We start from the raw sequence: 57,671 nt of genomic DNA, 5'->3' as shown, positions 1-57,671 counted from the left end.
TGTTCAAAAAGGAGGACAAAAAGAGCCGAGAAGTTCAAGGAAGCGCGGCCTTCGAGCACCGGAACGTATGCAATTAATACGTGAGGAGCGGAGAAGCAAGCTGACGCAGAAATTCGACAGCTTTTTGAATTATCTTCTCGAATAAACATTGCACGAAGAAAAAGTGCACTTCTTTTTCGAGGAATTTTTCCCGGACTTTTTGAACAACCTATTAAAGGAAATGGAATGGAAATAGGTGATAAGAAAATGGTAAGAAATGAGCATGAAATGATAATAAAATTGAAAAGTGACCTTTTGGATATCATTGATATTGAAAATGGCTTTTTTGTGTCAGATGATTTATTAAAAAATATGCTCAATGCCATTAAATCCTTAATCAATGCGGAGGAAGCTACCCTTTTTAGCTTAAATAATTGTAAAAATCAATTATTAATAGAAGCCTCTACAAGTGAAAAATTGGAACAAACTAACTGTCCCCAAATTTCGATAGACGCGCTTGAAGTTGAGGCTATACAATCAAATTCCCTTCTGTTTAAATTACCTGGGTTTGAAGCATATGATTTGACGATGATTCTAATGAATAATGACTCTCTTCTTGGAATTTTGGCTATAAAAGGACGGGAAGAAGAGGCCGATCCGTTTTCACATTCCATTCTTGAAGCTATTTGTCAACAAATAGCAAAATTTTTAAATAATATCCGCATTTTAGCTAAAACGGATTCAGAGGAAAAGAGATATAAACAGCTATTTCGCGTAACCGAAAAATTTCATTCTTCGATGAACATGGATGACGTTCTCGGTGAAATTATCCACACATTACAGGAAGTGTATCCAACATTTACTTATTATCTTCTTCTTTCACATGATAATAATAGACTCGAAGACTTGCCGATAAAAGATTTAGAGTATGACAGTGAAAATATTGCAGCATTGCAGGCATATGTAACCGGTACTGTTCAATTGGAAGATTCAGTTCAGAAGAAGAGATCTGTATTATATGCACCTTTAAAAGGAAAACAGGGAGTGTACGGAGTTCTGCAAGTGATTGCGCCGAATACTTTAGTTTTCCCAAATAATGAAGTGGAGTTTATTACTTTATTAGCGAACACAGCTGGAAGTGCTTTGGAAAATGCTCAGCTCTACCAGCAATCAAAGCGTCTTATTACAGATTTAAAATTAATCAATGAAACTTCTCATCGGTTGAACTCGAATTTAAGATTAGCAGAAACGATGGCCTATATGACAGAGCAGATTTCACATTCATTTGAAGCCGAAGAAGTTGGGTTTATTTTATATGTAAAAGATAATCAGCAAATCGATGTTTTGAAGGGAAGTACAGAATTCTTTCATAAGAATGCGGCTGAAGCATATATTCAATTTACAAAAGAAAAAATAGAAAAAGAGCAGGAATCACTTTTTATTGGTGATTTTCAATTAATAGCGGATACGAATGTTAAACAGTATAAATCGATTATGGCAATTCCTATGACCCAATCAGGAGTTTTAAAAGGTTTTGTCCTTGTCATGAGTGAAGCGCCTTATCATTTCTCTTTTGAAACCTTTAAGCTCCTTCAATCGTTAATCCATCACTCCACCCTTGCGATAACAAACTCAATGCTCAGAGAAGAATTAGAAAAAATGGTTGTCACCGATCATTTAACGAAACTTTATTCGCGGAATTATTTAGACGAGAAGATCCACCTATCAATGAATGAAGATCACGAAGGCACGTTTATTTTAGTTGATATTGATAATTTTAAGTCCATTAATGATACATTTGGCCACCAAGTTGGAGACGATGTCATTATTCAAGTGGCTGGCTTAATAAATGATAATATTAGAGGAACAGATATTGGTGCGAGATGGGGCGGGGAAGAACTGGCTATTTATTTGCCGGGTGTATCCTTAATGGCCGGGGTCAATATAGCAGAACGGCTTTTGGAAAAAGTTCGGGAATATTCCAATCCGCGAGTTACGATTTCATGCGGTGTTTCACATTGGAACAGAGGGAAGAAAGATACATATGCTGCATTATTTAAACGAGCTGATAAAGCTTTATATGTAGCGAAACAAACAGGCAAAAATAAAGTCATCGTTCAAGAAAGCGATATTGTAATAGATAAGACCTAGCTCTATATTTTTGAGGGCAGGTCTTTTTCTTTGAAAAAACGTTCAAATCACTATTGTATTCATATCCTAATAGTAGGCAGTTATTATAAAAAGTAATAAAAACATTTACTGAATGAGGAGGAGGGCAATGGAAAGAAAGAAGTTTGTTAACTTTGAAACGAAGCTAATTCATGAAGGGTATGATGCTGAACAATACTGCGGCAGTCTTATACCGCCCATTTTTCAAACCTCTACATTTACTTTTGAGACAGCTCAGCAAGGAGAGCGCCGATTTACCAACGAAGAAGAAGGCTATATTTATTCAAGGCTTGGAAATCCGACCGTTAATATTCTTGAAGAGAGAATGGCCGCTTTAGAATATGGTGAAGCTGCTCTGTGCTTTAGTTCAGGAATGGCTGCTGTATCTGCCACTTTGATTGCACTAACGAAAACGGGGGATCATATTTTATGCTCTCAAGGCGTGTATGGATGTACATTTGGCTTGCTGCAAATGATGAAAGAGAAATATGGGATTAGCCACGATTTCTCCAGTATGGAGACGAAAGCTCAGCTCCTCGAAGCTATTAAACCTGAAACTGTTTACATTTATGTCGAAACACCGATAAACCCAACTATGAAGCTTGTTGACTTACAAATGGTAGCGGAAGTTGCGAAAGAAAGAGGAATACCGGTAGTTGTCGATAATACATTTTGCTCACCTTATTTACAAAATCCAATTAGTTTAGGCTGTGATGTAGTCGTCCACAGTGCCACAAAATATATTGGCGGCCATGGTGATGTAATCGCTGGTGTTGTCATTGGAAATAAGGAATTTATGAAGAAGATTGCAATGACCACACAGAAAGATGTTGGCGGAATTATTTCCCCTTTCGATGCATGGCTCCTGCTGCGTGGCTTAAAATCACTAGCCGTTCGAATGGATCGTCATTGCGACAATGCTGAAAAACTAGCAGACTATTTATTAAGCCACCTTAAAGTGAGGGAAGTTTATTATCCAGGACATACCCACCATTCTGATTTTGCCATAGCCGAAAAGCAAATGAAAAAACCTGGCGGAATGATTTCTTTTTCATTGAAGGGAGATAAGGAAACTGCTCAAACCTTTATGAATGAATTGAAGTTGATCAAGATTGCAGTAAGCTTAGGAGATGCGGAGACATTGATCCAGCATCCTGCAACAATGACCCATGCAGTTGTACCGAAGGAATCAAGAGAAAAAATGGGAATTGATGATGCATTGTTAAGGCTATCAGTCGGTCTTGAATCGTGGGAAGACTTGCGAGATGACATTGAACAGGCTTTAGAAAAAGTGTAATTCGGAAAAACGCGATGAGATCATTCTCGAGTTTGAGAAATGTCTAGCTCCAGCGCCTACCCCCGCCGTACAGGAAGTACTAGTGTCGGCAATGCGACAGAACGTCGCGTTTTTGTCGACCTCGAGGTCACAAGCCAAGCCTGAAAGGTGGAGCTCACCTTTCAGGCTTGGCTTGTGCTTGTCGGGGGTGACCACAAAGGAAAGCTTCTGTGATTAGTCATCGCAGGAACAATAGTCCTTTGATTGTTCCGAAGGCGCTTGCGCTTTTCTGATTACAAATAAGAAACCAATAATTGTGTAAAGTTCTCAAGTTCTTTTTGATCGAGCTCATCAAAGCGATTTTTTTCAGGAGAATCAATATCTAATACGCCTAAAAGGCTGCCGTTTTTGATAAGTGGGATAACAATCTCTGATTGAGAGGCGGCATCACAAGCAATATGTCCAGGGAATTGATGAACATCTTCAACACGGAGCGTTTCCATTTGTTTGGCCGAAGTTCCACAAACCCCTTTGCCAATCGGAATTCGAACACAGGCAGGAAGTCCTTGGAATGGACCTAATACGAGCTCATCATCTTCAAGTAAATAAAATCCAACCCAATTAATTCGGTCTAAAAATTGATTCAACAAGGCAGAAGCATTGCTTAAATTGGCAATTCGATTTGTTTCTCCCTCCAGCAATGCAGCTAACTGTTTTTTCACTAAAGCATAACTTTCTTCGCGAGTTCCGCGATAAGATTCGACGTTAAACACTTAAAAACACCCTTCTTTCTGTCAACATAATTGGATAAAGCTCAAAATTAGAAGAAATAGGCCGTACTTTGTCGGGATTTTTATAAAGGATATGGTGATTTTACCAAGAATGTTTATAGATAACAAGAAATCTGCGCTATTTGACAATTTTTCGAAAAAATGCAGGAGGTGGGTTTATGAGCAGAGATAGCAAAAGGGCAATTGTTAATGCTGCGATTACATTATTTAATGTTAATGGATTTAATGGTACGTCCATCCGCGATATAGCGAAAAAGGCAAAGGTTAATCCGGCCACTATTTCCTATTATTTCGATAACAAGCACGGCTTGCTTGAACACTGTTTTACTATTTTTTTTGAAGGATATGTTAAATGTATTGAGGACGGATTTTCTTTACTTGATAAAGGGGCAGCAAGCTGTTTAAAAAGAATAACAGAAAATATCATGTATTATCAGGTTGAAAATATGTATTTAACAAGGCTTATCTTAAGAGAAATTTCTATCGACTCTCAAATGGTTCGTGAAATAATGTCCACTTATTTGATGAAGGAAAGATTTTATTTGAGTAAAGTATTTGAAAAAGGAATCAAGACGAGAGAGTTCAAAAAACTTACAGCTGATTATTCAATTCTTCAGTTAAAAGGATTTTTAAGCATGCCTTTTTTGAACACTCAATATATGACTGAAGTGCTGCATATATTGCCAAATGAAAAATATTTTGCTGAGAAATATGCCGGGGAGATTTTCCATTGGATCGATGGGGTCGTGTGTAATCCGTTATACGAGCGAATTTACCTTGCTGTAAAGTAGGAAGGAAACCCAATTAGACTTCCTTCATGAATCGCATCAAGTCTAAGCCTTGGCCTAAATCCTTAATTTGATGGGAATCAGATCCATATACTAGGGGGATGCCCCTTTTTATTGCTTCCATAACAACCCAATCAGGAGGATAAGGCTCCCTGCACAACGGCTTAGAAACTCCTGCACCATTGTAATCAAGCTCATAGCCCTTATTGCGGATTGCATCAAGAACCTCCTGTATAAGATCAGTAAAATCCCTTTCAATGGGGAATTTTTTTTGGAACTTTTTCACTAAGGTCATATGGCCGATCCGTTTCGGCTTAAACGGTCCTAAGTCACTATGAATAGATAATAACAATGTTTTAAAATAGCATTCATAAATTTTTTCGCTGGACCCGTATTTTTTAATCATTTGATTAAATACTTCAGGGCTGTAATCTAAACAGTCGTAGTCACTGCCATACCTTAAAAAATGAACCGATAAAATAGCGTCATCTAAAAATTTGCCATACGTATTAAGAAAGCTTGTCGTCTCATGCTCGAATCCTTCGATAAAATCTACTTCAAGTCCCGTATTAATTCGGATCTGTCCAAGATAAATCGATTTCACCCTTGCTACTTCTTCAAAATAAAGTTCAAGCTCTTCCAGTTTCATTGAACTATCCTTCGTAGGGGCTGCATCCGTAAATCCTTTAGGCAAAGGAGCGTGCTCCGTAAAGGAGATTTCTTGAAAGCCTAAAGAAATAGCTCTTTCAACATATCCTTCTAGTGTATCCTTTGTTCCATGGGGGCAAAAGGTAGTATGAATATGCCCATCTTTTTCCATCTGGATATGCACCCTCTTTCGGTAAAATTCAAGAAAAAGCGAAATATTTGTAAAAATAAGTAGCTTAGTGTTCAATTATAGATACAACTTAAGTTTTTTACAATAAATTAGATAAAAAATTGAAATAAATAGTCAAAAAATGTCGTATACATGGTATCATAAAAACATTGAACTGAACATTAATTATAAGTTTACATATAAGGATATTGGCTCGGAAATAGAACAGGGGGCTCTTGGTGAAATGGAATTTATTATTGGCGGCATCGTCATTGTATTCATTTTATTTTTAACAGGATACATATTGAAGAAAAAACATTATAAGGAAATTGATCGGCTCGAAACATGGAAGATGGATATTGTCAATCGCCCTGTTCTTGATGAAATGTCAAAAGTTAAGCAGCTAAATATGACAGGACAAACGGAAGAATTATTTGAACGCTGGAGATCGGAATGGGACGATATCGTTACGGCTCAGCTCCCAAATGTAGAAGAGTTTTTATTTGATGCAGAGGAATATATTGATAAATATCGCTTTAAAAAAGCAAAAAAAGTACAGCAATCGATTGAGAAATATTTAAACGAGATCGAAGATAATATAAAAAAATTATTAAATGAATTGAATGAGCTTGTTGGAAGCGAAGAGAAAAATAGAACAGAAATCGAAGAATTAAAAGATCTATATCGTGAGAGCAAAAAAACTTTGCTTGCCCATAATCACACATTCGGAAAAGCGGCGGACTTGCTTGAGCAGCAGTTAGATGAGACATTCCTGAAATTTGCCGATTTCGACGAAAAAACAGAAAAAGGCAATTATCTTGAAGCGAGAGAAATTGTCATGACGATTAATGCTCAGCTAGAAGAAATCAAATGGAAAATGGAATTAATTCCATCTTTACTTGTTGAATGTCAATCGAAAATCCCATCTCAATTAAAGGACTTAAAAGACGGCTTTAAAGAAATGCAGGAACAAGGATATATTCTTGATCATATCGAATTTGATCAAGAGGTGGATAGACTTGAAAGTGAGGTAACTGCTAACTTAAACCTTGTAGAGATGGCTGATATGACAGATGTTCAAAAACTCATCGACGAGATTAAAGGAAGCATTGATTTTCTATATGAAGTGCTGGAAGCTGAGGTTCATTCGAGGCACTATATTGGCCGGCTGGATGAAGCAACTAGAAGTATGCTTTTTACTAATAAAGAAATTAATAAGCAATTAAAGGCTGAAATTGAAATTGTCCGTCAAAGCTATCATATATCGGAAAAGGATATCATGATCCAGGCAGAACTAGAGAAAAAGTTAAGTCAGCTTTATAAAAGATATGAAATTGTTGAACATCAAATCGCGACCGAAACGACTGCCCATTCAATTCTAAAAACAGAGCTGGATGAAATAAAGACTCAATTAGATGATATTGAGGACGAGCATGTGAAGTTTGCTGAAAAGCTTCAAGCATTAAGAAAAGATGAAATGGCTGCACATGAAAGTCTTAATGATTTAAGAAAAAAACTGGCGGAAACAACTAGGCTTGTATCGAAAAGCAATTTACCTGGACTTCCTCAAGATTATAAATATTTAATGGAAGATGCGAAAGAGAGTATTGAAAATGTAATTATAAAGCTCGAAGAAAAGCCGCTAAATATTCAAACAATCCAGCAATATTTGGAAGTGGCAGTTTTAACAGTAGAAAAGACAGTTAATTCAACTAATGATTTGATTGAAACGGTTATGCTGGTTGAAAAAGTCATTCAATATGGAAATCGCTATCGAAGCAGATACCCTTCTGTAGCGAAAGGATTACAAGATGCTGAAGCTTCATTTAGAGGATTTGATTACAAAGAAGCTCTAGAGCATGCGGCATCTGCGATTGAAGAAATTGATCCTAGCGCAATGAAGAAAATTGAAGAGCTAATAAGTGAAGAATGAAGAAGAGGTGTGCCATTATGGTGCACCTCTTTTCAAATGTCTAGCTCCATAAGGAACACTTCGGCAGCATAATCATCGCACGAGTAAAAGTGCTAGCTTTTAGGAGGAGCGCCTAGCCCCGACGTACAGACGTCGCGTTTTGCCGACCTCGAGGTCATAAGCCAATCCGTCCAAAAGGTTAAAAAGCAACCACTTGGACGGCTCGTTTATACTTGTCGGACTAGCACAGGATGTGCTGACATCGACGTTCGCCACAGGACGTGGCGGTTTTTAGTCGATGTTCCTTTGCAAGGCGCTTGCGCTTATCTAATTTAATCCGTAGTAACTGTTTTTTTCGAATCATGAGAAATTGCTAAGCCGATAAGGCTGCCGATAATAGCTGGAATAATCCATCCGATGCCTTGTTCGTATAGAGGCAAGACATTTTGAAGGAAATGTGTGATGCCAGAAACATTGAGTCCTGCTGCATTTAAACCATCTATCAGTCCAATGAATCCCGTCGGAATAATCGCGCAAATATAAACAGATGACCGCCCGTTAAATAACTTATTCATAAAGGTTAATAAAATTAACACGATGGCCAATGGATAAACAAAGACTAACACAGGCACTGAAAAGCTAATAAGCTGAGAGAGTCCAACATTTGCAATAATCGCACTAAATAACGAGAAAATAACGACGAATGTTTTATAAGAAATTTGCGGCATTAGCTTTGTGAAATATTGTGCACAAGATGTAATAAGACCAATTGCTGTTGTTAAGCAAGCAAAAAGAATAGCTAATGCTAAAATAACAGCCCCTAATGAGCCAAATAAAGCATTTGATGTTTCCGCAAGAATCGAAGCTCCATTTTCTTGTATGCCGATCGCATCAGTACTTGTAGCCCCAATCCATGCAAGAGCCAAGTAGACAAGCGCGAGTGCTACCGCAGCAATAATGCCCGCACGAATGCAGAGCGTTGTAACCATTTTTTTATCTGATATTCCAAAATCTTTAATGGAGGCGACGACAAAGCTTCCGAATACAAGGGCTGCGATGGCATCCATTGTTAAATAACCTTCTAAAAACCCTTTGAAAATCGGTCCGTTAGCATAAACATCATTTGGAGCTTTTAAATCTCCTAATGGAGTAATGAAACTTTTTATTGCGAATATAGCTAAAACAATTAAAAGGGCAGGTGTTAAGATTTTGCCGATTCGATCCACCAATTTTGTTGGGTTTAATGACAGCCATAATGTAACCGCAAAATAAAGAATCGAAAATATCGCTAATGTTACACCGGAGTTTGCGGCAGTTTCTGATAAAAATGGGACAACACCAATTTCATACGAAACTGTTCCAGTACGGGGGATGGCGAATAATGGACCGATAACTAAATATAAAATGACCGTGAAAACTACTGCAAAAATTGGATGCACTCTGCTCGCCAATGTTTCTAGATCCCCAACTTTTGAAATGGCGATTACTCCTAGTAGTGGGAGTCCTACTCCTGTAACTAGGAAGCCGATGATAGCTGGCCAAAAATTGCTTCCCGCCTGTTGGGCAAGAAATGGTGGGAAAATCATATTTCCTGCACCGAAAAAAAGTGCAAATAACATGAGGCCGACGGGTATCATCTGCTTTACAGATAATTCCTTATTCATAGTTTGCGCTTCCTCCTATTTTGAATATCTAAATGTTTTGATAATTCATCGGATGTCTGCTCAAGCGAAGTACATATTTTTAAATCTTTTACATACTAACACAAAAAATAAAAAAATTGTCGAAATTTATCAAAGTATCAATTTTGTGTATATTAAAATAATGGTGAATAAAAAGATAAAACACAGATTTTTTTACTTGAAAAGTTTTGTTTTCAATCATTGATAAATATGATATGATTTACAAGTTTATTATTGGTTAACTAGAATTGGGGCCCCCACCCCCGCTGTGGAAATAGATAGGAGGGGAATAGAATGATTTATTTTGATAATAGTTCAACAACGAAACCTTATAGTGAAGTATTGGATTCCTTTCGCAAAGTTTCAGAGGAATACTTCGGCAATCCATCGTCCTTGCATGGCTTAGGTGCTCAATCGGAGAAGCTTTTATCTCAAGCAAGGGAGCAAATGGCAAGGCTTTTGGATGTTCAAATAAATGAAATTTACTTTACATCGGGTGGGACAGAGAGCAATAATATCGCCATTAAAGGGACGGCCCTCATGCACAAAGGCAGAGGACGGCATCTCATTACAACTGAGATTGAGCATCCATCTGTCCGAGAATCGATGGAGCAATTAAAGGAGCTTGGCTTTCGTATCACATATGTACCAGTTGATCAAAATGGTATTGTTAAGCTTTCGGAGATCGAGAAAGCCATATGTGACGATACTATTTTAGTTTCTGTTATGCATGTCAATAATGAGATTGGCTCCATTCAGCCGATTCAAGAAATCGGACAACTACTTAAACAATATTCCAAAATTCTCTTCCATGTTGATTTTGTACAAGGAATTGGAAAGGTACCTCTAGATCTTCGTGCAAGTCATGTGGATTTATGTACGATTTCTGGACATAAATTCCATGGTTTAAAAGGGACTGGGGTTTTATATATCCGCAATGGAGTAAAAATTTCTTCGCTAATTTCAGGCGGAGGACAGGAATGGAAGCTTCGCAGCGGAACCGAAAATGTGGCCGGAATGGTCGCGATGGCAAAAGCGCTTAGACTGACTCTTCAAAAGCAAAATGAGTGCTTAAATAATATGTTAAAAATAAAGGATTTTTTAAGGAGGGAATTGGAAATGATAGAAGGGGTTACAATTCATACCCCTGCTTTCCAATCTGCTCCCCATATATTAAATTTTTCAATACAGGGATTTAAAGCGGAAGTTTTTGTTCACGCTCTCGAAGAAAAAGGCATATTTGCGTCGACGACAAGTGCCTGCTCATCAAAAAGGCAAAAGGCAAGTAATACATTGCTTGCGATGGGGATTCCTGAAGAGGAAGCAATGAGTGCGATACGGATTAGCTTATCCTATCAGAATACCCTTAATGAGGCGGAACAATTTATTGCTGCAGTAAACGAAGCCGTTGGAAGGCTAAGAAAGGTAATGAAATAAGATGAATTATGATCGTATTTTAATCCGTTATGGAGAATTATCACTTAAAGGAAAAAATCGTAAATTATTTATTGATAAATTGAAAAAAAATATTAAACGAGTGCTTAGAGATTTTGAAAACATTCAGATTGAAGCAAGTAGAGAGAGAATGTTTATACTATTAAATGGTAACGACGGGAGTGAAATCGTTAACCGCTTAAAAAGTATATTTGGCATTCAATCGTTTAGCCCAGCTGTAAAAGTGGAAAAAGATTTAGAAAAAATGAAAGAAACAGCTCTAGCACTTTTTCAAAAAAATTATAAGCCTGGTCAAACTTTTAAAATTACAACAAAAAGATCAGATAAAAACTTTTTCATGCGTACGAATGAAATTAATCATACATTCGGATCGCATTTACTTCAAAATGTTGAAGGCTTAAAGGTGAATGTGAAGAATCCTGATGTAAACCTCCTAATTGAAGTGAGACATGAAGCTGCTTATATGACGTGTGAGACAATACAAGGAGCTGGTGGGCTCCCGATCGGCTCCAGCGGAAAAGCGATGCTTATGCTCTCCGGAGGGATTGATAGCCCAGTAGCCGGATACCTCTCGATGAAAAGAGGACTAAATATTGAAGCCGTTCACTTCTATAGTCCACCATTTACAAGTGAAAGATCTAAACAAAAGGTCATTGATTTAACGGAAAAGCTAGCGCAAATTAGTGGAGGAGTGACGCTCCATATTGTTCCATTTACTGAAATTCAGCAACTGATTCAACAAACCATCCCAGAAAACTACTCGATGACGACAACGAGAAGACTGATGCTTCGAATCACAGATGAAATTCGGAAGAAGCGTGACGGATTAGCGATTATTACAGGAGAAAGTCTCGGACAAGTAGCGAGTCAAACGCTTGAAAGCATGTATGCTATTAATGATGTCACGAATACTCCGATTATTCGTCCCTTAATTACCATGGATAAAACAGAGATTATTGATATTGCATGTGATATTGATACATTTGATATTTCTAATCGTCCATATGAGGATTGCTGTACCGTATTTGTTCCATCCTCCCCGAAAACAAAGCCGAGACGTGATAAAGTTCGCCATTTTGAGAGTAATACAGATTATGAGCCACTTATTGCAAGAGCCGTTGAAAACGTGGAGAAGATTCGAATTAAGCCTCAAAGCTCAAAGCAGGAATTGTTTGAGGATTTATTTTAAAAGAAGATAAAAAGTTATTAGGAAATACAGGTGTTCATACCAACAATTACTAATAAATATTTGAATACAGGCATGTGATTCTACACATTCTATACTTACAAGGAGGTGAAATCACATGCCAAACAACTCTAATCAACTAGTAGTCGCTGGAGTACAACAAGCTCTTGATCAAATGAAGTTTGAAATTGCAAACGAGTTTGGTGTTAACCTTGGTGCAGACACAACTTCTCGTGCCAACGGTTCAGTAGGAGGAGAAATCACTAAGCGTTTAGTTCAAATGGCTGAACAACAATTAGGCGGTTCCCACCAATAATTAAAAAATAAATAATATATATGGCTACATGGAGCAGGATTCGATTCCTGCTCCTTTATTGTTTTGTCTATTCTAGTTTCCCTCATCAATATAGGTAAAAACTTTCCCTTGAAATAAAAAATTTTAAATTTAAAAATAATTTAGTATAATAACTTTTAAGTGAATATGCGCAAAAACAGAATTACATACTCGAGGGGGAAAACGAATGAAGCGTGAAGAATTATTGGCACCGAAACAATATAATTTAGTAGTTGAAATGGAGCGTTTTGCTAGCGACCCGGACAGGCTCGCTCTTAAATGGGAAAATGAACTTGGGGAAAAGAAAGAAGTCACATACAATGAATTGCTGAAAAATGCGAATAAAATCGGGAACGTTTTTCTCGAGAATGGTTTGAAAAAGGGCGATGTGCTTCTAATTATCGTTCCACGACTTATTGAAGCATACCAAGTATACATAGCAGCATTAAAGGCAGGTCTCGTTGTGATTCCAAGCTCTGAAATGCTGCGAACAAAAGATCTCCAATATCGAATTACACATGGAGATGTAAAGGGGATCGTTAGTTATTTTCCATATGTTGATCAATTCGAACATATAAAGGAAGCTGAATGTTTGCCGAAATTTGTGATCGGAGCCCTTGATCCGAAAGAGCAATGGATTGATTTAGATCAAGCGATGGAATCTTCTTCTAATGAGCTTCCTTTAGCGAATACAAGTAATGATGATATGGCATTCCTTTCTTATACATCTGGTACTACTGGAAATCCGAAAGGGGTTGTCCACACGCATGGCTGGGCATATGCGCATCTTCGTACAGCAGCACCAAACTGGCTCTGCATTGAAGAAGGAGACACGGTTTGGGCAACTGCTGGACCAGGGTGGCAAAAGTGGATTTGGAGCCCGTTCTTATCTGTTCTAGGATCGGGAGCTACTGGCTTAGTATACAATGGAAAATTTGAGGCGGAAAAATACTTACAGCTTCTACAGGACTATCAAGTCAACGTATTATGTTGTACACCGACTGAGTATCGGATTATGGCAAAAGCCGACAATATTCATGATTACAAGCTTCCAAATCTTCGCAGTGCCGTATCAGCAGGAGAACCTTTAAATAGTGAAGTAATTGACACATTTAAGAAGCATTTTAATATTGATGTTCGAGATGGATATGGACAAACTGAAAATACACTGCTTGTAGGAATTACTCAAGGAATGGATTTAAAGGCGGGTTCTATGGGCAAACCAACTCCAGGAAATAGAGTAGAAATTATTAATGAATTTGGCGATCCTTGTGGTGTGAACGAAGTCGGGGACATCGCTGTTCATATCAAGACGCCGGCTTTATTCAAAAACTATTACAAGGATCCTGAAAGAACAGCTATGCAATTCCGCGGAGATTATTATATTACTGGGGATAAAGCAAAAAAAGATGAAGAAGGCTACTTCTGGTTTGAAGGCCGTGGAGACGATATCATCATTAGTTCAGGCTATACGATCGGGCCATTCGAGGTAGAGGATGCCCTTGTCAAACATCCATTTGTGAAAGAATGTGCCGTCGTTGCTAGCCCTGATGAAGTTCGTGGAAATATCGTTAAAGCATTTGTCGTTTTACGGGATGGGGTGAATGAAGAAGAGTCTAATATTGTGAAAGCTCTTCAAGAGCATGTCAAGGAACTGACAGCTCCATATAAGTATCCGCGCAAAATTGAATTTCTACAAGAGTTGCCAAAAACAACATCAGGCAAAATCCGCCGTGTTGACCTAAGAAAACAGGAACTGGAAGCAGCGGCAAATAAATAGATAGCAAAAATGCAGGCGCTAGTCGCCTGTATTTTTCTATGTAAGATAAGAGGAAGCTTATCCTTTTACGAGAAAATTTTATTGAATGGAAAAATTAAAAGATTGCCTGCATCTTTCAGTACGATTTATAATATAAATATTTCGATACTAGAAAGAGTTGAGGAGTATAAATGAAAAACAATGAAGTCAAAATAGGAGTCATTCATGCTGGCTTATCCTATTTTATCTGGGGATTATTACCGATTTATTGGAAGTTTCTAAATCATGTGAATGCTGACGAAATATTAATAAACCGAATTTTTTGGTCTTTTTTCTTCATGGTAGGCGTACTGCTTATTACGAAAAAATGGGGAGAATTTCTTCAAGTATTAAGAGGATTTCGAACGAATAGAAAACAGCTATATGCGCTCATCATTGCATCTTTGCTCATTAGCTGCAACTGGTTTATTTATATTTGGGCGGTAAATACGGATCAAATTATCGAGGCTAGCCTTGGTTATTATATCAACCCGCTTGTGAGCGTGTTATTAGGAATGATTGTCTTTAGGGAGAAATTATCTTCATCACAATACGTATCCTTTGTTATTGCGTTTGTTGGCGTCCTTATCTTAACTATTTCTTATGGAGAATTCCCGTGGATTTCTATTTTACTCGCATTATCCTTTGGCTTATACGGATTGTCCAAAAAAATGATAAAAGTCGATTCTGCGATCGGTTTAACGCTGGAAACTCTCGTTGTCACACCGATATCATTCATGTATATGGTCTTTCTTTTCTTCAAGGGAACACAATCGTTTTTATCGGTCTCCATTGGCACGGATTTATTATTAATTGGAGCAGGGGCAGCAACAGCGATTCCGCTTTTATATTTCGCTAAAGGTGCGCAAAAAATACCGATGTCCACGCTTGGGTTTTTGCAATTTATTGCCCCGACAATCTCGTTAATTCTCGGTGTATTTCTCTATCATGAGTCATTTACGAGAACCCATTTAATTTCGTTTATTTTCATCTGGTTGGCCATCACTATTTTTTCACTTTCTAAAACAAAGCTGTTTATCCATTTTGAGACGAAGAAAAAAGGAAATAGTCTTGGTGTTTAGAAATGTTAATCAAAAAAGGAGCTGTTCCGAAAAAAGGAAAGCTCCTTTTTTGTTATCGCAGATTAACGGGCTGTAAGACTCCCCCATCAAGAAAATGAGGTAAACAAATCCTAAGTACTGAATGAAGTTTCACATTATAAAAATGTTCTTTTAACCTTTTCCCAAAATGAGTTATCTTTTAGTTTGACAGTTTTTATTTGCTTTCCACTAAGTTGGATATCGATTTTTTCGACATGCTGGATGCTCAGCGCCTCATTATCCATTCCCATCGTTGGATGCTCATTCCCGTCTTGAACAACACCTAATGTTAATTTTCTTTCTCCACTTAAAATAAAGGAAGAACCGAGTGTACGATAGCGATTATTGTTTAAGGAAGCCATTTCACTTACCTGTAGGCAAGGAAGAAGCGGATCAACAATAGAGCCTCGTAAAGATTTATTATACGCTGTGCTTCCAGTTGGAGTGGCTACAACCATCCCGTCTCCGCGAAAGGTCTCGAAATGAAAATCATCAATAAAAACATCTAATACGAATGTCTTAATGATAGGAGATCGAATGCTGAATTCATTTAAGCAATAAAATGAAGTTTGGTTATCAATCATTACCTCGATGGTCGGGTAGCGGCGAACTTCGACCTTTTCATTCGCCATCGCTTCCATAATTTGATCCGTATCATCAATATGGAAGTCACAATACAAACTAGGGCTATCAAGAGTAGAGATTCCTACATATAAACAATCTTCTCTGAATCCAGTTTTTCTTACAGCTTGTAAAAATGCACCGTCACCACCGATGCTTGCAATAATATTTGCACTATTGTAATCTGTGACGATATTAAAATCCTGTGACAGAGCCAGCTTATGGAGGGAAGCAACTTTCTCTTTCATATCAGGATGGTCTTTATAAAAAAAATAGACATTTCGGCGATTAGGCATATTCATTCCTCCAAAAAATAGTAATAATTATAGCAAAGATTAACAACAGTTTTGAAAAGTTTGGTATGATATCAGCAATCAGTTTACACTTTTTTGAAACGTTTTTAAAGATTCATTCGTATGAATGGCTGGGGCACGATAAAAAGTATCGTAAACTTTCGTCTAATGAATAGGAGGATTAACAATATGAATGGGAAACGCTGGGCCGCATTAGGGATTGCGGGGGCATTATTTATTTTCTCGATTGTGACAAGTTTTCTGACTGGGCTAGCATTTAAAGATTTTAAAACGTCGTTTACCGACATGTTTGCAACGAGCAGCAATGGATTTGCCGAGGAAGTAGTCGAAGAGGGAAATCAAATGAAAAAAATCGTCATTCTTGACGTCGATGGAGTGATTCAAGATACGGGAGAAGCGACCTCTCTATTTACTTCTGCAGGATATAATCATAAAGGATTTATGAAAAAGCTTAAGCAGGTAAAAGAGGATTCATCCGTGAAGGGGATCATCCTTCGTGTAAATACTCCAGGTGGCGGAGTTGTCGAAAGTGCGGAAATCCACGATAAAATCAAGGAAATCCAAGCGGAAACGAAAAAGCCAATCTACATATCAATGGGTTCGATGGCTGCTTCAGGCGGATATTATATTTCAGCCCCAGCAGATAAAATTTTTGCTAGTCAAGAAACGTTGACAGGCTCTCTTGGGGTAATTATGCAAAGCGTTAATTATGCTGGACTTGCTGAAAAATACGGGGTTGATTTTGTGACAATTAAAAGCGGACCGTACAAAGATATTATGAGTCCTTCTCGAGAAATGACAGGTGAAGAAAGAGACATTCTTCAATCGATGATCGACAGCTCTTATGCTGGCTTCGTCAAGGTGATTTCCGAAGGGCGCAATATTCCTGCTGCAAAGGTGAAAGAGATTGCCGATGGAAGGGTTTATGATGGCAGGCAAGCACTGCAATTTAATTTAATTGATGGCTTCGGTTATTTAGATGATGTCATTGAAACGATGAAAAAGGATCATAAGCTGAAAGACGCACAGGTTGTTAGATATTCAGAAAATCTTGGCTTTGGCTCTATATTTAGTATGGGAGCACAAAAAATCATGGGGAATGATATCGAAATGGCTGGCTTAATGAAACTATTGTCACAGCCGAATTCACCGCGCCTCATGTATTTATATGCAGAATAGGAGGGGCAAAGATGACGTCAAATCAATCCGAGGACAAAATGGAACAGCATTTTGATCATGAAGAAATACAGTTAAATAAGACAGAAGCTGCCGATCATGATGCTATCGATCGGAACGTAGAAACGACTGTCCGTTTTGCAGGCTTTTGGATGAGATTTTGGGCATATTTATTAGACCTAATTGTCATCGGCAGCATTGATCGATTATTGATTAATCCGATCTTTAGGATATTAGATATTCCATTAACGGAATTTAATATGTTCGCACCTATTTCGATAGCAACGGCCATTACGTTTTATGCTTATTTTATTCTCATGACACGCTACTTTAGCCAAACATTAGGAAAAATGGTCTTCGGGCTAAAGGTTGTTAATTTGAATGGACAGCAATTGACTTGGGGAACGATTATTTTCCGCGAATGGATTGGCCGATTTATTTCTGCAGCCATTATGATTGGTTACTTAGTTGTTGCCTTCTTGCCTAAAAAACAAGGGCTGCACGATATTTTTACAGATACGACTGTTGTCCATGAAAATTAAATAATCCATTAATAAACCTGTTAGGCAAATAAAAGCTTAACAGGTTTATTTTCCCTTTCGGCGGAAATAATAAAGTGAAACTTCAATCAGTGGGGGGGCATCCCCCACTAATTGTTAGTTGAACCAATCACGCTAAAAGCGCCACGTCCTGTGGCTTTCGCCTGACTAGGACATCCTGTCCGTCGTCGGGCCTTTACGGGCTGTTAGATCTGCCACTTGGAAGTTTTTGCTTTTCTCAACTTCTTAAAGTGGAGTCTTACAGCCCGTTATTCTGCGATAAAATTGGCTGAAAGGTTGTGAACTTATTTGAAATGGGTTCTTATTGCCATTATCATTTTTGTCATAATTTTCATCACCATTCTTTTTTCAAAATTAAAGGTTTATTTCCGTTATGATCACCTTAATGATGATGATCATATAAAAGTTGAATTTAGGGCATGGTTCGGTTTGATCCGATATAAAATTGAAATGCCGCTCATCAAAATTGATGATAATTCACCGACTGTTGTTGTTAAGCAAGAAAAAAGTATGAAGCAGGAATCAGTTAATAAGGACACGAAACAGTTTGGTGCGCAGGACCTTTTGAATTATTTTCATGATGTAAAAGCCATTCTTCATAGTGTCGTATCCCTTAATCGCATCATTAAAAAGTTTTTGCGGAAAGTTACTATTCGTCAATTTGATTGGCATACGTCATTTGGACTTGGGGATGCTGCTTATACTGGTATGTTTACTGGTGCTTTTTGGGCAATGAAAGGAAGCATCATTGGTGTGATTAGCCATTTTATGAAATTGAAAACGCCTCCAAACTTAAGCATTACACCTCAATTTCAATTTGCCTTATCGCAAACATCCATTTCGTGTATTTTTTATTTTCGAATCGGACATGCTATGTTAGCGGGAATAAAATTGATGAAATATTGGAAAGGCGGAAGAACTATATTTCGAACAAAGTCATTATCTGCCTTATCTAATAATAAAACTAAATCTATGTAGAAGAGGGGGCGCATTATATGTCTGACCATCCAATTCAAGGACTAATGACTACTGCTATGGAAAATTTGAAAGAAATGATTGATGTCAATACGATTATCGGTGACCCTGTGGAAACACCAGATGGCAGTGTCATTTTAACTGTTTCTAAGGTTGGATTCGGTTTTGCCGCTGGCGGAAGTGAATTTAAGCTTGAGGGACAATCCAATAGCAACGGGCAGGGGCAAGGTGGAGGTCACCCATTCGGCGGCGGAAGCGGTGGCGGAGTTTCTATTACTCCGATTGCCTTTCTCATTGTTAGTTCAAGCGGTGTAAAAATGGTGCACTTAGATGAGAGCACACATTTATACGAGCGGATTCTTGATCTTGCTCCTCAAGCTGTCGATAAGATTCAACAAATGTTTAAAAATAAAAACAATCAAGGTAGCAGCCAAAATCAAACACAAACAAATGAATACGATGGACCGAAGCATGATTTGAATATTTGAGCTTAAAAAGTTAACTTTCCGTTACATAGGAAGTTAACTTTTTTAATGAATATTTACAGTCAATTAAATTGCAAAAATTTTCATAAAAAGATATATTTACAATGTACATAACTTAGTTTAAGGAGATGGATCGAATGGCGAATATTACGTTTAAAGGTAATCCTGTAACACTATTAGGTAATGAGGTTAAGGTAGGAGATAAAGCTCCTGAATTTACAGTTCTTGCAAACGACTTATCACCAGTAACTCTTGCTGACTCCAAAGGACAAGTACGTTTAATTAGCGTTGTCCCTTCTATTGATACGGGCGTATGCGATGCGCAAACTCGTCGTTTTAACGAAGAAGCTGCAAAATTAGATAATGTCAAAGTTTTAACTGTAAGTGTGGATCTTCCTTTCGCACAAAAACGCTGGTGTGCAGCAGCTGGTATCGAAAATGTGCAAACAGTTTCTGACCATCGCGATCTTTCCTTTGGGGAAGCATACGGCGTAGCGATCCAAGAACTTCGTCTATTAGCTCGTGCTGTATTTGTTGTCGATTCAAATGACACAGTTACTTACGCAGAATATGTAAGCGAAGCAACTGACCATCCAAACTACGAAGCAGCAGTAGAGGCTGCAAAGCAAGCGAATTAATAGGAAAAGCGTAAACGCTGCAGCTAGACAATAATAAATGTAAGGCCCTTGGATTTTTTCCAAGGGTTTTTTATATATTCTAACCATCAAACTTGTGAACTGCCGGGAAGCCCTGTAAAATAGGACAGTAGATTAGAATCGGGAGGAACGGATTATGACTAGAACTCCGGTTGAGGAATTGTTTACAGTTTTCAATGAAACCGCCATGGTTATTCAGGAAGAACTATCATGTACATATTTAGAAGCTCTAGCGGAAACTGGAGAAAATATTTTTCATGGTAGTGTCATTCAAGAAGAATTAAGCGAAATAACGGAAAAAAGATTAAAAAACAGTTATAAAACCATTAATCTTGAAATGTTTTCTAAAGAAGATATTCGCAAATCCTTTCAGCTTGCTATTCTTAAAGGAATGAAGGAGATCATTCAGCCGAATCACCAAATGACGCCTGACGCAGTTGGATTACTCATTGGATATTTAGTAAATAAATTTGTGCCCAAAAATGACTTTCATCTTTTGGACCCAGCAGTGGGTACGGGAAATTTATTAACAACAGTTATCAATCAGCAGCAAAACAAAAATGTTCAGGCGACTGGCATTGATATTGATGATATTTTAATTAAGCTTAGTTATGTTAATGCCAATTTACAGGCGCATCCGATCCAATTTTTCAATCAAGACAGTTTAGAGCCACTGTTTATTGAAGAAGCGGATGCTGTAGTTAGTGATCTGCCTGTAGGCTACTATCCAAATGATGTAAGAGCCGCTGAATATGAAATAAAGGCTGATCAAGGTCATACATATGCACACCATTTGTTTATAGAGCAAAGTATGCGCCATATTAAAGAGGGAGGATATTTATTTTTCATCGTTCCTAATACTTTATTTGAAAGTGAGCAGGCACCAAAGCTTCACGAATATATAAAGAGGCACGCAAATATTCAAGCTCTTTTACAATTACCGCTTTCATTATTTAAAAATGAGAAGGCAGCCAAAAGTATTTTTATTCTTCAAAAGAAGGGCGAAGATGTGAAGCCCCCAAAACAGGTACTGCTTGCTAATCTGCCGACCTTATCCAAAACTAATGAAGTAGAAAAAATCCTGCAAAAAATTGATGGTTGGTATAAAGAAAATAAGTAGAAAGAAGCCAGATTTTTAGGCTTCTTTCTTCATATCAAGCTTTTTACTTTAATATCTAAAGAGAAAAAAAGTCCGTGTTGCACAAAATAAGGGATAACTACTATTAGTGTGAATGTAAAAAGGAGCGTTAGAAAAAATGGCAATCATCATAGCGATAAACGCCGGCAGTTCTTCGGTGAAGTTTCAATTATTTGATATGCCGAGTGAAAAGGTCATTACAAAAGGATTAATTGAGCGGATTGGACTGAAGAATGGTCTATTTAATATCGTTGCAAATGGAGAAAAAATAAAAGAAATAGTTGATATCCCCAATCATGAAGTAGCTGTTTCTCTTTTACTAAATAAATTAACATCATTAAACATTATTCATTCATTAAATGAAATTGAAGGCATTGGCCATCGGGTCGCTCATGGAGGAGAGGAGTTTACGGACTCGGCTGTTATTACTGATGAGGTACAGGAAAAAATTGCAGCTTATTCGGAGCTTGCGCCTCTCCATAATCCAGCAAATCTTGCGGGAATTAAAGCATTTAAGCAAGTGCTCCCAAATATACCTACAGTAGCCGTATTTGATACAGCTTTCCATCAAACGATGCCGGAGAGCTCTTTCTTATATAGTCTCCCATATGAATATTACAAAAGATATCACATCCGAAAATATGGATTTCATGGCACATCCCATAAATACGTATCACAGCGTGCTGCCATCATGCTCGGCCGCTCGCTTAGTCAATTAAGGTTAATTTCCTGTCATCTTGGGAATGGAGCAAGCATCGCGGCTATTCAAGGTGGGAAATCGCTTGATACGTCCATGGGATTCACTCCGCTTGCTGGTGTAACGATGGGAACACGGTCGGGAAATATCGATCCAGCGTTAATCCCTTTTATTATGGAAAAAACAAATAAAACAGCTGACGAAGTATTAGATATATTAAACAAAAAGAGCGGCATGCTTGCATTATCTGGGTTTTCAAGTGATATGCGTGATATTGAAACAGAAGCAGAGGATGGAAATGAAAGGGCGGAATTAGCACTCGAAGTGTTTGCTAATAAAATTCATAAATATATAGGTTCATACGCTGCCCGAATGTCAGGGGTGGACGCTATCATTTTTACTGCTGGAATTGGAGAAAACAGCGATGTCATCCGTGAGCGGATATTAAAGGGGCTAGAATTTATGGGAATCTATTGGGATCCGGATTTAAATAGAGTACGGGGAGAGGAAATATTTATTAACTTCCCACATTCTCCGGTTAAAGTACTTGTCATTCCAACGAATGAAGAAGTAATGATTGCCCGCGATGTTATCAGATTAGCCAATATACAATGAAGAAATTCCCATTTTAGTTATGCTATACTATAATAAAATTCGCCAAGGCAGATTTACGCCCATATTACCTGAGCTCGCTCGATAAATTCCTTTAAAAAACATTGAATGGAGGAATACTGCATGGCAATGACCGTACGAGAGAAAAAAGTCTGGTTCGAAATTCAAGAGTGGGAATATAAATTATTCAGCTACGAACCTAATGATCTTGTATTAACATATGAAAAATACTTGGAAAAATCTTTTTCCTTACTTCCAGATCGTATTCAGGAGCAATTTTTTGCAACTCTCGATAACTGGCTGTTTCATCTTCACGCTCTTATACAAGGTTCTCAGCTTCAATTAGATGCAAAAGAACGGATTTTAATGGCTGGGCGTGTTTTTAACGATCAAATTGAAGGGATAAAAGATTTACGATTGTTGAGTATTGACCAGCTACAATACATAGCCGAACAGCAAATTGCCCGCCACCGTCTATATTCATTCGCCCAAGGCGGGATGGCGGGAACAGGGAGCTCACTTATGCTTGGAGCGGATCTTCCGGCAATGGCCGTCATTAATTTGCGTGCAGTTCAATTAGTTGCTCTAGTATATGGGATTGAAGTAAATACTCCTTTTGAAATGATGAGTTCCTTGAAAGTTTTTCATGCAGCTACACTACCAGTTCGCATGCAAAGGGCCGCTTGGGAAGAGTTAATTAGCGATCTGCATAATCAAGATGATTATTTTTACGAGGGAAAAGAAGAAATTACTGATGTGACATGGCTTGAGCAGCCAATGAAGCAATTATTGAAAGGCATGGCCATTTTGACATTCCGCAACAAGTATATTCAAGGCATTCCTTTAGTCAGTATGGCAATCGGAGCAGGGACGAATTATCAGCTAACTAGAAAAGTAACCGAATTCGCACATAAATATTATCAATATCGCTATTTGCATAAGAAAGGAGAAGAAACGCTTGAGTACAATTGAGCATAAGAAAGAAGCTCCAAAACACGTTGTCTGTAAAGTAATTACTGTGAGTGATACACGCGATAAGGAATCGGATAAAAGCGGGAAACTCATGATCGACCGATTGCAAGAAGCTGGGCATACAGTAAAGGATTATGTCATTGTTAAAGACATTAAGGATCAGTTACGCGCTGAAGTACTAAAGGGCTGTGAGGATCCAGAAATCGATGTCGTCTTAACGAATGGCGGAACAGGCATTGCCCTTCGAGACATTACAATCGAAACGGTAAAAGAATTATTTGATAAAGAAATAGATGGTTTTGGCGAGCTTTTTCGCATGCTTAGTTATCATGAGGATATTGGCTCTGCCGCAATTCTTTCAAGAGCGGCCGCTGGTGTTGTAAAAAATAAAGCCGTCTTTTCAACACCAGGCTCTTCTGGTGCTGTGCGGTTAGCGATGAATAAGCTAATTTTGCCTGAGTTAGGGCATGTTGTAAGAGAATTGAAAAAAGACTTATAGAGATGAAAAGAAAAAATCCTTTCGGCGGAAAGGATTTTTTCTTTTGTTTATAAATGCACTTTCTCCGAAATATCTTGATTCGTTCGGTACCACAGCCAGAGATCGTTAATAATGGAGGCCAGCTCGGAAATTTCGCTGTTCAATTCGCAAGATTTAATAAAATTTCCTTCATCAGAAAGCTGTGCCTGCTTCATATTAATAAATTCCTCAAGCTCAGCAATCCGATCAGGAATTTTCCCTCTAATCTTCTCCCACTGATACAAAATTGTTTGCTGAACATGTTCAGGATATTGCCCCCAATTCCAATCGAATGAAGGAATGGAAATGCCAAGCCGCTCATCATGTGTGAAATACTCGACCATAATAAAATCCCCCAAATATTTATTGACTCCATTCTACTATAAGGAGATCGCACCTTCCATGGAATTGGATTATTTACTTCCATTTTTATCTTAAACATTTATCAAAGTGCACCTACTGAAACTAAATAACTATATTTTTTCTATAGAGCTCCTGGTTTTTAGTTCAATCATACTAATTGGTTTGAAAAATGAACTATTTTTTCCATGATGCATTTACAAGAGATAGGGCTTCGTATAAGATGAAAATGGTTTTATGAATATTCTGATATTTGGAGGAGGAGAAAAATGAAAGGCTTTTATTGCAGACTACTAGTAGTTATTTTTGCTCTAGGAATATTGATACCTTGGTCTTCATTTGGGGTTACTAAAGCAACAGTAGAAACTGAAGCTTTACCTTCTAGACTGAATTTTGAAAAGAATAATATTGAGAAGGGGAAAGTTAAGTATCCAACTTTAAAGAATGCTGGAAAAGCTGAAGAAGCTGAAGAAGCTGGCTTTTCATCCGAAAAGTTACGAAATGTTGATAGACTAATCGAAGAAGAAATTAAAAATGGATTCCCTGGAGCAGCACTTGTGATAGTAAAAGATGGAAAAATAGTTAAAAATGCAGCATATGGCTATGCAAAAAAGTATGATGGAAATAATCTTCTTAAACATCCTCAAAAAATGAAAATTGATACGGTGTTTGATTTAGCATCTAATACAAAAATGTATTCTGTAAACTATGCGCTACAGCATTTAGTAAGTGAAGGGAAAATTGATATAAACCAAAAAATCCAATACTACTTCCCAAATTTTACAGATAACTTAGCAGATAAAATTAAGGGGAAAGATCAACTTCGCATCATTGACCTTCTTCATCACTCAGCAGGCTTTCCTTCAAGTGTCCATTACCATAATCCAGTCAGAGCAGGTGAGTTATATTCACAAGATCGTAATACCACTTTAGAAATGATTTTAAAAACTCCGCTGCAATATGAACCGGGAACCTCTCAAATTTATAGCGATATTGATTATATGCTTCTTGGTTTTATTATTGAAAAAGTGACAGGACAGCAATTAGATCAATATGTTGAAATGAATATTTATAAACCGTTAGGGCTAAAATCAACATTGTTCAATCCGCTTACTAAAGGTTATAAAGAAAAGGATTTTGCGGCTACTGAGTTAATAGGAAATACGCGTGATGGAGTCATTTCGTTCCCGAATATTAGAACGCATACTCTGCAAGGAGAAGTTCACGATGAGAAATCTTTCTATTCTATGGGGGGCGTTTCTGGACACGCAGGCTTATTTTCTACAACCGGTGACCTTGCAGTTTTGCTCCAAGTCATGCTTAATGACGGAGGATATGGTAAGGTGAAACTTTTTGATAAGGAAACGATTGATCTATTTGTTAAACCAAACGATCTGAATCCTACATATGGCTTAGGATGGAGAATTAATGCGGATGAAAGTATGAAATGGATGTTTAGTGAATATGCAAACAAAAATGTAATAGGGCATACAGGGTGGACCGGAACGATAACTGTTATAGATAGGGAAAATAATTTAGGTATCGCGTTATTAACAAATAAAAAGCATTCCCCTGTAATTGATCCAATAGCCGATTCAAACAAATTTTATGGAGACACATATGATATAAGTCAATATGGAAGTATTATCACTGCTATTTATGAGGCAATGATTCAATAGAAGAAAGAAGCAGAATTTCCTCCGATTCTGCTTCTTTCTTATTATATAAAAAAATATGAATTTATTTTTATACATTTTACGAATAAGTATTGATTTTTAATTTTAATCTATGATAATATTATCACATCAAAAAATGAATAAACATTATATGTGTTGTATAAATATACATTAATATTAGGAGGAATTTTATCATGTCAAATCCCAAAATTGTGCTTGCCTATTCAGGCGGATTAGATACTTCAGTAGCGATTAAATGGTTAGAAGAGCAAGGTTATTCTGTTGTTGCCTGTTGTTTAGATGTGGGTGAAGGAAAGGATTTAAACTTCATTCAGCAAAAAGCATTAACAGTTGGTGCAGTTGAATCGTATGTGATTGATGCCAAAGAAGAGTTTGCGAATGATTATGCATTAATGGCCCTTCAAGCGCATGCATTATATGAAGGAGTATATCCGTTAGTTTCTGCACTTTCCCGTCCGCTTATTGCAAAAAAGCTAGTCGAAGTGGCTGAAAAAGAAGGGGCTGTGGCTGTAGCCCATGGATGTACAGGGAAAGGAAATGACCAAGTTCGTTTTGAAGTGGCTATTCATGCATTAAATCCAGACTTAGAAGTTTTAGCTCCTGTTCGTGAGTGGAAATGGTCGCGTGAAGAAGAAATTGAATATGCAAAACAAAAGAATATTCCAATTCCTATCAATCTTGATTCTCCTTTTTCAATTGACCAAAATTTATGGGGAAGAAGCAATGAGTGCGGAATTTTAGAGGATCCTTGGGCAGCACCGCCGGAAGAAGCATATGAGCTAACTTCAAGCCTTGAAAATGCTCCTGACACACCAGATGTTGTTGAAATCGAATTTGACCAAGGTGTTCCAGTAAGCTTGAACGGAAAGAAATATTCATTAGCAGACATTATTTTGGAGCTGAATTCACTTGCAGGCAAGCATGGTGTTGGCCGTATCGACCATGTTGAAAATCGTCTTGTTGGGATTAAATCGCGTGAAGTATACGAGTGTCCAGGTGCAATGACACTAATTAAAGCACATAAAGAGCTTGAAGACTTAACTCTTGTTAAAGAAGTGGCTCACTTTAAACCAAATATTGAGAAGAAAATTGCTGAGCTTATTTATGAAGGATTATGGTTCTCTCCATTAAGAACAGCATTAGCTGCATTCTTAAAAGAGACACAAGCGTATGTAACAGGGACAGTTCGTGTGAAGCTATTTAAAGGCCATGCAATCGTAGAAGGAAGAAAATCTCCATATTCTTTATACGATGAAAAGCTTGCTACTTATACATCTGATGATGAATTTGATCACAATGCAGCAGTTGGCTTTATTAAGCTTTGGGGCTTACCGACAAAGGTACAAAGCATTGTTCAACAAAACAAGAAGGTGACAATGTGAAAAAATTATGGGGCGGCCGTTTTTCAAAATCAGCCGAGGAATGGGTAGATGAATTTGGCGCCTCGATCTCCTTTGACCAGGAATTAGTTCTGGAGGACATTGAGGGGAGCATTGCTCATGTCACGATGCTTTCGAAGTGCGGAATCATCTCCGAGGCTGAAGCGAGTCAAATAAAAAATGGCCTTGAGCAATTGAAAGAAAAAGCTGCATACGATGAGCTAAGCTTTTCCGTTAAGCTAGAAGATATCCATATGAATCTAGAAAGCTATTTAACGGAGCTTGTTGGTCCTGTTGGCGGAAAGCTCCATACGGCACGCAGCCGTAATGATCAGGTTGCTACCGACATGCATTTATATTTACGCAAGCAAGTCCAAATCATTATCGAGCTGATTGAAGAAATGCAGCTGGCTTTATTAGAACAGGCAGCGGCAAATATTGAAACATTGATGCCAGGCTATACACATCTTCAAAGAGCGCAGCCAATATCATTTTCTCATCATTTAATGGCTTATTTTTGGATGCTTGAACGTGATAAAGAACGTTTCGCTGAAAGTGTAAAAAGAATTAATGTGTCCCCGTTAGGCGCTGGAGCGCTTGCGGGAACAACATTCCCTATCGATCGTCATTTAAGCGCAGAATTGCTTGGATTTGAAGGGATTTACGAAAATAGTTTGGATGCAGTTAGTGACCGTGATTTCATTTTGGAATTTTTATCTGGCAGCTCGATTTTAATGATGCATTTATCAAGATTAAGTGAAGAGTTTATTCTTTGGTCCAGTCAAGAATTTAAATTTATTGACCTTGATGATAGCTTCGCAACGGGCAGCAGCATTATGCCGCAAAAGAAAAATCCGGATATGGCAGAGCTAATCCGCGGAAAAACGGGCCGAGTTTATGGAGACTTAATGGGTCTTCTTACAGTATTAAAAGGTTTGCCGCTTGCTTACAACAAGGATATGCAAGAGGATAAGGAAGGCATGTTTGATACGGTAAAAACAGTGACGGGCTCTCTTAAAATATTTGCTGGCATGATCCGTACAATGACTGTGAATAAGAATCAAATGGAAAAGGCGACAAAAACTGATTTTTCGAATGCAACCGAGCTTGCTGATTACTTATCAAGCAAAGGCATTCCTTTCAGGGAGGCACATGAAATTGTCGGGAAGTTAGTTTTAACATGTGTAAACAAAGGCTGCTATCTTGCTGATTTATCGCTAGAAGAGTTCGTAGAAGCACATCCATTATTCGAAAAAGATATTTATGAAGTTCTTGATCCAGCCACAGCAGTGAAGAGACGGGATAGTGCTGGGGGGACTGGCTTTGAACAAATTATGATTGCAATTAAGAAAGCGAAGGATTTAATGGCGAAGAAGTAAATTGCAAAGTAGAGTGCTCTCAATAAAGAGGACACTCTACCTTTTGTTTAGAAGGCTAAATATTAAGAGTGCTTTTCCATTCTTTAATAGTAAATTCACGTGTTCTTTCAATCGCAGCGGGATCTTTTTCGGCAAGCTGCCAGGCTTCCTCCATAGTTTCTGCACGAAAAATAATCAATCCTCCAGTATGATCTGTAAAAGGACCTTTCGTGATAATTTTTCCTCTCTCAATTAAATCATTCAAATAATCAATATGCTCCTTACGTATGGCCTCGTCCTTAATAGGATCAACGGTTTTCATGATAGCGATGAAATAGTTCATTCTGCAACTCCTCCTCACATTCTATTCTTACTACATTTTTGATTGAATTATGAGAAAAGTCGCCTTGGAAATTCAAATATTGTATTTCGTTATTACTTGTACACCTCTTTGTTTTTTAAAACTCTTTTCTTTCTCCAATAGAAATAAACAAATATTGCAATCAAAATCAAAACAATAGGAATAATCACCATGCTAAATTTAGAAAACAGTTTTTCTACATTACGCCAATTTTTTCCTAAAAGCTTTCCTGCTGTAATAAAAGTGGAACTCCAGAATATGGCACCTAAATAGGCAAAAAGGGCAAATTTTTTAAAGGAGTAACTGTTAATACCTGCTAGATAAGCAGTGATATGACGAACCCCAGGGATAAAGAAACCAATAAAAAGCAGAAACGGACCGAATTTTTGAAATAGTTTTTTTGCTTTATTAATCTTTTTCTCATTAATATGAATTTTTGGACCGAACTTATGTAAAAAAGGCAAACCTAGCTTGATTCCTAAAAAGTAACTTAAAGATATTCCGCCAATTGCCCCGGTATACGCACTGAGTAAAGCGGGGATGTAAGCAAGATGTCCTTGAAATACATTAAATCCAACGTATGTAAGTAGGACCTCATCAGGAATCGGAAGGCCAATTATCCCTCCAATTAACGCGAGTATGATTCCGAAGTAGCCGTAATGTTCTATAAGATGATTTACATATTGCATCCAATTATCCCCACCAATCACAATTTCCTATAAGTATGAGTTATTTAGAGGGAAATTATTATCTTTTATCATTATTAGAATTAGAACTGGGAGGAACCTATGAAAAAGAAAATCATAGTTTGCGGACTCGGAATTACCATTAATAACAGCATGGAAAATTACAAGTTTAGAATTTGATATATAAATATTAATAAAAAAATGATGCACGGCTATCCATGCATCATTTTTTATTAAACTATTTGTCATCTTTGCTTGTACGAACAACGAGCACGTCACAAGAGGCATGGCGGACAATGTTTTCCGAAACGCTGCCGATAAGGAATCGTTCCACGGCATTCATTCCGGTAGCCCCGCAAATAATTAAATCTACCTCTTGCTTCTTAGCAAGATCTTTAGGAATAATCATTTTCGGCGAGCCGTAATCAATTACATATTCCACCTTAGAAACTCCAGCTGCCATTACTTCACTTTTATATTTCTCCATTAATTCTCTTGCAAACATATTGCCTCTTTCCACAATTGTACTATCGTAAGCCTCAACAGTCGAAAACGTGCGAGTATCTATTATATGTGCCAGAGTTATTTGAGCATCATCTCGCTTGGCAATTTCAATCGCCTTTTTTAATGCCCACTCTGCTTCTGTTGACCCATCTACTGCTACTAAAATATTTTTATAATTCATCCCCATGAATATCTCCTCCTTTACCTTAATTAAATACCCAATTTACGTATATCTGTAACAAAAAATCGAACACTAAGATGGTTAGTTCATAATATCTTTTAGGAGTGAAATAAGATGGAAAAGCGTAATCCAGACCCAAAGGAAGCTATTTATTTTTTCAATGAAGAAGGACAAAACGAGGTAAGTGAGCAAATCATGGATGCTTATAATAGTGGTGTCATTGATCAGTCTAATGCTAATTTTAGCTTAAATACTGAAGAGGAAGCAGAAGGGGAAATATAAGATTAATTGGACTAAAAAAGCTGTCATGAGCGACAGCTTTTTTGTATTTATCTAATAATTTGCAGTTCTTTCGGGAACTTCGTTAATATTTCTGCCCCGTCTTTTGTGATGGCTAAATCATCTTCAATCCGAACGCCAGCGATTTCCGGCACGTAGATTCCTGGTTCGATTGTGTAAACCATTCCTTCTTCAAGAATGAGCGGGTTCGTTTCTGTTAAGGATGGATATTCGTGCACACTAATTCCTAATCCATGGCCTAAACGATGTGGGAAATATTCGCCGTAACCGGCATCAGCAATAATTTTTCGCGCTGTTAAGTCTATATCAGCACATGTAGCGCCAGGCTTACTCGCCTCAACAGCCGCAAGCTGTGCCTTCAAAACAGTATCGTAAATCTCTTTTTGCTTCTCATTAATATCCCCATAAGCAACTGTTCTTGTAATATCTGAGCAATAGCCATCCACAACGACACCTAAATCAAATAGGACAAAATCGCCTTTTTTAATTCTTGTTAATCCCGGATTTCCATGAGGGGAAGCCGCATTTGTTCCAGTTAGTACCATTGTTGAAAATGACATTTCCCGAACGCCTTTTTTCTTTAGTGCATACTCGACCGCTGCAAGGACCTCAAGCTCTGTTTTTCCTTCTTTTATTTCGGCACAGCCTGCTTCAATGGCGAAATCAGCTAATGCACATGCTTCACGGATGATACTTAATTCTTTTTCATCCTTGATCATTCGAAGCTTTCTTAATTTCTCTTCGGCAGAAATAAAGTTTGCCCCGCTAAACATTTGTGTAAGGATTTCAAAGCGCTCAACATTCATATGCTCTTTTTCAATGGCCACATTTTCAACTTTCTTTACACGGCTATTGATTGATTTATGGATCATTTCCCAAGGATTTTCAATATCGCTGTAAGAAATAATCTCATTACTCCAGCCGGCATTTTTTGCATCTGTTTTATCCAAAGCCGGACAAACAAGGAAAGGCTCTTCATCTTGAAAAACAGCTAAGCCCAGAAGACGTTCATGAGGATCGCTTAAAAAACCGCTAAAATAAAAAACATTTTCAGGTGATGAAACAAAGCAAACCTGTACATCGTTTTCCTTCATCCAAGTGGATAATTTCTGTATTCTTGTATTCATAAATACCCTCCAAAATCTATTTGTACATTCATTGAACTATTAATATAAAAAGATTAGCAATATAAAATGCAAAAGTAAACTTTTAGAACTATGTGAAAAAGGGTATAAGTGAATTGAAAAGCAGGAAAATCAAATCTTTCGTTGAAATCAATTACATAAGAGAAAGAATAGAAAGGGGAAAACTGATGAAAGTATCATTTCATGGGCATTCTGTTGTAAAAATTGAGTCACAAGGAAAGACGATTCTTATCGATCCGTTTATTACTGGCAATGGATTGACAGATCTAAAAGTGGAGGATGTAAAACCAGATGTGATTATCGTTACCCATGGACATGGGGATCATCTTGGGGATACAGTTGAATTAGCTAAAAAGCATGATGCTCTCGTTATAGCAAACTTTGAGCTCGCAACTTATTTAAGCTGGCAAGGTGTGAACACTCACGGAATGAGTATTGGCGGCGCCTATCAATTTGATTTTGGCAAAGTTAAGCTGACACCTGCCTTCCACGGAACTGGACTGGAGACAGGGAACAATGAAATCATTTATTTAGGCATGCCGGCTGGAGTGCTTGTTACAATTGAGGATAAAACGATTTACCATGCTGGTGATACGGGCCTATTCTCTGATATGAAATTGATTGGTGACCGTCATCCAATTGATCTAGCCTTTTTACCAATTGGAGATAATTTTACAATGGGTCCCGAAGATGCAGCATATGCAGCTAGTTTATTAAGTGCAAAAAAGGTTGTTCCAATTCACTATAATACGTTTCCTCCGATTAAGCAGGACCCGCATAAATTTGTAGATATGCTAAAACCAGGTGTTGGCCAAGTACTAGAGGTTGGCGAATCCATTCAATTGTAAAAAAAAAGTTGCGCAGCTAAAGTGATAGCTGCGCATTTTTGTCTAGCTCAGCGCCTACCCCCGACGTACAGGACGTACTAGTGTCGACAACAGGACAAGGAAGGCTTCGGAAGCGTAATCATCGCAGGAACAATTTGATCTGTAATTTGTTCCGAAGACGCATACGCTTTTCGATTATGATTCATTTTCCCAGCATGTCCGCATACATATAAATGAAGAAGATTAGGGGGAGTGAATAAAATGAAACAAAATCGATATTTATTATGTCTTCTCGTATGTGGCTTGCTCCTTTACTTTGCCGTTCCGAGGTTAGGGGTATTTAATCAAGGGCTGGAAGGAATCTTTTCAATTACATGGCTTGCCTTTGCCCTCATTGTTATTGCTGGGAATTTAACAGCTTTGCTTTATGCACCGAAGAAATCAGCAGCAAGCACAAAACCGAAAGCTATTCAGGAAAGAAAGAGAGCCAGATCCTACAATCGCTAATATTGAACTATTAATCGCTGCGAATGCACACATTGAATTGTATTAAAGGCGTTTCTAACCTTATAATGAAGATATAGGAATTATAGAAAAAGGGTGAACGTCTTGGCTACAAAACATGAGCAAATATTGCAATATATTGATGAATTGCCAGTCGGAGAAAAAATATCTGTCAGACAAATTGCCAAGGCATTGACAGTCAGCGAAGGAACAGCCTATAGGGCTATTAAGGATGCTGAAAATAAAGGTTATGTTAGTACGATTGAACGTGTTGGTACAATTCGAATCGAAAGAAAGAAAAAGGAGAATATTGAGAAGCTTACTTTTGCCGAGGTTGTTAATATTGTCGATGGACAAGTATTAGGCGGAAGAGATGGCTTGCATAAAACATTAAATAAATTTGTTATTGGCGCAATGAAGCTTGAGGCGATGATGCGCTATACGGATGCAGGAAGCCTTCTAATTGTTGGGAATCGAACAAAAGCTCATGAACTTGCACTTAAGGCAGGTGCAGCTGTTCTAATTACAGGTGGATTTGATACTGATGAGAATGTAAAAAAGTTAGCGGATCAATTACAGCTTCCTATCATCTCCAGCAGCTATGACACCTTTACGGTTGCGACGATGATCAATAGAGCGATTTACGACCAGCTCATTAAAAAGGAAATTATCCTTGTAGAGGATATTTTAACTCCGCTAGAGGACACTGTTTATGTAAAGCCAACGGATAAAGTGTCAGATTGGCTTCACTTTAACCGACAAACAAGTCATGGACGTTTTCCTGTCGTAGATAAGAACTTAAAGGTGTTAGGAATGGTGACTGCGAAAGACATTATGGGTCATGAGGCAGATACCCCTATTGAAAAATTGATGACGAAAAATCCAATGACTGTTGGGAAGCAAACGAGTGTCGCATCGTCTTCCCATATGATGGTTTGGGAAGGAATTGAAGTACTCCCAGTTGTCGATGATTCTAATAAGCTAGAAGGGATCATTAGCAGGCAGGATGTGCTAAAAGCTTTGCAAATGATTCAGCGGCAACCCCAGGTCGGTGAAACCCTTGATGATATTGTTACAAATCAATTAGTGCTGACAAAGGGCAAGGCAAAAGGAGACGATGTCTATCGCTGTGAGGTCACACCGCAAATGACGAACCATCTCGGTACCATTTCATATGGTGTGTTCACGACGATCGTTTCGGAGGCGGCCAATCGGATCTTGAGAAATTATAAAAAAGGTGATTTAGTCGTCGAGAATATGACGATCTATTTTTTAAAGCCTGTCCAAATTGAAAGCATGCTAGAAATTTATCCGCGTGTTCTCGAGGTAGGGCGTAAATTTGGGAAAGTCGATGTAGAGGTCTATAATGAAGGTGTCCTCGTCGGGAAAGCGATGATGATGTGCCAATTGATTGAAAGATAGAATGATAATAAAAAGCCGTTCCATTATCGGAGCGGCTTTAAAAAATAATTTATTCCTTCGCTTCATTTGCAGCAATCGGTAAATAATAATTATATGCTTTAAATCCAGCAAAAATAGAAAATGCACCTAAAAGGATAAAGATTCCTGCTATAATATAAGTGGTAGTATTTCCGTTTAAGAATAACTGGTTTACTCCGAACAGGGCGACAAATAAGCCTAAAGCAATACTCGATTTGGAAGAAATCCATTTTCTTTCGGCTGGCTTCTTAGTGCGTACATATTTTACTTTGTAATATACATAAAATGAAAGTGTGATTGTAATTAAGATAACTAACGCTGGCATGTTCAGAAACCTCCATTATTCAGTCCTCACAGTTATTTTAACGGTTTACTAAGGAAAATGCCATATATTGAATGTTTTCTTTTCCCTTTATGAAAAAAAATTAAATAAAAGGAGATAAAAATGAAAGAGAAGATATTAAATACGATTAAAGAATATGAAACCATTATCATTCACCGACATGTTCGTCCAGATCCAGATGCATACGGTTCCCAAGGCGGTTTAGCCGAGATTCTAAAGGCCTCCTTCCCAGAAAAAAATATTTATACCGTTGGGAAAGAAGAAGAAACTCTTCATTATCTTCGCAGGCTTGACGAAATTCCAAATGATACATATAAAGGTTCTTTAGTTATTGTTTGTGATACGGCGAATGCTGAGAGAATTTGTGATGATAGATACCATTTAGGGAATAAATTAATTAAAATTGACCATCATCCAAATGCAGACCCTTATGGGGATATGATGTGGGTCGATACAGATGCAAGCTCTGTTAGTGAAATGATTTATGAATTTTACCTATTTGGCAAGGATAAAGGCTTGAAAATGTCTGATGAAGCGGCAAGGCTCTTATTTGCTGGAATCGTTGGAGATACAGGCCGTTTTCTGTTTCCAAGCACATCAGAAAAAACATTCGCCTATGCCGGTGAGCTCATCCATTATCAGTTCTCAAGACCTCAATTATTTGACAAAATGTATGAATTATCACCGAATGTTGTGAAGTTAAATGGATATGTCCTGCAAAATTTTGAAATGAATAAAAACGGCACAGCTTCAATGATTTTAAGTAAGGATTTATTAGAGAAATTCGAAGTAAAGGCGTCGGAAGCCTCTCTTCTAGTAGGTGTACTCGGTCAAATTAAAGGAATTAAAGCATGGGTTTTCTTTATAGAGGAAGAAGATCAAATTCGCGTTCGTCTCCGCTCTAAAGGTCCAATCATTAATGAAATTGCCAGAAAATATCATGGGGGTGGGCACCCGCTTGCTGCTGGAGCTTCCATCTACTCGTGGGATGATTCAGATGAGGTAATTAAAGATTTAGAAGAAGCTTGTAAGGAATAACGATCATAGGTAGGGACCCTGCACATGCGAAGAGACAAATAACAGGGCCCTTTATTTAATAATCAGTCGAGCATAATTTCAAGGTGAACAGAAAGTGTTGTATAAATAGTCATAACTTTGACTTCCACACGATAACGTTTTTCATTCACCTTGAAAATTTTGTTTTCAATAATTTTTTTTATTAAATCCTGGCTTTTATGAACGGTATCCAGATCTTTAGCCATCATCATATGAATATCATCGTTAATTTCGTTTTCAATAACGTAAACGCTATATGAATCTAATTTGTATTTATCACTATTTATTATTTTGATTTTTATATCTTGGATGGTTAGCTGTGCACGATTTTTATTATTGAGTTCCTTAAATTCCTCCTGCCAAATCTTTTTATCATTTCTCAGCTCGGCAATTTCTTCCTTCTGTAGCTTTATCTCTTTGCTATACTTCTCGTGCCATTCTCCAAAAATATAGAGAAAGACGAACCAGCTGATCATCCCGCCAATGGCCATGCCGGCTAAGAAGCGCTGCCAGGCAGGCTTATGATATAACGGCGGAATTCTCATGAAACATGCTCCTGTGTCAGCCAATTAATGAGCATTGCACCTGTTTGCGCTCCTCCAAGGGCAAAAAGGATTAATAGGAATTGTTTAAAGAGATCTTTCGTTTGACCGTCTAACACTCCTTTTTCAAAACTGTAAACAGTATCAAATGTTCCGCCGATAGCTGCAATGATGGCCCAAATTCGAATAATGTTAGATATTCGGTACGCTTCTGTTAATGGCGGCTTCCCTGTAAGAAAAGCGGCGAGGCTTCCAATAATCGAACCACCGATGACGACTCCAAGTGCAATGAAATAACTATCAAATAATGAGGCGAAAAAAGGCTGGATTTTCATGATCATCCTTCCTTACTATTTTTAAAATGCCTTTTAGTCATAACTATTTGTTTACCACTCTCTAATCATCATATGGACAAACTTTTTAAAATATGTTTAATGGCTGACACAATATTTTTTGGTGAAAAGAGAACATATTTTCTTTTTCATCATAACCAATCTATAATATTTAGAAGAGAAGATTTAAGGGTGTGAACAAATTGTCATTTATTCACCTTCATGTATATAGTGCATATAGCTTACTAACAAGTACGGCGACAGTTGAACAGCTAGTAGCGGATGCGAAGCAAAAAGGATTTCCCGCCATTGCTTTAACTGATCGGAATGTAATGTACGGTACGGTTGCCTTTTATAAAGAATGTTTAAAGCAATCGATCAAACCGATTATTGGGCTAACTGTTGATGCCATTATCGGGGAGCATGGTGAAGCATTTCCTATTGTCCTTCTGGCAAAAAATCAAACTGGTTTTCAAAATCTATTAAAAATAACGAGTGTCGTCCAAACTAAATCGCCTGAAGGGATTCCGGGTAAATGGCTGAAGGCCTATTCGGACGGGCTTATTGCTATCAGTCCGGGGATGGATGGAGAAATTGAGCATTATTTAGCAAATGATGATTATGAGCAAGCAAAGGGCACGCTACACGTATATAAAGAAATGTTTGGAAGCGAAAATTTCTACCTTTCGCTGCAAAATCATCATACAACAGGGGAGGAAAAATTCCTTCCGAGCTTAGTTCGTTTGGCCGAAGAATCAAACACTGAATTAGCGGCAACGAACCAAGCACATTATCTATCCAAAGAGGACGCCTTTGCACAGGAATGCTTATTAGCGATTAAAAACGGGGAGAAGCTCCAAGATGAAACAAGGGAGCGACTCCAGAGTGATCAATATTATTTAAAGACAGCGCAGGAAATGACAGAGATATTCATAGACTATCCAGATGCTCTGGAAAACACTTTGAAAATTACCGAACAGTGCAATGTCATGCTTGAACTTAATCAGCAGCACCTCCCTAAATATCCCGTTGAACAACAGCTAACGGCTGATAAACTTCTTGAGGAGATTTGCTGGATCGGGTTGCAAGAAAGATATCCAAGCATTTTAGAAGAGCATAAAAAAAGGCTTGCCTACGAGCTGCAAATTATTAAAAAAATGAAGTTTAGCGATTATTTCTTAATTGTTTGGGATTTTATGAAGTTTTCAAGGGAAAACGGAATTTTAACAGGGCCAGGCCGTGGATCGGCAGCAGGTTCAATGGTCGCATATGTTTTGTATATAACGGATGTTGATCCGATTGAGCATAAGCTGTTATTTGAACGATTCCTTAACCCAGAGCGTATTTCTATGCCAGATATTGATATCGATTTTCCCGATCACCGCAGAGATGAAGTGATCAGGTATGTATCGCAAAAATACGGGGAGCTTCATGTAGCGCAAATTATTACATTCGGAACTTTAGCTGCCAAAGCTGCATTAAGGGATGTCGGAAGAGCCTTTGGTTTAAATCCAAAAGAATTAGACAGCCTCTCAAAAAGAGTTCCTTCTAAGCTAGGAATAACTTTAAGTAGAGCATATAAAGAGTCAGAGCCTTTAAGAATGTTTGTCGATGAATCAAGCTTAAATCGCAGACTATTCGAAACAGCACTTAAGCTTGAGGGATTACCAAGGCATACATCTACCCATGCCGCAGGAGTCGTTATAAGTGAAAAGCCATTAGTAAATACGATACCGATTCAGCAGGGTCATGATGATGTCTATTTGACGCAGTATTCTATGGAGCATTTGGAGGATGTTGGGTTATTAAAAATGGACTTTCTAGGACTACGGAATCTATCTTTAATTGAAAACATCCTCAAGTCCATTCAAAAAAAATCTGGAAAAAAAGTCGATATTAAAGCGATCCCCCTTCATGATCAAGCAACATTCGAATTATTAAGCAGGGGAGAAACGACAGGTATTTTTCAGCTTGAATCAGAAGGCATGAGAAAAGTATTAACAAAGCTTCGTCCTTCTTGTTTTGAAGACATCGTTGCTGTGAATGCCTTGTATAGACCTGGTCCAATGGAGAATATACCAACCTTCATCGAAAGAAAGCATGGAAAGCAGAAAGTCACTTATCCTCATTCGGACTTAATTCCGATCCTTGAGAATACATATGGGGTCATCGTTTATCAGGAACAAATCATGCAAATTGCTGCTAAGTTGGCAGGTTTTTCGCTCGGAGAAGCGGATTTACTGCGAAGAGCGGTAAGCAAGAAACAGAAGGAAGTATTGGACCTGGAAAGGGAGCACTTTGTAAAAGGCTCATTGAAAAAAGGATATGACGAAAAAACCGCGAATGATATATATGATTTAATTGTCCGCTTTGCTAATTACGGATTTAATAGGAGTCATGCTGTTGCTTATAGCTTCATATCTTATCAGCTCGCCTATTTAAAAACCTACTACCCGATTCATTTTATGGCTGCACTGCTTACGTCTGTTATTGGCAATGAGGAGAAGGTTTCACAGTATATCAGAGAAATGAAACAAATGAATCTTAAAATCCTTCCTCCTTCCATCAATAATAGCAGCTATTCTTTTCAAGTTGAAAAAGATGCCATTCGCTATAGCTTGGCTTCAATAAAGGGAATCGGAGCAACTGCGCTCAAGGAAATTTTTCGTTCGCGGAGAAACAAACGCTTCGATGATTTATTTGATTTTTGTATTCGAGTATCAGAAAAAGCGGTAAATCGTAAAGTACTAGAAGCTTTAGTATATTCGGGGAGCTTCGATGAATTTAAGCAAGACCGGGCAGTCCTTCTTGCTAGTATCGATGCAGCCACCCAGCATGCGAATTTATTAAAAACAGAAGATGACCAATTTGATTTCTTTTCAGAAACCGATTTCTTTCCAAAGCCAAAGTATACAGAAGTAGATCCAATCCGCTCGGAAGACAAACTGGCACTGGAGAAGGAAGTTTTAGGAATTTATTTATCAGACCATCCAGTTTCAATTTATGAAAAATATATGCCTTTACTGAAAGCCAGATTGTTATATAAATTGGAGGCGAATAAAGGCTTAACTCGCGTTGTCGTCTATTTGACCGATGTGAAAAAAATTAGGACAAAAAAAGGGTTAGCTATGGCCTTCTTAACTGTCAGTGATCAAACGGATGAAGTAGAGGCAGTTGTGTTTCCAAACATATACAGCAAATTTTCTTCCATGTTAAAACAAGGGAATATCCTTGTGATTGACGGTAAATGGGAAGAGAGAGATGGAAAACGCCAAATTATCATCCAAACATGTGAGGAAGTTAATGCGGCTATTGAAAAGGAAGAGAGCAAAGATCCTGTTTTATATTTAAAAATTACAAAAGAAAATGAAAATCCTGAAATCCTCCATCGTCTAAAAAAAATATTTACTGAAAATCAAGGAAATATTCAAATCGTCTTATATTATGAAAGTTCAAAAAAGAGAATTCAGTTAGGTGAAGAGGATTCAGTTCATCCAACAGAAGAATTTATGTCAAAATTAAAGAAAATTCTTGGTGAACAGCATGTAATATTAAAAAAATAGCCTTTTTCCTCATCAATGAATGTCTTTACATCAGCATCAAATATGGTATATTTGTTAAAAGAGAAATGGTCTGACCACCAAGAGACACGAGCCAATTTCCCATACCTTATGATTTTTGGGGTCAATAATTTCTGTCATTGTAATAAAAGATTACTACTAAGAAACCTAGCATATAATAGCTTGCGCATGCCAAGTTTTAGATTATTTTACATACTGTTTGATTTATGCCGTTATCATGAGCAATCCAAAGGAGTGTAAAGACATGACTTTACGTGAAGAAGCCCTTCACATGCATAGAGTAAACAAAGGTAAGCTTGAATCCAAATCAAAGGTACTAGTGAGAGATGCGCGGGATTTAAGTCTCGCATATTCACCAGGCGTTGCAGAACCATGTAAGGAAATTTACGATAAGCCTGAATCTGTATATGAATATACGATGAAAGGGAATATGGTAGCAGTTGTATCAGATGGTACAGCCGTTCTCGGACTTGGTAACATCGGTCCAGAAGCGGCACTTCCTGTTATGGAAGGAAAAGCGGTACTTTTTAAAAGCTTTGCTGGTGTGGATGCATTTCCCATTTGTTTAAACACTACCGAGATTGATAAAATAGTTGAAACGGTTAAATTGCTAGAGCCTACATTTGGAGGCGTAAACCTAGAAGATATTGCCGCACCGAATTGCTTTGTTATTGAAGAAAGATTAAAGAAAGAAGTAAATATCCCTGTATTCCATGATGATCAACATGGAACAGCTATTGTAACGGTAGCTGGTCTTGTGAATGCATTGAAGATCACTGGAAAGAAAATGAATGAAATTCGCGTTGTTGCGAATGGAGCTGGTGCAGCGGGGATTGCTATTATTAAGCTTCTATACGCATATGGAGTAAGAGATATCATTATGTGTGATACGAAGGGCGCAATTTACGAAGGCCGTCCACACGGAATGAATGATATTAAAAACGATGTCGCTAAATTTACGAATCGTGACAATGCGAAGGGCAATCTTGCAGATGTGATTAAAGGGGCAGACGTATTTATCGGTGTGTCTGCAGCAGGCTCATTAACGGCAGAAATGGTCAGCTCGATGAATCAAGATCCAATTATCTTTGCCATGGCGAATCCGAATCCAGAAATTATGCCTGATGAGGCAAAAGCGGCAGGTGCTGCTGTCATCGGGACTGGAAGATCTGATTTTCCTAACCAAGTAAACAATGTCCTTGCCTTCCCAGGTATTTTCCGTGGTGCTTTAGATGTAAGAGCGACACATATTAATGAGAAAATGAAGGTAGCCGCGGTTGAGGCGATTGCAAGTCTTATTACAGAAGAAGAATTAAATGCAGATTATGTCATTCCAGGTCCTTTTGACTCTCGAGTTGCTCCAGAAGTTGCGGCTGCAGTTGCAAAAGCAGCGATGGAGACTGGAGTAGCAAGAATAAAAGTGGATCCTGAAGATGTGAAAGAAAAAACGCGAAAGCTTGCGGTCATTGGGAAAAGTGAGTAAGTCTTGAACTTAAATTTTGCGAGCGCCTAATTATTGGGCGCTTTTCCGTTCGTGAAAAAAATGAAAAGTTGGAGACATTATGAAAAGTGTAAGGAATTTGTCGAATGATTAGCGACAAGTTTCTGCATAATTTACAGCACTTTTATTCTATATTGAAAAAATAGACAAGCTTATCCGATATTAATGAATTTTTGTTTGAAGTGGTCAACTCACTTTCTGTCTTGATAAGAAGCAGTGTTTATATATAGAACGGGAGGTTTAACCTTGCTTAAAGAGATTTTTACAAAGCCGAAAAAGAAGAAATATGCGACGATCCCTTCGGAAGCAGCAAAGCAGGATGTTCCCGAAGGAATAATGACGAAGTGTCCGAACTGCAAAAAGATTATGTACTCGAAAGAATTAGCAAAAAATTTAAAGGTTTGTTTTCAATGTGGATATCATTATCCAATGAACTCGAAAGAGCGGATAGACAGCTTTTTGGATGAGAATAGTCTTGAGGAATTAAATGCAGGGATGATTTCCGAAAATCCATTAAATTTCCCTGATTATATTGAAAAAGTTGAAAAAGACCGAAAAAAGTCAGGAATTAACGAAGCGGTTGTTACCGGAATTGGATCGGTTGGTGGCCATAAAATTGTATTAGCCGTGATGGATTCTACGTTTAGAATGGGAAGTATGGGTTCTGTAGTTGGAGAAAAAATTACCCTTGCCATTGAAAAAGCGGATGAGTTGTCTGTTCCATTTATTATTTTTACTGCCTCAGGAGGAGCGCGCATGCAGGAAGGTGTGCTAAGCCTTATGCAAATGGCTAAAACGAGCGTTGCCTTAAAGAGATTTAGTGATAATGGCGGATTAATTATTTCTATTATGACCCATCCAACTACTGGGGGAGTATCGGCAAGCTTTGCTTCACTTGGTGATTATAATTTAGCTGAGCCAGGAGCATTAATTGGCTTCGCTGGCCGAAGAATTATTGAACAAACGATTCGCGAAGATCTTCCGAAAGATTTCCAAACAGCGGAATTCCAATTAAAGCATGGTCAATTAGATGCAGTGATTTCCAGACAAGATATGAAAGAAAGAATTGAAACAATTCTCTCGATTCATCAAGGGGGTGACGTCGAATGGTAGGAGAACTAGAATTTGAACGCCCAGTTATCGAACTCAGAAAAAAGATAGCGGAGCTTAAAGAATTTACGCAAAATGCTGATGTAGATTTATCTGCGGAAATAGAGAAATTAGAAGCACGTTTAGGGAAATTAGAGAAAGAGATATATGAAAATATGAAACCGTGGGACCGCGTACAAATCGCTAGACACCCAGGACGCCCAACAACATTGGATTATATTTCTCTACTTTTTACAGACTTCTTTGAATGCCATGGAGATCGAACATTTGCAGATGATGAGGCAATTGTCGGCGGAATTGCAAAGTTTAAAGGTCTTCCCGTTACGGTTATTGGCCATCAACGTGGGAAAGATACGAAAGAAAATATTCGCAGAAATTTTGGGATGCCACATCCTGAAGGATATCGTAAAGCACTTCGATTAATGAAACAGGCTGAAAAATTTAGACGTCCTATTATATGTTTCATCGACACGAAAGGCGCCTATCCAGGAAAAGCAGCCGAGGAACGTGGTCAAAGTGAAGCAATTGCCCGTAATTTATTTGAAATGGCTAGCTTAAAAGTGCCTGTCATTAGCATCGTGATAGGTGAAGGCGGAAGTGGCGGTGCCTTAGCTCTTGGAGTAGGCAACCAAATTCATATGCTTGAGAATTCCACATACTCTGTTATTTCTCCTGAAGGTGCAGCAGCTATTCTATGGAAAGATGCGACTCAGGCAAAAAGAGCTGCAGAAAGCATGAGAATAACAGCTCCTGACCTAAAGGATTTAGGCATAGTGGATGAAGTGATTTCAGAAGTTAAGGGCGGAGCACATAAAGATATCAAAAAACAAGCTCTATTCATTGATGAAATCCTTCTGCAATCGCTTAAAAAACTTAAACAATTAACTGAAGAAGAATTAATTATTCAACGATATGATAAATATAAATCCATCGGTGAATATTCTCACTTAAAGGAATTCATCGGAGTAAAGTAAGAACATGCTTTTATGGCATGTTCTTTTTATTTGGCTTAAGTTGTGATAACAGAGGCTTCGTGGTATTTTAAGATTAGGGCAAAATGAAGAATAATTCTTCGTTTAAATAGTCATGACTCTTTAAAAATTTTATTATTTTTACTAGTTAATAATTCGGCATTTGGGGTGAAAGCATGAAAAGAATTGGAGTGCTTACGAGTGGCGGGGATTCACCTGGCATGAATGCGGCTATTCGTGCCGTCGTACGGAAGGCAATTTATCACAATTTAGAAGTTTTTGGCGTGTTCGGGGGATATTCTGGACTAATAGCTGGAAATATTAAAAAACTAGAGCTAGGTTCTGTTGGTGACATTATTCACCGTGGCGGAACTATGCTATACTCAGCAAGATGTGAGGAATTCAAGACAAAAGAGGGGCAGCAAAAAGGGATTGAACAGTTAAAGACAAAAGGGATTGATGGTTTAGTTGTCATTGGGGGAGATGGATCTTATCATGGGGCAAGAGCTTTATCTGAGCAAGGCTATCCATGTATAGGCATTCCAGGAACAATTGATAATGACATTGCAGGAACACAATACACGATTGGCTTTGATACAGCGGTTAATACTGTTATTGATGCTGTTGATAAAATTCGTGATACGGCGACTTCCCATGAGCGTACATTCATTATTGAAGTAATGGGGAGAAATGCAGGAGATATCGCTCTTTGGGCAGGATTAGCAGGGGGAGCAGAGACGATTATCATTCCTGAAGAAAAATACAATATGGATGAAATCGCGGAAAGGCTTATTAAAGGCCATGAACGGGGAAAAAGACATAGTATTATTATGGTTGCAGAAGGTGTGACAACTGGAATGGAATTTGCAAAAGAATTAGAAGAGGCAACCAATTTTGATACACGAGTTTCTGTTTTAGGCCATATGCAGCGCGGAGGTTCGCCATCCGCATTTGACAGAGTTTTAGCAAGCCGTTTTGGTTCACGGGCAGTTGAGTTGCTTCTAGAAGGAAAAGGTGGACGTGCTGTCGGGATCGAGAATAATGTTGTTGTAGATCATGATTTAAATGAAATCCTTAGCACGAAACATACAGTGGATCTAGGGATATACAAATTATCTAAAGAGCTATCGATATAACTTTATTTTGCATACGTCCACAATATTTATTTTCGATTGAGTTATGCATACAGGACTAGAGGAGGAAACATCATGCGAAAAACAAAAATCGTATGTACGATTGGGCCAGCAAGTGAGACGGTTGAAAAATTAATTAAGCTCATTGAAGCTGGGATGAATGTGGCAAGGTTAAACTTTTCTCACGGGAATTTTGAAGAGCATGGTGAGCGCATTCAAAATATCCGTGAGGCAGCAAGAAAAACAGGAAAAACGGTGGCGATCCTCTTAGATACGAAGGGTCCAGAAATTCGTACACATAATATGAAGGATGGTGCGATTGAGTTATCCGCAGGCAATAATATTATTGTGTCGATGGATGAGGTTGAAGGAACACCAGAAAAGTTTTCTGTTACATATGCTGATTTAATTAATGATATTGACATTGATTCAAAAATATTGCTTGATGATGGCCTTATTGCATTAGAAGTAAAGAAAATTGATAAAACATTAAATGAAATTCATACTACGATCTTAAATGGCGGAGTTCTAAAAAATAAAAAAGGCGTTAATGTGCCTGGAGTAGCTGTCAATTTACCTGGAATTACTGAAAAAGATGCGCAGGACATTCATTTTGGAATTGAGCAGGGGATTGATTTCATCGCTGCTTCCTTTGTACGCCGAGCTTCAGATGTTTTAGAAATTAGGCAGCTATTAGAAGACAATGAAGCAACACATATTCATATTATCCCGAAAATTGAAAATCAAGAAGGCGTTGATAAAATTGATGAAATTCTTGACGTTTCCGATGGGATAATGGTGGCAAGAGGAGATCTTGGGGTTGAGATCCCTGCAGAGGAAGTGCCATTAGTTCAAAAGCAATTAATAAAAAAATGCAACGCACATGGCAAGCCTGTTATTACAGCAACGCAAATGCTTGACTCTATGCAGCGCAACCCCCGTCCTACCCGTGCAGAGGCAAGCGATGTGGCGAATGCTATTTTTGATGGGACAGATGCTATTATGCTTTCTGGGGAAACGGCTGCAGGGTCATATCCAATTGAAGCAGTACAAACGATGCATAATATCGCTTCACGTGCAGAGTCCGCGTTAGACCATAAAGAAGTTCTATCGTCGAGAAGTAAAGATAATGAACATAATATTACAGATGCAATCGGCCAATCAGTTGCTCATACAGCACTGAATCTTGATGTAAATGCCATTATTACCCCAACTGAAAGTGGTCATACGGCAAGAATGATTTCAAAATATCGTCCGAAGGCGCCGATTGTTGCTGTTACATCTAATGATTATGTTTCTCGACGTCTTGCACTTGTTTGGGGTGTGTACCCACAAATTGGAAGAAAGGCATCTACTACAGATGATATGCTTGATACAGCAGTAGAAGAAAGCTTAAATAGCGGCATCGTCTCTTCTGGTGATTTAGTTGTGATTACTGCAGGAGTGCCAGTTGGTGAAGCAGGAACAACTAACTTAATGAAAATCCATGTTGTAGGTGATATTCTCATGAAAGCACAAGGGATTGGCCGTAAATCGGCATTTGGCAAAGTGGTCATTGCCCGTAATGCAGAAGAAGCAAACGCAAAGGTAAAAGAAGGTTCTATTTTAGTGACAATTGGATCCGATCGCGAAATGATGCCAGCTATCGAAAAATGCAGTGCACTCATTACGGAAGAAGGCGGATTAACAAGCCATGCGGCTGTTGTCGGAATTAATATAGGCATCCCTGTTATTGTTGGAGTGGAAAATGCAACGACAATTTTTAAAGATGGGCAGGAAATAACTGTTGACTCCAATCGAGGCGTCATTTATAACGGACACGCCAGCGTGCTTTAATTGGTGACGCTATGCGTTATATTTTCATTCTCATAATTATTGTTTCAGTCGTAGAGATTGGCGTACTTGTTCTCTCAGGTAATATCATTGGTTTTTGGCCAACAATGGGGATCATTCTTTTTACCGGCTTCCTAGGGGCATATTTGGCGAAGAAGCAAGGACTAGAAACCATAAGAAGAGCTCAAGCTCAGCTAAGGTCTGGTCAAATGCCGGGAGAGGCAATTTTGGACGGTATTTGTATATTAATTGGCGGAATCATGCTATTAATACCCGGATTTATTACCGATGTAATCGGATTGCTTTTACTAGCCCCGCCAACCAAAGTTTATTTCAAAAAGATCATACTAAAACGGTTTCGTAAATGGATTAATAATAATTCATTTACCATTATTAGATAATAGTTATTATTTAAGGAAATTGTTCAGATCGCTAAGTGCCTGTAGCGGAAATCAACAGAATCGTATAACATCGCTTAAAGAATAAATATAGAAAAAGGTCATCCCAACATTGGAATGACCTTTTTCTATAAAGATATAAAACCTGAATTATGCTTCTTTCCCTTTAATAAAGGCCCATAAATCATGAAATACGTTGGCTTTATGTAAGGTTGTTATTATAACAAGTGTAACTGGCCCAACAATTAACCCTAAAAATCCAATCAATTTAAAGCCAACAAACAAGGCAATTAAAGTTGCTAAAGGATCCAATCCGATACTCGAAGAAAGAATTTTTGGCTCCATAATTTGCCGCTGAACGAGAACAATTGTATATAAAACTCCAATTCCAATAGCTGTACCCATATCTCCAGCTATTGCTTCGTAAATAATCCAAGGAACAAAAATTAATCCAGTCCCCAAATATGGAATAATATCAACAATCCCAGCAACAAGTGCGATGGTAATAGCATAATCTACACGCAAAATTAATAAACCAATTAAAATGATAACTGTAGAAATAGAAATAAGTGTTGCCTGTGCCTTCACAAATCCAAACAGAGCCTTTTTTAAATCGGCAAAAACCGTTCTACTGCTTGTTTTTGCGCGGGTTGGCAACAGCCTGTTTCCAATTTCCGAAAGTCTGTACCAATCCTTACTAATAAAAAATGTACCAAGTAAGGAGAAAATAAGCACAGTTGCTGCATTTGGAAACCAGGACAAAATATTAGGTATTTTTCCAAAGAAGGATTGAATAAAAGCCCCGACTGTTGAACCAATTTTCGTCCCGACGTTTTGAATATTTGTCATTATTGTATCCTGCTGACCAGTATCTAAATTTTTAAATAAACTAGTTAACTGATTATAGATTGGGATGATTTGGCCAGCAAAGAAGTTCTCGACATAATTAATTAGCGTATCTAAGTGATTTGGCACGACCTTTGCCAAATAATCCGCGCCAGATACAATTTCAGCGATTAATAGGGTAATGAGACCTGCAAATATAGCAATTAACAAGACAATGCTTATTAACACAGCTAATACACGAGGCATTTTCCATTTACCCTCAAGAAAATTGACGAGCGGATTAATTAGAAAAGCAATGGCTAATCCGATTAAGAATGGGTAAGTGACTTTAGAAATATAGAAAAATCCAAAGAGCAATAGTAGAGTGATACTGACTACAAATAAAAATCGCATTGTTCGATAAACGTAAACTGGGTTCAAAAAAGTACCTCCTTATTTAATATTTAGCGTTTATGTAACTTATTTAATATCAATGAATCCTATTCAAAATAGTTTATCATTTTCTATTAAAGTAATCATCTTAATTACGTTTAATGTTTGTAAAGGTTTCAGATGAAAAATAGAATATTTAATGGAAAAAACTAGAGAATATGAAAAAAATTCAATAGATATAAGAAATATTAATAATGCATCATAAGATAAACTTATGGCTTTGTGAAAAAATATTAATTAATACTTATTTTTCGCTCCTTTTTCATTCACAAATATCAGTAAATTGTTTATAATAGGACTTGAAAGCGCAAACCATTAAAAAAATATGTTTAGGACAAACTATTTTTATATAATATAAAATGGAAATGTAAGCATTTTCATTTTTGTAACCTACATGAGCAAACGCTCGATTAATATTTATCAACTATCATGTAGCGATGAGATTGTTTTGAATGGTTGCCTTTTCATTTTTATCGGTCTGTCGTTCGACTTCTAGTCGACTTTTATATATGAATTGAGATTCACCAATGAATTAATAAACAGACAAAAAGGGTATGGGGAAATTTTATTATGTAAAGGAGAGGGTCAGTATGACAGTTACACGCGGTCTTGAAGGGGTAGTTGCTACAACATCATCGATCAGTTCAATCATAGATGATACGTTAACATATGTTGGATATGATATTGATGATTTAGCAGAAAATGCAAGCTTTGAAGAAGTCATTTATCTGCTATGGCACAGAAAGCTTCCAACTCAATCTCAATTAGAGGAGTTGAAAAATCAACTAGCTGAAAATGCTGAATTGCCTAAGGGAGTATTGGAGCATTTTAAAATGTATCCAATTGATAAAGTTCACCCGATGGCTGCTCTTCGTACGGCTGTTTCACTTATCGGATTATATGATGAAGAAGCAGATTTAATGGAAAAAGAGTCAAACTATCAAAAAGCGATTCGTTTACAAGCGAAAATGCCAGCAATCGTAACGGCATTCGCACGAATTAGAAAAGGTTTGGAACCAATTTCTCCAAGGAAAGACCTTGGCTTTGCTGCTAACTTCCTATATATGTTATCAGGAAAAGAACCTGAACCAATTGCGATTGAAGCTTTTGACAAGGCATTAGTGCTTCACGCAGATCACGAATTAAATGCTTCTACATTTACAGCACGTGTTTGTGTAGCGACATTATCTGATGTATATTCAGGAATTACAGCGGCGATCGGAGCACTAAAAGGTCCGTTACATGGGGGAGCAAATGAAGCTGTAATGAAAATGCTTTCTGAAATTGGCACACTTGAAAATGTTGAGCCATATGTTCGCGGAAAGCTTGAGAATAAAGAGAAAATCATGGGCTTTGGACATCGCGTATATCGCAAAGGGGACCCGCGTGCGAAGCATTTACGTGATATGTCTAAGAAATTAACAGAGCTAACAGGCGAGCCACAATGGTTTGAAATGTCAACAAAAATTGAAAGCATTGTAACTGGTGAGAAGAATCTTCCGCCAAACGTTGATTTCTATTCCGCTTCTGTATACCATAGCTTAGGAATTGACCATGATTTATTTACGCCAATCTTTGCTGTAAGCCGAGTATCAGGCTGGCTTGCTCATATTCTTGAGCAATACGAAAACAACCGTTTAATCCGCCCGCGTGCTGATTATACAGGACCTGGCATGCAGAAATATGTTCCAATTCAGCAAAGAGGCTAATATCATTTGTTTGCTTGATAAAGAGAACGGTCAAAGGTTAGTGGCATCCGTCATCTAACCTTTGATTCTAATAAATAGCTTTGATAGTCTTCAAGGGTATGACTAAAAGATGGAGGGAAAAAACAATGCAAGGTGAAAAAATTACAGTTACTAATGGTGTTCTAAACGTTCCAAATAATCCAGTTGTTCCTTTTATTGAAGGAGACGGAACAGGTCCAGATATTTGGGCTTCCGCTTCAAGAGTATTGGACGCTGCTGTAGAAAAGGCATATAAAGGTGAACGTAAAATTGTCTGGAAAGAAGTTTTAGCTGGAGAGAAAGCATTTAATCAAACTGGCGAATGGCTGCCTTCTGAAACATTAGACCTTATTAATGAATATTTAATTGCCATTAAAGGTCCATTAACGACGCCAATTGGTGGGGGAATTCGTTCACTAAACGTAGCGCTTCGCCAAGAATTAGATCTATTTGTTTGCTTACGCCCAGTTCGCTGGTTTGAAGGTGTACCATCACCTGTTAAGCGCCCTCAAGATACAGATATGGTTATTTTCCGTGAAAATACTGAGGATATTTATGCGGGAATCGAATATGCAAAAGGTTCTGATGAAGTAAAGAAATTAATCTCTTTCCTTCAAAACGAATTAGGCGCAAACAAAATCCGCTTCCCAGAAACATCTGGAATTGGAATTAAACCTGTTTCAGAAGAAGGGACAAGCCGTTTAGTACGCGCTGCTATTGAGTATGCGATTAAAGAAGGCAGAAAATCTCTCACACTTGTCCATAAAGGAAATATTATGAAATTTACTGAAGGGGCATTCAAAAACTGGGGTTATGAGCTTGCGGAAAGAGAGTATGGCGACAAAGTGTTCACTTGGGCTCAATATGACCGCATTAAAGATGCTGAAGGCACAGAAGCTGCGAATAAAGCGCAAGCGGATGCAGAAGCTGCTGGCAAAATTATCGTGAAGGATGCAATCGCAGACATCTTCTTACAGCAAATTCTTACACGTCCGAAAGAGTTCGATGTTGTTGCAACAATGAATTTAAATGGTGACTATATTTCTGATGCACTTGCTGCTCAAGTTGGAGGAATTGGTATCGCTCCAGGAGCAAACATTAACTATGTGACAGGACATGCCATTTTTGAAGCGACACACGGAACAGCGCCAAAATATGCTGGCTTAGACAAGGTGAACCCTTCATCTGTTATTCTATCTGGTGTATTAATGCTTGAACATTTAGGTTGGAATGAAGCAGCTAATATGATTGTGAAATCAATGGAAAACACAATTGCTTCTAAAGTTGTTACTTATGACTTTGCACGCTTAATGGAAGGTGCAAAGGAAGTGAAATGTTCTGAATTCGGTGATGAATTAATTAAAAATATGGAGTAAGTGTATATTCAAAAAGGAGGACAATTTCCCGGACTTTTTGAATAACCTTTATAAAAGAGGCTAAGTTTTTAGCCTCTTTTACATACAGATTTATGAATACAAAAGGAGGAACGAGATATGTCATTAAAACGCAAGAAGATTTCCGTTATTGGCAGTGGTTTCACAGGAGCAACAACTGCATTTTTACTTGCTCAAAAAGAGCTTGGAGATATTGTCTTAGTTGATATTCCACAAATGGAAAACCCTGCTAAAGGTAAAGCTTTAGATATGCTTGAAGCGAGTCCTGTTCAAGGTTTTGACGCAAATATTATTGGCACAGCCGACTATGCAGATACGGCTGACTCTGATATCGTTGTTGTGACCGCAGGTATTGCTCGGAAACCAGGTATGAGCCGTGATGATTTAGTGCAAACAAATCAAAAGATTATGAAGAGTGTAGCACAGGAAATTGTAAAGTATTCTCCTCATTGCTTTATCGTTGTATTGACGAATCCAGTTGACGCAATGACATATACGATTTTTAAAGAATCAGGTTTCCCTAAAAACCGTGTAATCGGACAATCAGGCGTTCTTGACACAGCTCGTTTCCGCACATTTATTGCCCAAGAATTAAACTTGTCGGTAAAAGATATTACAGGGTTTGTTCTTGGCGGGCATGGAGACGAAATGGTTCCTTTAGTCCGCTATTCATATGCCGGCGGTATTCCGCTAGAAACTTTAATCCCGAAAGATCGTCTAGATTCCATTGTAGAACGCACTCGTAAAGGTGGCGGAGAAATCGTTAATCTGCTAGGAAATGGAAGTGCCTATTATGCACCTGCAGCTTCACTTGTTGAAATGTGTGAAGCGATTCTTAAAGACCAGCGCCGTGTTCTTCCTTCCATTGCTTACCTTGAAGGGGAATATGGATATGATGGAATTTACTTAGGAGTTCCTACTATTCTTGGTGCTAATGGAATTGAGAAGGTCATAGAGCTTGAATTAACTCCAGATGAGAAAGCTGCACTTGATCAATCTGCTGAAGCTGTTCGCAGCGTAATGGCTGTTCTATCTTAATAAAATATATCGGCTCGTATATTTCTTATGAAGCTAACATAAAATTCGGGGGTAACCCCGAATTTTTTTGCAAATAATAGACTATCACTCATAGTAAATAATAAGGTATAATATAAAAAATCTGAATAATTTTAAAACGAATTGCAAGCGGTTACATAGTTTTGGAGGTGCACTTGTATGCTACTTGGTAAAAAACGTAAGCTTGGAAGACAAATAGAAGAAATTACAGTTGGGGAAAAATTAACGTTAACAGAAAAAATCGAAGACAAAGATTTGCTCCTATATTTAGGACTAACTAATGATGCCAATCCATTATATATTCAGCATGACTATGCATCACAAACACCTTATAAAAAACCGATTGTTCCTAGCATTATGCTAAATGGAATTATATCTTCCGCCATTTCAAAATATTTACCTGGGCCTGGCTCCCATATATTAAAACAAGAAATTAATTTTGTGAAACCAGTTTACCATTATGGAACGGTACAATTCCTTTTTGAAGTGGTTGAGGTGAGTAAAAGCAGCCATACGATTCAAATTCAAGTCCACGGCACAGATGAAGAAGATGAAACCGTAATTAAAGGAACATTGCTTGTATGTCCACCCCACCGAATTCATGCAATGGATGGAGAAACTCTTGAGAATTTTTAACTATTTTCAAAAGACATATGCAAAAGCCTATGTCTTTTTCTATTGTCTAGCTCCACAAGGAACGCTTCGGCAGCGTAATCATCGCACGACCAAAAGTGTAGCTTTTGGGAGGGTGTCGCGTTTTTGTCGACCTCGAGGTCACAAGCCAATCCTAAAAGGTAGAGCTCATCTTTCCGTGAGGCTCGTCTTGTGCTTGTCGGGGGTGAGCACAAAGGAAAACTTCTGTGATTAATCCTAGCTGGAACAATTGTCTTTTGATTGTGCCGCAGGCACTTCCGTATTTCCGCTTGCGAAATTTTGAAAGCAGCAGTTGTCCTTGTTACATTTCGGCTGTCAGTATATATTAATAATAGGATGAAAATAAGGGGTTAACCTTTTGAAAAGATTTAGCTTATTTTGGGGAATACCGATTAAACGGAGGCTATTATGGCAAAGAAAGTTTTAATTGTTGATGATGAACAGTCCATACTTACATTATTGGAGTACAATCTAAAACAGGCAGGTTATGAAGTCATCACCGCAATGGATGGAGAAATAGGAAAAAACTTAGCGATTAGTGAGAATCCTGATTTAATCGTGCTCGATCTTATGCTTCCTAAAATGGATGGCATTGAGGTATGTAAAGAGCTACGTCAAAATAAAGTCATGACTCCGATTTTAATGCTGACAGCGAAGGACGACGAATTCGATAAAGTTCTTGGTTTAGAATTAGGTGCGGACGATTATATGACAAAGCCCTTTAGCCCACGAGAAGTTGTAGCAAGGGTTAAAGCAATTTTAAGAAGAACACAGTTTTCAGCTGAAACAGTTGGAAAAGCGGAAGAGGATTTAGATTATATTGAAATTTTTGATCTGAAAATCTTTCCGGACCAATATGAGGCTTATTTTGAAGGCAATCTCCTGGAATTAACGCCAAAAGAATTTGAATTATTATTATATTTAGCGAAGAATAAGGGACGTGTACTAACAAGAGACAGTCTATTAAGTGCTGTCTGGAATTATGACTTTGCTGGAGATACCCGTATTGTTGACGTACACATTAGCCATCTTCGAGAAAAAATTGAACATGACACAAAAAAGCCATTGTATATAAAAACGATACGCGGTTTAGGATACAAGCTTGAGGAGCCGAAAGGAGAATGATGAAATTCCGCTCACGGCTTCTGTACGGATTAATCACATTAATATTTGCTGTCTTAATCGGATTAGGTCTTCTTTTAGGACAGCTTTTCAAAAGCTACTATTTGCATAGCTTTGATGAGCGCTTAAAAAAAGAAAGTGCACTCATCTCAAATTTTATAGGAGATGAAGGCGGCATTGATTCAATCAAAAAGGATGAAATCGGTAAATACAGCAAAATGCTTGATGCAAGGGTAACCGTTGCTGACAATGAAGGAGCCATCATCCATGATAGCGGAAAGTTTTCATATATAGATACTTCCTGGCATGAAAATATGATCACTGACTTGATCAACAAAAAAAATGTGAGTCACTATTTAGTAGAGAATACGGGAGACTATGATCTGAATTACTATTGGAGCCCAATACTTCTAGAGGGTAAAAAAGAAGGTTATTTATTTCTTAGTACTCGCATGACGGAAATTAATCATGCTTATAAGCAAATTTGGAAGCTGCTCACGATTAGCTTGACCTTTTCATTTGTTGTCATTCTATTATTAGGAACTCGAATGACCGCCCGCTATACGAAGCCAATTGAAGCTGCTGCTAATACAGCGATTGAGCTAGCAAAAGGAAATTATCGGGCCCGTACATATGAAGATCATATGAATGAAACGGGTATGCTTAGTGCTTCTATTAATGTGTTGGCGAGAAACTTGCAGGAAATGAGAAAGACTCAAGAGATGCAGCAGGACCGGCTGACTGCGCTAGTAGAAAATATGGGAAGCGGATTAATATTGATTGATAGTAAAGGGTTTATCAGTTTGATGAACCGGACTTATAAAGAGTTTTTTGCTATTAATCCAGCTGATTATTTAAACAATCTCTATTATGAAGTGATAGAAATTGAAGAGGTCGTCACCTTAATAGAAGAAATATTTATGACTGAAGAAAATGTCAGGAAGCAAATGATTATCTTTACAGGTAACAAGCGGCGACATTTCGAGGTTTACGGAGTACCTATCATTGGAACAAATGATGTGTGGAAAGGGGTTCTCCTCGTATTCCATGATATTACCGATTTGAAAAAGCTGGAACAAATGAGAAAGGACTTTGTCGCAAATGTTTCGCACGAATTGAAAACACCGATTACTTCTATTAAAGGGTTTTCAGAAACACTTTTAGATGGAGCCATGGAAAATAAGGAAGCATTGGAAGCATTTTTGAAAATTATTCTTCAGGAAAGTGACCGTTTACAGATGCTTGTTCATGATTTATTGGACCTGTCCAAAATAGAACAGCAGAACTTTAATCTCTCGATCGAAAAATATAATATCGCTGACACTCTTCATGAGGTCATTGCCATATTAAAACAAAAGGCTGAAGAAAAAGAGATTAGCATTACATTTAAGTCAACAAACGACAATATTCTAATAGAGGCAGATGCGGATCGGCTGAAACAAATTTTTCTAAATTTAATTAATAATGCTGTAACCTATACACCTAATGGCGGCAGCGTGTCTATCTCATTAAGTGAGACAGATTCAAATGTGTTGATTAAAGTAAGAGATACTGGAATTGGTATTCAGAAGGAAGAAATTCCGCGAATATTTGAACGGTTTTATCGGGTGGATCGAGCTCGAAGCCGTAATTCGGGAGGAACAGGCTTAGGATTAGCCATTGTTAAACATTTAGTAGAGGCACATAAAGGAAAAGTTTCCGTTGAAAGTGAAGAGGGAGTAGGGACAACTTTTTATATTGAGTTAAATAAGAAATTTCCACTGGGATAATCTTTTGGATGAAGATGGGACAGGCAATTTTACATGTTCTTAACATTAAGTAAATTCTTGCTTAATATTTGCTTGCTAATATTAAACATGAAGGACCCCTTCATCCAATGAAGAAAAAAGACGGAAGCCTACCCCGCTTCCGTCTTTTTCCGTTTATATTACATGGGATTGCTATTTAGTTGTTGATTGGAGAGGAAGGTACGAGATCCTCATAGTGGAAATCAACAGAACGTTCCACAAGTTTTGTTTGAAAATTGAAACCTTTTTGTTTGCCAATCGTATAAAAAGTAAATGAAGTGTAATAAGGGAAGGGGAGAGAATATGGTCAGCTTAAAAAGAATATATACAGTGACTGGCCTCGTGCTGCTAATCATCCTATTAGGCATTACCGCGTTAACGACCTGGTATACAGTCGATGAATCCGATCAAGCAGTCATTTTAACTTTTGGCAAGGTTGAAGAAGGAATTACAGACCCAGGACTTCATTTCAAATTGCCATGGCCAATTCAAAGCGTTGAAAAAGTATCAAAAGAAACATTCAGTTTGCAATTTGGTTTTGAAGAAAAGAACGGGAAGATGAAAGACTTTCCTGAGGAAACGAAAATGATCACGGGAGATGAAAACATCGTCCTAGCAGATCTAGTTGTACAATGGAAAATTACTGATCCAGAAAAATATCTCTATAATTCTAAAGATCCAGAAGAAATTCTCTACGATGCTACGTCTGCTTCCTTAAGAAGCATTATCGGCAGCTCCAAAATTGATGATGCCCTAACTTCAGGTAAGGCAGAGATCGAAGCGGATGTTAGAGATTTATTAAGCTCATTAATTGAAAAATATGATATTGGTCTTTCCATTTTAGCTGTCAAGCTTCAAGATGTAGAGCTTCCAAATGATGAAGTTCGAAAAGCGTTTACGAATGTAACGGATGCTAGAGAAACTGCTAACACAAAGGAAAACGAAGCGAAAAAGTATGTAAACCAAAGAATGAATGAAGCACAAGGAGAAAAAGATGCATTGATCTATAAAGCAGAAGGGGAAAAAGCGGCCCGTCTTGAAAAAGCAAGAGGAGACGTAGCTGTCTTTAATAAAATATATGCCGAATATAAGAATAGTCCG

At 37.9% G+C, this 57,671-nt stretch carries 53 protein-coding genes (1 of these 53 running past the window's edge); 40 read left to right on the top strand and 13 right to left on the bottom strand.

Going from position 1 to position 57,671, the window contains the following annotated elements:
* The first annotated feature begins 246 nt into the window (after positions 1 to 246).
* Entirely contained in the window at positions 247 to 2,130 is a 1,884-nt protein-coding gene (locus F7731_RS04685; RefSeq protein ID WP_151533594.1) for a sensor domain-containing diguanylate cyclase, read from the top strand.
* A gap of 127 nt (positions 2,131 to 2,257) precedes the next feature.
* Positions 2,258 to 3,445: a methionine gamma-lyase gene (gene megL / locus F7731_RS04680; RefSeq protein WP_151533593.1), complete on the top strand. Its 1,188-nt coding sequence runs from the start codon at positions 2,258 to 2,260 to the stop codon at positions 3,443 to 3,445.
* 272 nt (positions 3,446 to 3,717) lie between these two features.
* Here the strand turns inward: megL and F7731_RS04675 are convergent, their stop codons facing one another.
* Positions 3,718 to 4,197, bottom strand: coding sequence for a GAF domain-containing protein (locus F7731_RS04675; protein WP_151533592.1), 480 nt, complete (start codon positions 4,195 to 4,197; stop codon positions 3,718 to 3,720).
* A gap of 176 nt (positions 4,198 to 4,373) precedes the next feature.
* Here F7731_RS04675 and refZ point away from each other — a divergent pair, with 176 nt between their 5' ends.
* Entirely contained in the window at positions 4,374 to 5,006 is a 633-nt protein-coding gene (refZ, locus tag F7731_RS04670) for a forespore capture DNA-binding protein RefZ (protein ID WP_151533591.1), read from the top strand.
* A gap of 13 nt (positions 5,007 to 5,019) precedes the next feature.
* Here the strand turns inward: refZ and hisJ are convergent, their stop codons facing one another.
* Positions 5,020 to 5,823 (bottom strand): histidinol-phosphatase HisJ, encoded by an 804-nt coding sequence (gene hisJ, locus F7731_RS04665; protein ID WP_151533590.1) that lies wholly within the window; start codon positions 5,821 to 5,823, stop codon positions 5,020 to 5,022.
* Between the two features lie 241 nt (positions 5,824 to 6,064).
* Here hisJ and ezrA point away from each other — a divergent pair, with 241 nt between their 5' ends.
* A complete protein-coding gene (gene ezrA, locus F7731_RS04660) occupies positions 6,065 to 7,753 on the top strand; it encodes a septation ring formation regulator EzrA (protein ID WP_151533589.1) in 1,689 nt (562 codons plus the stop codon).
* 311 nt (positions 7,754 to 8,064) lie between these two features.
* Here the strand turns inward: ezrA and brnQ are convergent, their stop codons facing one another.
* Positions 8,065 to 9,396: a branched-chain amino acid transport system II carrier protein gene (gene brnQ, locus F7731_RS04655; protein WP_151533588.1), complete on the bottom strand. Its 1,332-nt coding sequence runs from the start codon at positions 9,394 to 9,396 to the stop codon at positions 8,065 to 8,067.
* Positions 9,397 to 9,708: 312 nt separating this feature from the next.
* On the opposite strand from brnQ, the gene F7731_RS04650 reads away from it, so the two are divergent.
* From F7731_RS04650 to rarD, 5 genes are all read left to right on the top strand, one after another.
* Positions 9,709 to 10,851 (top strand): cysteine desulfurase family protein, encoded by a 1,143-nt coding sequence (locus F7731_RS04650; RefSeq protein WP_151533587.1) that lies wholly within the window; start codon positions 9,709 to 9,711, stop codon positions 10,849 to 10,851.
* Position 10,852: 1 nt separating this feature from the next.
* Entirely contained in the window at positions 10,853 to 12,058 is a 1,206-nt protein-coding gene (thiI, locus tag F7731_RS04645; protein WP_151533586.1) for a tRNA uracil 4-sulfurtransferase ThiI, read from the top strand.
* A gap of 115 nt (positions 12,059 to 12,173) precedes the next feature.
* Positions 12,174 to 12,371 (top strand): alpha/beta-type small acid-soluble spore protein, encoded by a 198-nt coding sequence (locus F7731_RS04640; protein ID WP_151533585.1) that lies wholly within the window; start codon positions 12,174 to 12,176, stop codon positions 12,369 to 12,371.
* A 205-nt stretch (positions 12,372 to 12,576) separates the two neighbouring features.
* Entirely contained in the window at positions 12,577 to 14,169 is a 1,593-nt protein-coding gene (gene mbcS, locus F7731_RS04635; RefSeq protein ID WP_151533584.1) for an acyl-CoA synthetase MbcS, read from the top strand.
* 170 nt (positions 14,170 to 14,339) lie between these two features.
* A complete protein-coding gene (gene rarD / locus F7731_RS04630) occupies positions 14,340 to 15,269 on the top strand; it encodes an EamA family transporter RarD (RefSeq protein ID WP_151533583.1) in 930 nt (309 codons plus the stop codon).
* Positions 15,270 to 15,403: 134 nt separating this feature from the next.
* Here rarD and F7731_RS04625 read toward each other — a convergent pair whose 3' ends face one another.
* Complete coding sequence (locus tag F7731_RS04625; protein WP_151533582.1) at positions 15,404 to 16,204, bottom strand: NAD kinase; 801 nt, start codon at positions 16,202 to 16,204, stop codon at positions 15,404 to 15,406.
* Between the two features lie 186 nt (positions 16,205 to 16,390).
* Here F7731_RS04625 and sppA point away from each other — a divergent pair, with 186 nt between their 5' ends.
* From sppA to F7731_RS04580, 9 genes are all read left to right on the top strand, one after another.
* Positions 16,391 to 17,401: a signal peptide peptidase SppA gene (gene sppA, locus F7731_RS04620; protein WP_151533581.1), complete on the top strand. Its 1,011-nt coding sequence runs from the start codon at positions 16,391 to 16,393 to the stop codon at positions 17,399 to 17,401.
* Positions 17,402 to 17,412: 11 nt separating this feature from the next.
* Positions 17,413 to 17,940: an RDD family protein gene (locus F7731_RS04615; RefSeq protein WP_151533580.1), complete on the top strand. Its 528-nt coding sequence runs from the start codon at positions 17,413 to 17,415 to the stop codon at positions 17,938 to 17,940.
* Positions 17,941 to 18,246: 306 nt separating this feature from the next.
* Positions 18,247 to 18,936 (top strand): DUF2953 domain-containing protein, encoded by a 690-nt coding sequence (locus F7731_RS04610; RefSeq protein ID WP_151533579.1) that lies wholly within the window; start codon positions 18,247 to 18,249, stop codon positions 18,934 to 18,936.
* Positions 18,937 to 18,953: 17 nt separating this feature from the next.
* Positions 18,954 to 19,421, top strand: a complete 468-nt coding sequence (gene ytfJ / locus F7731_RS04605) for a GerW family sporulation protein (RefSeq protein ID WP_151533578.1) — start codon at positions 18,954 to 18,956, stop codon at positions 19,419 to 19,421.
* A 134-nt stretch (positions 19,422 to 19,555) separates the two neighbouring features.
* Positions 19,556 to 20,056, top strand: a complete 501-nt coding sequence (gene tpx / locus F7731_RS04600) for a thiol peroxidase (protein WP_151533577.1) — start codon at positions 19,556 to 19,558, stop codon at positions 20,054 to 20,056.
* 154 nt (positions 20,057 to 20,210) lie between these two features.
* Positions 20,211 to 21,194, top strand: coding sequence for a class I SAM-dependent methyltransferase (locus tag F7731_RS04595; RefSeq protein WP_151533576.1), 984 nt, complete (start codon positions 20,211 to 20,213; stop codon positions 21,192 to 21,194).
* 136 nt (positions 21,195 to 21,330) lie between these two features.
* The gene (locus tag F7731_RS04590) at positions 21,331 to 22,524 is read left to right on the top strand and encodes an acetate kinase (RefSeq protein ID WP_151533575.1); all 1,194 of its coding nucleotides are present in this window, start codon (positions 21,331 to 21,333) and stop codon (positions 22,522 to 22,524) included.
* Between the two features lie 120 nt (positions 22,525 to 22,644).
* Positions 22,645 to 23,493 (top strand): EcsC family protein, encoded by an 849-nt coding sequence (locus F7731_RS04585; RefSeq protein WP_151533574.1) that lies wholly within the window; start codon positions 22,645 to 22,647, stop codon positions 23,491 to 23,493.
* Entirely contained in the window at positions 23,480 to 23,992 is a 513-nt protein-coding gene (locus tag F7731_RS04580) for a MogA/MoaB family molybdenum cofactor biosynthesis protein (RefSeq protein WP_151533573.1), read from the top strand. The genes F7731_RS04585 and F7731_RS04580 overlap by 14 nt, the downstream gene beginning before the upstream one ends.
* A 47-nt stretch (positions 23,993 to 24,039) precedes the next feature.
* On the opposite strand, the gene F7731_RS04575 is transcribed toward F7731_RS04580, so the two are convergent.
* Positions 24,040 to 24,354: a hypothetical protein gene (locus F7731_RS04575; RefSeq protein ID WP_151533572.1), complete on the bottom strand. Its 315-nt coding sequence runs from the start codon at positions 24,352 to 24,354 to the stop codon at positions 24,040 to 24,042.
* Positions 24,355 to 24,639: 285 nt separating this feature from the next.
* On the opposite strand from F7731_RS04575, the gene pbp4b reads away from it, so the two are divergent.
* From pbp4b to argH, 3 genes are all read left to right on the top strand, one after another.
* Positions 24,640 to 26,049: a penicillin binding protein PBP4B gene (pbp4b, locus tag F7731_RS04570; protein ID WP_151533571.1), complete on the top strand. Its 1,410-nt coding sequence runs from the start codon at positions 24,640 to 24,642 to the stop codon at positions 26,047 to 26,049.
* A gap of 191 nt (positions 26,050 to 26,240) precedes the next feature.
* Positions 26,241 to 27,449 carry an argininosuccinate synthase gene (locus F7731_RS04565; RefSeq protein ID WP_151533570.1) on the top strand — a complete coding sequence of 403 codons (1,209 nt, stop codon included), beginning with the start codon at positions 26,241 to 26,243 and terminating at the stop codon, positions 27,447 to 27,449.
* A complete protein-coding gene (gene argH, locus F7731_RS04560; RefSeq protein ID WP_151533569.1) occupies positions 27,446 to 28,825 on the top strand; it encodes an argininosuccinate lyase in 1,380 nt (459 codons plus the stop codon). The genes F7731_RS04565 and argH overlap by 4 nt, the downstream gene beginning before the upstream one ends.
* Positions 28,826 to 28,880: 55 nt before the next feature.
* On the opposite strand, the gene F7731_RS04555 is transcribed toward argH, so the two are convergent.
* From F7731_RS04555 to F7731_RS04545, 3 genes are all read right to left on the bottom strand, one after another.
* A complete protein-coding gene (locus tag F7731_RS04555; protein WP_151533568.1) occupies positions 28,881 to 29,147 on the bottom strand; it encodes a YciI family protein in 267 nt (88 codons plus the stop codon).
* Positions 29,148 to 29,239: 92 nt separating this feature from the next.
* On the bottom strand, positions 29,240 to 29,854 hold the full coding sequence (locus tag F7731_RS04550; RefSeq protein WP_151533567.1) for a DedA family protein: 615 nt from the start codon (positions 29,852 to 29,854) through the stop codon (positions 29,240 to 29,242).
* A 235-nt stretch (positions 29,855 to 30,089) separates the two neighbouring features.
* Entirely contained in the window at positions 30,090 to 30,542 is a 453-nt protein-coding gene (locus F7731_RS04545) for a universal stress protein (RefSeq protein WP_151533566.1), read from the bottom strand.
* A gap of 108 nt (positions 30,543 to 30,650) precedes the next feature.
* Between F7731_RS04545 and F7731_RS26350 the strand changes: the two genes are divergently transcribed.
* On the top strand, positions 30,651 to 30,818 hold the full coding sequence (locus F7731_RS26350) for a hypothetical protein (protein WP_170289635.1): 168 nt from the start codon (positions 30,651 to 30,653) through the stop codon (positions 30,816 to 30,818).
* A gap of 47 nt (positions 30,819 to 30,865) precedes the next feature.
* On the opposite strand, the gene F7731_RS04540 is transcribed toward F7731_RS26350, so the two are convergent.
* The gene (locus F7731_RS04540) at positions 30,866 to 31,963 is read right to left on the bottom strand and encodes a M24 family metallopeptidase (RefSeq protein ID WP_151533565.1); all 1,098 of its coding nucleotides are present in this window, start codon (positions 31,961 to 31,963) and stop codon (positions 30,866 to 30,868) included.
* 185 nt (positions 31,964 to 32,148) lie between these two features.
* Between F7731_RS04540 and F7731_RS04535 the strand changes: the two genes are divergently transcribed.
* The 3 genes from F7731_RS04535 to F7731_RS04525 all read left to right on the top strand — a co-directional run bounded on the left by F7731_RS04535 (position 32,149) and on the right by F7731_RS04525 (position 34,734).
* On the top strand, positions 32,149 to 32,829 hold the full coding sequence (locus F7731_RS04535) for a metal-dependent hydrolase (RefSeq protein ID WP_151533564.1): 681 nt from the start codon (positions 32,149 to 32,151) through the stop codon (positions 32,827 to 32,829).
* Positions 32,830 to 33,069: 240 nt separating this feature from the next.
* Complete coding sequence (locus F7731_RS04530) at positions 33,070 to 33,315, top strand: hypothetical protein (protein WP_151533563.1); 246 nt, start codon at positions 33,070 to 33,072, stop codon at positions 33,313 to 33,315.
* A gap of 102 nt (positions 33,316 to 33,417) precedes the next feature.
* Positions 33,418 to 34,734: a CBS domain-containing protein gene (locus F7731_RS04525; RefSeq protein ID WP_151533562.1), complete on the top strand. Its 1,317-nt coding sequence runs from the start codon at positions 33,418 to 33,420 to the stop codon at positions 34,732 to 34,734.
* A 49-nt stretch (positions 34,735 to 34,783) separates the two neighbouring features.
* Here the strand turns inward: F7731_RS04525 and F7731_RS04520 are convergent, their stop codons facing one another.
* Positions 34,784 to 35,077: a YtpI family protein gene (locus F7731_RS04520; protein WP_151533561.1), complete on the bottom strand. Its 294-nt coding sequence runs from the start codon at positions 35,075 to 35,077 to the stop codon at positions 34,784 to 34,786.
* 120 nt (positions 35,078 to 35,197) lie between these two features.
* Between F7731_RS04520 and F7731_RS04515 the strand changes: the two genes are divergently transcribed.
* Positions 35,198 to 36,133, top strand: a complete 936-nt coding sequence (locus F7731_RS04515) for a DHH family phosphoesterase (protein ID WP_151533560.1) — start codon at positions 35,198 to 35,200, stop codon at positions 36,131 to 36,133.
* A 62-nt stretch (positions 36,134 to 36,195) separates the two neighbouring features.
* Here the strand turns inward: F7731_RS04515 and ytrI are convergent, their stop codons facing one another.
* Both ytrI and ytrH read right to left on the bottom strand, forming a co-directional pair.
* Positions 36,196 to 36,696 (bottom strand): sporulation membrane protein YtrI, encoded by a 501-nt coding sequence (ytrI, locus tag F7731_RS04510; RefSeq protein ID WP_151533559.1) that lies wholly within the window; start codon positions 36,694 to 36,696, stop codon positions 36,196 to 36,198.
* Complete coding sequence (gene ytrH, locus F7731_RS04505; RefSeq protein ID WP_151533558.1) at positions 36,693 to 37,028, bottom strand: sporulation membrane protein YtrH; 336 nt, start codon at positions 37,026 to 37,028, stop codon at positions 36,693 to 36,695. Before ytrH ends, ytrI begins: the two co-directional genes overlap by 4 nt.
* A 200-nt stretch (positions 37,029 to 37,228) precedes the next feature.
* Between ytrH and dnaE the strand changes: the two genes are divergently transcribed.
* The 7 genes from dnaE (at position 37,229) to F7731_RS04470 (ending at position 47,555) form a co-directional block, all read left to right on the top strand.
* Positions 37,229 to 40,588: a DNA polymerase III subunit alpha gene (gene dnaE, locus F7731_RS04500; RefSeq protein ID WP_151533557.1), complete on the top strand. Its 3,360-nt coding sequence runs from the start codon at positions 37,229 to 37,231 to the stop codon at positions 40,586 to 40,588.
* Positions 40,589 to 40,850: 262 nt separating this feature from the next.
* Complete coding sequence (ystJ, locus tag F7731_RS04495) at positions 40,851 to 42,089, top strand: NADP-dependent malic enzyme (RefSeq protein ID WP_151533556.1); 1,239 nt, start codon at positions 40,851 to 40,853, stop codon at positions 42,087 to 42,089.
* Between the two features lie 264 nt (positions 42,090 to 42,353).
* A complete protein-coding gene (gene accD, locus F7731_RS04490; protein WP_151533555.1) occupies positions 42,354 to 43,220 on the top strand; it encodes an acetyl-CoA carboxylase, carboxyltransferase subunit beta in 867 nt (288 codons plus the stop codon).
* Positions 43,214 to 44,191, top strand: a complete 978-nt coding sequence (gene accA / locus F7731_RS04485) for an acetyl-CoA carboxylase carboxyl transferase subunit alpha (protein ID WP_151533554.1) — start codon at positions 43,214 to 43,216, stop codon at positions 44,189 to 44,191. The genes accD and accA overlap by 7 nt, the downstream gene beginning before the upstream one ends.
* A gap of 173 nt (positions 44,192 to 44,364) precedes the next feature.
* Complete coding sequence (gene pfkA, locus F7731_RS04480) at positions 44,365 to 45,324, top strand: 6-phosphofructokinase (RefSeq protein WP_151533553.1); 960 nt, start codon at positions 44,365 to 44,367, stop codon at positions 45,322 to 45,324.
* A 72-nt stretch (positions 45,325 to 45,396) separates the two neighbouring features.
* Positions 45,397 to 47,157, top strand: a complete 1,761-nt coding sequence (gene pyk, locus F7731_RS04475) for a pyruvate kinase (RefSeq protein ID WP_151533552.1) — start codon at positions 45,397 to 45,399, stop codon at positions 47,155 to 47,157.
* Positions 47,158 to 47,168: 11 nt separating this feature from the next.
* A complete protein-coding gene (locus F7731_RS04470) occupies positions 47,169 to 47,555 on the top strand; it encodes an FxsA family protein (RefSeq protein ID WP_151533551.1) in 387 nt (128 codons plus the stop codon).
* Positions 47,556 to 47,702: 147 nt separating this feature from the next.
* Here the strand turns inward: F7731_RS04470 and ytvI are convergent, their stop codons facing one another.
* The gene (gene ytvI, locus F7731_RS04465; RefSeq protein ID WP_151533550.1) at positions 47,703 to 48,818 is read right to left on the bottom strand and encodes a sporulation integral membrane protein YtvI; all 1,116 of its coding nucleotides are present in this window, start codon (positions 48,816 to 48,818) and stop codon (positions 47,703 to 47,705) included.
* A gap of 602 nt (positions 48,819 to 49,420) precedes the next feature.
* Here ytvI and citZ point away from each other — a divergent pair.
* From citZ to hflK, 7 genes are all read left to right on the top strand, one after another.
* On the top strand, positions 49,421 to 50,539 hold the full coding sequence (gene citZ / locus F7731_RS04460; protein WP_151533549.1) for a citrate synthase: 1,119 nt from the start codon (positions 49,421 to 49,423) through the stop codon (positions 50,537 to 50,539).
* A 125-nt stretch (positions 50,540 to 50,664) separates the two neighbouring features.
* A complete protein-coding gene (gene icd, locus F7731_RS04455) occupies positions 50,665 to 51,933 on the top strand; it encodes an NADP-dependent isocitrate dehydrogenase (protein WP_151533548.1) in 1,269 nt (422 codons plus the stop codon).
* Between the two features lie 117 nt (positions 51,934 to 52,050).
* A complete protein-coding gene (gene mdh / locus F7731_RS04450) occupies positions 52,051 to 52,989 on the top strand; it encodes a malate dehydrogenase (RefSeq protein WP_151533547.1) in 939 nt (312 codons plus the stop codon).
* Between the two features lie 177 nt (positions 52,990 to 53,166).
* On the top strand, positions 53,167 to 53,643 hold the full coding sequence (locus F7731_RS04445; protein WP_151533546.1) for a MaoC/PaaZ C-terminal domain-containing protein: 477 nt from the start codon (positions 53,167 to 53,169) through the stop codon (positions 53,641 to 53,643).
* Between the two features lie 426 nt (positions 53,644 to 54,069).
* On the top strand, positions 54,070 to 54,786 hold the full coding sequence (locus F7731_RS04440) for a response regulator transcription factor (RefSeq protein ID WP_151533545.1): 717 nt from the start codon (positions 54,070 to 54,072) through the stop codon (positions 54,784 to 54,786).
* Positions 54,783 to 56,552: a two-component system histidine kinase PnpS gene (gene pnpS, locus F7731_RS04435; RefSeq protein WP_151533544.1), complete on the top strand. Its 1,770-nt coding sequence runs from the start codon at positions 54,783 to 54,785 to the stop codon at positions 56,550 to 56,552. The genes F7731_RS04440 and pnpS overlap by 4 nt, the downstream gene beginning before the upstream one ends.
* Before the next feature lie 321 nt (positions 56,553 to 56,873).
* Positions 56,874 to 57,671: the 5' portion of an FtsH protease activity modulator HflK gene (gene hflK / locus F7731_RS04430; protein ID WP_151533543.1), read on the top strand. Its footprint extends 165 nt past the window's final position; 798 of the gene's 963 nt are visible here — the first part of the coding sequence; the start codon lies at positions 56,874 to 56,876; the stop codon falls past the right edge of the window.

The organism is Cytobacillus depressus (genome assembly GCF_008923245.1).
GTDB lineage: Bacteria > Bacillota > Bacilli > Bacillales > Cytobacillaceae > Cytobacillus > Cytobacillus depressus.
Note: the sequence above shows the minus strand (reverse complement) of the source record. Positions and strands in the feature narration are given on the sequence as shown.

Bases quoted from the DNA above. Each gene is read 5' to 3' on its own strand.
- F7731_RS04685 (WP_151533594.1), top strand. From the start codon at position 247: ATGGTAAGAAATGAGCATGAAATGATAATAAAATTGAAAAGTGACCTT.
- megL (WP_151533593.1), top strand. From the start codon at position 2,258: ATGGAAAGAAAGAAGTTTGTTAACTTTGAAACGAAGCTAATTCATGAA.
- refZ (WP_151533591.1), top strand. From the start codon at position 4,374: ATGAGCAGAGATAGCAAAAGGGCAATTGTTAATGCTGCGATTACATTA.
- hisJ (WP_151533590.1), bottom strand. From the start codon at position 5,823: ATGGAAAAAGATGGGCATATTCATACTACCTTTTGCCCCCATGGAACA.
- ezrA (WP_151533589.1), top strand. From the start codon at position 6,065: ATGGAATTTATTATTGGCGGCATCGTCATTGTATTCATTTTATTTTTA.
- brnQ (WP_151533588.1), bottom strand. From the start codon at position 9,396: ATGAATAAGGAATTATCTGTAAAGCAGATGATACCCGTCGGCCTCATG.
- F7731_RS04650 (WP_151533587.1), top strand. From the start codon at position 9,709: ATGATTTATTTTGATAATAGTTCAACAACGAAACCTTATAGTGAAGTA.
- thiI (WP_151533586.1), top strand. From the start codon at position 10,853: ATGAATTATGATCGTATTTTAATCCGTTATGGAGAATTATCACTTAAA.
- F7731_RS04640 (WP_151533585.1), top strand. From the start codon at position 12,174: ATGCCAAACAACTCTAATCAACTAGTAGTCGCTGGAGTACAACAAGCT.
- mbcS (WP_151533584.1), top strand. From the start codon at position 12,577: ATGAAGCGTGAAGAATTATTGGCACCGAAACAATATAATTTAGTAGTT.
- rarD (WP_151533583.1), top strand. From the start codon at position 14,340: ATGAAAAACAATGAAGTCAAAATAGGAGTCATTCATGCTGGCTTATCC.
- F7731_RS04625 (WP_151533582.1), bottom strand. From the start codon at position 16,204: ATGCCTAATCGCCGAAATGTCTATTTTTTTTATAAAGACCATCCTGAT.
- sppA (WP_151533581.1), top strand. From the start codon at position 16,391: ATGAATGGGAAACGCTGGGCCGCATTAGGGATTGCGGGGGCATTATTT.
- F7731_RS04615 (WP_151533580.1), top strand. From the start codon at position 17,413: ATGACGTCAAATCAATCCGAGGACAAAATGGAACAGCATTTTGATCAT.
- ytfJ (WP_151533578.1), top strand. From the start codon at position 18,954: ATGTCTGACCATCCAATTCAAGGACTAATGACTACTGCTATGGAAAAT.
- tpx (WP_151533577.1), top strand. From the start codon at position 19,556: ATGGCGAATATTACGTTTAAAGGTAATCCTGTAACACTATTAGGTAAT.
- F7731_RS04595 (WP_151533576.1), top strand. From the start codon at position 20,211: ATGACTAGAACTCCGGTTGAGGAATTGTTTACAGTTTTCAATGAAACC.
- F7731_RS04590 (WP_151533575.1), top strand. From the start codon at position 21,331: ATGGCAATCATCATAGCGATAAACGCCGGCAGTTCTTCGGTGAAGTTT.
- F7731_RS04585 (WP_151533574.1), top strand. From the start codon at position 22,645: ATGGCAATGACCGTACGAGAGAAAAAAGTCTGGTTCGAAATTCAAGAG.
- F7731_RS04575 (WP_151533572.1), bottom strand. From the start codon at position 24,354: ATGGTCGAGTATTTCACACATGATGAGCGGCTTGGCATTTCCATTCCT.
- pbp4b (WP_151533571.1), top strand. From the start codon at position 24,640: ATGAAAGGCTTTTATTGCAGACTACTAGTAGTTATTTTTGCTCTAGGA.
- F7731_RS04565 (WP_151533570.1), top strand. From the start codon at position 26,241: ATGTCAAATCCCAAAATTGTGCTTGCCTATTCAGGCGGATTAGATACT.
- F7731_RS04555 (WP_151533568.1), bottom strand. From the start codon at position 29,147: ATGAACTATTTCATCGCTATCATGAAAACCGTTGATCCTATTAAGGAC.
- F7731_RS04550 (WP_151533567.1), bottom strand. From the start codon at position 29,854: ATGCAATATGTAAATCATCTTATAGAACATTACGGCTACTTCGGAATC.
- F7731_RS04545 (WP_151533566.1), bottom strand. From the start codon at position 30,542: ATGGGGATGAATTATAAAAATATTTTAGTAGCAGTAGATGGGTCAACA.
- F7731_RS26350 (WP_170289635.1), top strand. From the start codon at position 30,651: ATGGAAAAGCGTAATCCAGACCCAAAGGAAGCTATTTATTTTTTCAAT.
- F7731_RS04540 (WP_151533565.1), bottom strand. From the start codon at position 31,963: ATGAATACAAGAATACAGAAATTATCCACTTGGATGAAGGAAAACGAT.
- F7731_RS04535 (WP_151533564.1), top strand. From the start codon at position 32,149: ATGAAAGTATCATTTCATGGGCATTCTGTTGTAAAAATTGAGTCACAA.
- F7731_RS04530 (WP_151533563.1), top strand. From the start codon at position 33,070: ATGAAACAAAATCGATATTTATTATGTCTTCTCGTATGTGGCTTGCTC.
- F7731_RS04520 (WP_151533561.1), bottom strand. From the start codon at position 35,077: ATGCCAGCGTTAGTTATCTTAATTACAATCACACTTTCATTTTATGTA.
- F7731_RS04515 (WP_151533560.1), top strand. From the start codon at position 35,198: ATGAAAGAGAAGATATTAAATACGATTAAAGAATATGAAACCATTATC.
- ytrI (WP_151533559.1), bottom strand. From the start codon at position 36,696: ATGAGAATTCCGCCGTTATATCATAAGCCTGCCTGGCAGCGCTTCTTA.
- ytrH (WP_151533558.1), bottom strand. From the start codon at position 37,028: ATGAAAATCCAGCCTTTTTTCGCCTCATTATTTGATAGTTATTTCATT.
- ystJ (WP_151533556.1), top strand. From the start codon at position 40,851: ATGACTTTACGTGAAGAAGCCCTTCACATGCATAGAGTAAACAAAGGT.
- accA (WP_151533554.1), top strand. From the start codon at position 43,214: ATGGTAGGAGAACTAGAATTTGAACGCCCAGTTATCGAACTCAGAAAA.
- pfkA (WP_151533553.1), top strand. From the start codon at position 44,365: ATGAAAAGAATTGGAGTGCTTACGAGTGGCGGGGATTCACCTGGCATG.
- pyk (WP_151533552.1), top strand. From the start codon at position 45,397: ATGCGAAAAACAAAAATCGTATGTACGATTGGGCCAGCAAGTGAGACG.
- F7731_RS04470 (WP_151533551.1), top strand. From the start codon at position 47,169: ATGCGTTATATTTTCATTCTCATAATTATTGTTTCAGTCGTAGAGATT.
- citZ (WP_151533549.1), top strand. From the start codon at position 49,421: ATGACAGTTACACGCGGTCTTGAAGGGGTAGTTGCTACAACATCATCG.
- icd (WP_151533548.1), top strand. From the start codon at position 50,665: ATGCAAGGTGAAAAAATTACAGTTACTAATGGTGTTCTAAACGTTCCA.
- mdh (WP_151533547.1), top strand. From the start codon at position 52,051: ATGTCATTAAAACGCAAGAAGATTTCCGTTATTGGCAGTGGTTTCACA.
- F7731_RS04445 (WP_151533546.1), top strand. From the start codon at position 53,167: ATGCTACTTGGTAAAAAACGTAAGCTTGGAAGACAAATAGAAGAAATT.
- F7731_RS04440 (WP_151533545.1), top strand. From the start codon at position 54,070: ATGGCAAAGAAAGTTTTAATTGTTGATGATGAACAGTCCATACTTACA.
- pnpS (WP_151533544.1), top strand. From the start codon at position 54,783: ATGATGAAATTCCGCTCACGGCTTCTGTACGGATTAATCACATTAATA.